This is a genomic window from Paenibacillus humicus NBRC 102415 (assembly GCF_004000905.1).
Classification (GTDB): domain Bacteria; phylum Bacillota; class Bacilli; order Paenibacillales; family Paenibacillaceae; genus Paenibacillus_O; species Paenibacillus_O humicus.
In genome coordinates, this window is sequence record NZ_BIMD01000010.1 from 57,672 (window position 1) to 115,342 (window position 57,671).

The following is a 57,671-nucleotide window of genomic DNA, read 5'->3' on the forward strand; positions in this document are numbered from 1 at the left end:
CATCTTTCCAAAACCTACGGAGAGAAAAAACTGTTTGAAGACGTAAGCTTCGGAATATCCGACGGCGATAAGATCGGCATCATCGGGGTGAACGGAACCGGGAAGTCGACGTTTCTGAAGGCGATTGCGGGAATCGAGCCTGCCGACAGCGGCAGCGTCGTGATTCCGCCGCGCGTCAGCGTGCGGATGCTGCTCCAGAACTTGGAGTTCGATCCGGAGGAAACCGTGCTGGAGCATGTGCTCAGCGGGGATTCGCCTCAGCTGAAGGCTGTGCGGGACTATGCGGCGGCGCTGGAGGCTCTTGAGCGGAGCAGCTCGGATGTCGCGCTGCAGGAGCGGCTGCTCCGGGCCAACGCGGCCATGGACGAGCAGGATGCTTGGCAGCTGGAAAGCGATGCCCGAACCGCTCTCTCCAAGCTCGGCATTACGAGCTACGAGGCGAAGCTCGGCACGCTGTCCGGCGGCCAGCGCAAGCGGGTGGCGATGGCCGCAGCGCTGCTGTCGCCATCCGACGTGCTCATTCTGGACGAGCCGACCAACCATATCGACAACGAGTCCGTCGCGTGGCTGGAAAGCATGCTGCAGAAGCGGCGCGGCGCGCTGCTCATGGTGACGCATGACCGCTACTTCCTGGATCGGGTCAGCAACCGCGTCATCGAGCTGGACCAGGGCCGTGCCTTCTTCTATACGGCCAACTACAGCCGCTTCCTGGAGCTGAAGCTGGAGCGCGAGGAGCGCGAGGCGGCGAGCGAGTCCAAGCGCCAGAATCTGCTGCGCAACGAGCTCGCCTGGATCCGCCGCGGCGCCAAGGCGCGCTCGACGAAGCAGAAGGCGCGGATCGAGCGCTTCGAGGCTCTCAAGGAGGCTGGACCGGGCAAGGCTTCCGGCAAGCTGGACTTGTCCGTCGCCTCCTCCAGGCTGGGACGCAAGATCATCGAACTGGAAGACGTGAGCAAAGGGTATGGAGACCGGTCGCTGATCAACGGCTTCAGCTACATCGCCGTGCCGGAAGACAGGGTCGGCATCATCGGGCGCAACGGCAGCGGCAAGTCGACGCTGCTGAAGCTGATCGCCGGCCGGATGGAGCCGGACAGCGGACAGGTCGTGCTCGGCCCGACCGTCAAGCTCGGTTATTTCTCGCAGGAGCATGAGGAAATGGACGAGTCGATGCGCGTCATCGAATACATCCGCGAGCAGGCGGAGCAGGTCCGCACGGGCGACGGCACGACGATCAGCGCCGGGCAGCTGCTGGAGCGGTTCCTGTTCCCTCCGGCGATGCAGTGGTCGCCGATCTCCAAGCTGTCGGGCGGGGAGAAGCGCCGCCTGCAGCTGCTGCGCATCCTGAGCGGCGCTCCGAACGTGCTGCTGCTCGACGAGCCGACCAACGATCTCGATATCGCGACGCTCGGCGTGCTGGAGGATTACCTCGACGACTTCCCGGGCGTCGTGCTGGTCGTCTCCCATGACCGGTACTTCCTGGACCGGACGGTGGACCGGATCTTCGCGTTCGAGAACGGCGCCATCACGGAGCATACGGGCAACTATTCGGACTACGAGGAGCAGCTGCAGAAGAAGGGAAGTCTCCAGGACTCGTCCTCCAGGGCGGCTGCGTCATCCCCGTCTGCCGCCTCCCGGCCGGGAGAGCCGGCCGAAGCTCCGCGCAAGGAATCCAAGCTGCGCATGTCGTATCAGGAGCAGAAGGATTTCGAGGTCATCGACGGCCGCATCGCGGAGGCGGAAGCCGAGCTGGAGCGGGTCCAGGAGGAGATGGGCGCTTCGGGAAGCGACTCGGTGCGCCTGCAGGAGCTCATGGCCCGCCAGGAGAGCCTGGAGGCCAGGCTGGAGGAATTGATGGAGCGCTGGACCTATCTGAACGAGCTTGCGGAACAAATCGAAGCCCAGAAAGCAAAGAACAGGAGCTGACCCTGCATGAGTGCCTATGAAGACTACAGCCTTGAATCCGTACGCAATATTTATTGCATCGGCCGCAACTACCGGCTGCATGCCCTTGAGCTCGGCAACGAAGTGCCGAAATCCCCGATGGTGTTCACCAAGCCGACCCATTCGCTGATTCCGATGGACGGAAGCGCCGTCGAGCTGCCGGGCGGGGAAGGAGAGGTGCATTTCGAGCTGGAAATCGTGCTTCGCGCGGGACGCGGCTGGGAACCGGGAATCGAGGCGGACGAGCTGTTCGACGCGATGACGCTCGGCCTCGACCTGACGCTGCGCGACGTGCAGAGCAGGCTCAAGGAGAAGGGCCATCCATGGCTCGCCGCCAAGGGCTTCCGGAATTCCGCTCCGATCGGGCCTTGGCGTCCTTATCCGGGTCTAGCCGGGCTGGAGGCCGCCGACTTCGCTCTGCTGCGCGGCTCCGAGGTCGCCCAGCTGGGCAACGCCCGGGATATGATCTTCAAGCCGGATGTGCTCGCGGAGCATATCGGCCGCCGTTACGGCCTGGGCCGGGGAGACATCGTCTTCACCGGGACGCCGGCCGGCGTCGCCGCCCTTCGGGACGGCGAGGAGCTGAGCGTTCTCTGGAACGGGGAGAAGATCGCCTCCTCCCTTGTCTCCCTCGTTTGACGTCATGCATGGAACAAGCCGCATCCTGTCCTCGTTTCGGCGAGGCTTGGATGCGGCTGTTTTTCTACCCGATGCAGCCGCCGTGGGAGCGCCGTCTGCTTGGCCGGTTCATAGGCAAGGCCATCCAAGCATAAGCTGACGGTAAGACAGCGAGGGCGGGGTGAGAGCTAGCGTGACGAAGTCCAAGAGACAGCCGGAATCCCATGATTACCGCAACAGGCTTCGATTTCACAACGTCAAGGAGCAGCATCTGACCTTGGGCGAGGTCGCCGAGCGGATGATGACTTTCATAAGCGAGGATCCGCGGGCGGCGTATCATTTTGCCATCGGGACGGATTCCCAGGTTCATCCAAGCCATACCAAGTTCATTACGGGCCTCGTTCTGAGACGGGTGGGCAAAGGGGCTTGGGCATGCTACCGGCCTTTCGTGCTGAACAGGGAGCTGGCGTCGATCCGCGAGAAGCTGGCCTTCGAGACTTCCCTTTCCCAGGAAATGGCCGCATATTTGGAGGAGCATCGAATCGTGCCGGCGATGGAAGAGCTGATTCTGCCGTACGTCTACCAGGGAGGCGAGCTTCGGACGTTCATCGATATCGATGCCGGCACGGAGCCCTGCCTGAATCCGACCCATCTGTATGTCCAGGAGATGATCGCCCGCGTGGAGACGATCGGCAGCTATGTGCCCCGCGTCAAGCCGGAGGCTTACTGCGCCTCGAGCTATGCGAACCGCTACACCAAACGGCCGGCAAGGATTGTGATGTAACCTTCAATAAAAAGAGAAATAGGCAAAAAAGCTCAAAAAGGTTCGGAAGCCGCCCTAGGGATGGCTGCGCAAACCTTTTTTTGCAATCTCAACTTTTTTTTCCGATCTCAACTTCGTTTTGCAGCGAAATCCTTCGAGAGGAAGGCAATAAGCCGAGGTTACTCGGCTGCGAAGGCATCCAGCATCCAGACATGTTTCTCCAGCGACGTGTGGATGGCCAGCAGCATATCGGCTGTCGTTTCGTCCTGACGGCTCTGAGCGGCGGCCATTCCTTCCTTGAGCTCGCCGATCATGCTTCTGAAGTCGGCGGCGACCGACCGGACCATGGCGATGGCGGACTCGCTGCCCGCCGCTTCCTCGACGGTGGCCGTCTCGAGATATTCCTTCATGCTCGCAAGCGGCTTGCCTCCGACCGCCAGCAGCCGTTCGGCGAGCTCGTCGACATGTAAGGCGGCCTCTTCGTAGAGAGCCTGGAACTTTTCGTGCAGGGTGAAAAATTGGGGGCCTTTCACATACCAGTGGAATTGGTGGAGCTTCACGTACAAAATGCTCCAATTGGCCAGGTGGAGATTCAACACTTGAGACACCGATGGAATGGCAGCAGCGGATGGGGTTGTCAAAGAAATCAGCTCCTTATTTATAATTATTATTAACTAGTATTAAATATAATATAGTTGAATCCGTCTGTCAACGAAGGCGGCGAAAACCAAAAAAGGCCCCTTGTCAGGGACCTTTTTTCGAGTTCTTGTTTTTTTCTTTGCTGTGCTTTGACCTGCATGTGCCCGCCGCTTATTCCGTGCGGAGCTCTTGCTTGGGTTCAGGCTTGCGGCTCATCGTCATGCGCGTGCCCGGCATGAGCAGGACCATGATGACGGCTGCGACAGCCGGGATAAGAGCCCACAGGAAGGTGTGGGAGATGGAAGTCGCGAGCGCGGCTTCGATTTTGCTCAGCACTTCGGCAGGGATCGCCTTGCGGCCTTCAGGCGTAAGGAACTGCTGGTTGCCCCCGCCTGCCCCGCCGATCGGCGCCTTGCCTCCGAACGCGGTTTCCAGCCGCGAGGTGAAGATGTTGCGCTGAATGATGCCGAAGATCGTAATGCCGAGCGTCATGCCGAGGGAGCGCATGAACGTCGTCGTGGCGGTCGCCGCTCCGCGCTGGCGCATGTCGAAGCCGTCGATGGCGGCCATGTTCAGCACGGAGAAGGAGTAGCCGACGCCGAAGCCGAGCAGGATCATCTCCAGCGTCACGACGAAGCGGGCCGTATCCGGGCTGATGAAGCCGAGAGAAACGACACCCGCCAGGAAGAAGACGGCCGATATCATCATGATGGAGCGGAAGCTCAGCTTGGTCGTCAGGAAGCCGCCTACCTGGCTGCCGACGACGGAGCCGATCATCATCGGCATGAGCAGCAGGCCGGAGTTGGTCGCCGAGCCGCCGTACACGCCCTGGATGAAGATCGGAATATAGATCGTGGCGATGATGAAAGTCGAGCCGTAGAACAAGGAGGTCAGCACGCTGCTCGCGAACAGCCGCTTGCGGAACATTTTGAACGAGATGATCGGCTCGGCGACTTTCGTTTCCGTATACAGGAACACCGCCAGCAGCACGACGAACCCGCCGAACAGGCCGAGAATCATGCCGGAATCCCAAGCGTACTTCTGGCCGCCCAGCTCCAGGGCGAACATGAGGCAGACGATGGCTCCGACGAGAGTGAACGCGCCGACCCAGTCGATGCGCTGCTTGGAATGGGAGAGGGATTCCTTGTAATAGGTCCCGATGAAGAACAGGGCGAGAATGCCGAGCGGGATATTGATGTAGAACACCCACTCCCAGCCGATATGGTCGGTAATGACCGCGCCGAGCAGCGGCCCGAAGATGCTGGAGATGCCGAATACGGCTCCGAACAGGCCGGACATCTTGCCGCGCTTCTCCGGAGGGAAAATATCGAATACGATCGTGAACGCGATCGGCATGAGAGCTCCGCCGCCGATGCCCTGGATGGCCCGGTACACGCTCAGCTGGGTAATGCTGCCGGCCGTGCCGCACAACGCGGAGCCGATCAGGAACACGATGATGCCGAAAATGAAAAACCGCTTGCGGCCGTACATGTCCGACAGCTTGCCGAAAATCGGCGTGCCTGCCATGAGGGCGATCATATAAGCGGATGTCACCCATACGAGCTGGTCGTACCCGCCGAGATCATCGACGATCCGCCCCATGGCGGTAGCGACGATCGTGTTGTCCATGGCTGACATCAGAATGGCCAGCATAAGGCCGGCTACGACGAATCGGGTCTGGCGAGCGCCTTTCTCCGACATGGAATTCACTCCTTCTTTCTCCTGCAAATTAAGATCCATTCTTATTATATTCAAATTTGAGTATAAGACAACGAATTTGTTTTAGGGCTGAATCATTCCAAAGAAAGCCGAACAGGATGGATTCTTTCGAGCTGCGGTCGAAGGTGCAAAAGAAACAAGGAACAGATCGATTCCTTCCGGATGACGGACATCGGGTTCCAAGGGAAGCTCGCTGTGGCTGGAATGGTTATTCCCGCCGTCGTATGGATACAGTATACAAATGCCTGTCCTTCAAGGAAGCGGGCCTGCTTCCCATGCCGCCGGAACGTCTCCGCCATGCCGATTATCCGCCTTTGTCTGCCGATGCTTAAATTTTCGGTTGTGATCATGCGGAACGCCCCGATGCATATACCTGAATGGTGCCCCTTGGCGGCCCTCTCATACGTCCGCTGGCGCCTTTCGACAAGAATTGGTAAACTGGAAGCAACGGAATTGGAACTGAACGACTCATTTACATATCGCATTTTGTCGGCCGGATCCGGCCATGTTTCTATCATGACGAAGGAGTTGGACCCCACTTGACTCATATCCGCAAAGCGATCATCCCTGCAGGAGGCCTCGGTACCCGTTTCCTGCCCGCAACAAAAGCCCAGCCCAAGGAAATGATGCCGCTCATCGACAAGCCGGCCATTCAATATATCGTGGAAGAAGCCGCCGCATCCGGCATCGAGAGCATCATGATCGTCAGCGGCCGCAGCAAGCGCGCGATCGAAGACCACTTCGACAAATCGGTCGAGCTGGAGAACGAGCTGGAAGCAAGAGGCGACGAGGAGACGCTGAAGGTCGTCCGCAGCATTTCCAAGCTGGCCGACATCGTCTACGTCCGCCAGCGGGAGCCGCTTGGCCTCGGCCATGCGGTGCTTTGCGCCCGCAGCTTCATCGGCAACGAGCCTTTTGCGGTGCTGCTCGGCGACGACATTCTGCGCTCGCCGCAGCCATGCCTGGGCGAGATGATGAACTTCTACCGGGAAACCGGATCTTCGGTCGTCTCGGTCATGGAAGTCCCGTGGGATCAGACCCACAAATACGGCATCGCGGATCTGGAAGGCGAAGGCATGTTCCCCCGCATCCGGAACCTGGTGGAGAAGCCGGCTCCCGGCGAAGCGCCGTCCAATTGGGCTGTCGTCGGGCGCTACGTGCTCGACCCTGCCGTATTCCGCCTGCTCGAAAGAGCGGAGCCGGGCAAGAACGGCGAGATCCAGCTGACGGACAGCTTGCAGAAGCTGAATTCCGTGCTGCCGATGCATGCCTTTAAATTCCAGGGACGCCGGCATGACGTCGGTGATAAGCTGGGATTTGTACAGGCGACGATCGACATGGCGCTGGAACGCGAGGATCTGTCTCAGGCGGTACGGGATTATATGAGAAGCAAGCTGGAGACGGAGTTGCTTTAGGTTTGCGCTAGCAGGGGCAGTCATCCGAATCATGAACCGTCCGGGGCACAGGAATTTGTCTGGGCGGTTTTTTGGTTTTTGATTGCTTTTCCGTGACTTCATCCGTTAGTAATAGATAGAGAAACCGATAGGAACAGGTTAACATGGTGGAGGCTTGGGAAGATGAGCAGGGAAACCAGTGAAGGAGAGCGCGGCCGGGTAGTGCGGACGGCATGTCCTTATTGCGGTTTTGCGACGATGGACGACGAAGCTTCGTTCTGCAGCCGCTGCGGCAAGCCGCTCCATACGGCGGCCATTTTGGCGCGCCGCCTCGAACGGGCGGAATGGCTGGAAAAAATCAAGGATGTCGGCGCCGGGTCAAGCGCGCAGCCGCTTCAGGACCGCGAAGCCCAGGAAATATGGAACCGCATGTCGCGCGATGGCGAGTCCGGCCGCAAGGCGGATGGAGGAGGCGGGCAGGCGGAGCGGTCCCGGGCTGAACGTCCTGCCATCGCTGCGGAGGGCGCACCGGCGACAGGCTACTTCCGGCTATGGATGCTGCCGGCTGCTGCTTTGCTGATCAGCTGTCTGGCCGTGCTTGCCGTCTTCGTCCATGACGGGAATGTCAATGCCAAGGTGCGTTCCTGGCATGTACAGGCGGAAAAGGAAGCCAAGGCGGGGCAGTACCGGAATGCCGAGCAGCTGCTCGAGCTCGCGGCGGCTTCCCGGCCCGGCAATCCCGGCATTGCCAAGGATATCGACATCGTCCGTCAGGCGGCCAAGCTCGACGATGACATCAAGGCGGCGGGGCTGCTGCTCGACCAGGGCAGCCTGGAGAAGGCGGAAAGCGGGCTGCGCCAAGCGCAGGCGACGCTGAGCAGCCGCCACGAGGAGCTGTTCGATCCGATCCGCGACAAGCTGGCGGGAGCGGGGGCAAGGCTGGCCGTGCAGCAAGTGTCGAGCGAGCTGGACGGTCTGGGAACGATCCGGGAAATGGCGGAGAGGCTCCAGAGGCTGCGCGGACTCCAGGCTCCCGGGGCGCCTGAGCTGCGTCAGCGCATTTTGGACAGCATGGTCCAAATGGGCATCAACCAGGCGCAGCAGCTGCTGAGGAAGAAGGACTTCTCTGCCGCCCGCGCCGCTGTGGACGAGACGGTCAGCCATGCGGGGAACACGTCGAAGCTTCAAGATATGTCTGCCCGGATCGACAAAGAGAAGGAAGAATACGAGGAGCAGGAGCGCAAGCGGCTGAATGCGGCCATGCAGATGGCCAATCTGGAGCAGCGGCAAAATCAGACGGATGCATTCGACATCGTCGAGCTGAACGCTTCCATAGGCGAGGAAGGCAGCGCCGTCATTACCGGCCGGCTGAAGAGCAAGGCGACCCGGGGCATCCGCGCCATCCGGCTCTTCTATGTCCTCAAGGATGCGGAAGGGGTGCAGGTCGGCTCCGGCACGATATCCGTTTCGAGCGGAGGGGTCATCGAGCCGGGAGGAAGCGCCGCCTTCACCGAAAAGAACGCTTCGGTCAAGAGCGAGGCGTCCGTAGCGATTACTAGCGCGACTTGGTATATCGATTAAGCGTCGCGAGAAATAAGAAAGGAGGGACCGCCATGAGGCTGACGAAGCCACTTGCGGCCGCTGCGGCGGCAGCCGTTCTGCTTGCGGGAGCGGGGACGGCCTTGGCGCTGCACGGGTACATTCCCCGCCAGATGGGCATGGAGCCGCTGCTCGCGGTTTCGCCGCCGGAGGGTACGGCTGCAGGCAACGCAGCCGCGCTGAAGGACATTATTTTCCGCATCCAGAAAAAAGTCGTCACCATCCAGAGCGAAAGCGGCCTCGGATCCGGCTTTCTGTACAACGCCAAGGGAGATATAATCACCAACGCCCACGTCGTAGCGGGATCGAGAACGGTGAGAGTGACGACTTCCGATGCCCGCGAGCTGACGGGGGAGGTGATCGGCATCGGCACGGATACCGATATTGCCGTCGTGCGCGTGCCCGATCTGGAGGGAACGGAGCCGCTGCGCCTGGAGCGCAGCGGGCGGGTGGAGGTCGGGGATGCCATCATGGCCGTCGGCAGCCCGCTCGGATTGCAGAATACCGTAACTCCGGGCATCATCAGCGGGCTGGGACGCACGTTCTCGATGAAGCCGTACACGTACCGGAACATGTACCAGATTTCGGCCGCGATCGCTCCCGGCAACAGCGGCGGGCCGCTCATCGACCAGCGGACGGGAATGGTGCTCGGCATCAACTCGGCGGAAATGCAGGACGGAGAAATCGGGTTCAGCATTCCGATCTCCGATATTCTGTCCGCGGCCGAGGGATGGTCGCAGACACCGATGAAGGAGCTGCCCGGCGTTCCGGGGAGCGCGACCAACGCCCTGACCGGCAAGAAATCCATTACGGACTACGCCGGTTATCTTGTGTCCCGCTTCTACGAGAGCCTCAGCAACGGCGATTACGTCTATGCGTATTCGCTGCTGGGAATCAACTGGAAGAAGCAGGATCCTTACGAGGATTTCCGCCGTGGCTACCTGCCGACCAAAAATGTCGTCATCAAAAGCCTCAAGGTCGACAAGGACGGGGAGCGATCCGCCGTGGTCAAGGCCGTCATTACGGCCGAAGAGCATGGCCAGGACGGCAAGACGTCCGTCCGCAGCTTCGAGGTTTCCTACGAGGTCGGATACGAGAACGATCAGCTCAAGCTGATCAGCGGCAAGGGCAAGGAGCTGGGGACCGCAGACGGGGAATAGGCTCGCGGAGCTTCTCGGCTATGGCCCAAGCGGCTGGAACTCTTAGCGGGGCAGTCCATAACGGGCTCTCTGCTTAGCTGGCTGAACGTTTGAGCGGACAAGGCTGGGAAAACGTGCAGGATCAGAGTATAGGCGCGGAGAGGTCGAACGGTAAGGCTGGGAAACCGCTTGGAGCAGGGTGTATGGCGCAGAGCGGTCGAACGGGCGGGGACTGGACAAGTCCAAGGCAGTTGCAGAGCTGGACGCGGTGTCCTGCGCTGCGGCTGCCTTTTTTTCAAGGCTTGCCGTTCACGAGGAAGCGCCGCCCTCATCGCTTCCCCCTTAGAAGCAGAGGCAATCCTTGACAAGCCAATTTGCGGAGTGGTATATAAAGTTTTAGCACTCTTCATTTCCGAGTGCTAATCTACCCGATCCAAGAGGAGAGATTTCAAAGTGGAAAAAAAGCAGTTCCAAGCTGAATCCAAACGTCTTTTGGAAATGATGATCAACTCCATCTATACCCAAAAGGAAATTTTTCTTCGCGAGCTGATTTCCAACAGCAGTGACGCCATCGATAAAATCTACTATAAAGCGCTGACGGACGAGAAGCTGACGTTCAATCCGGACAGCTACTTCATCCAGGTCATTCCCGACCAGGCTGCGCGCACCCTGACGATTAGGGACACCGGCATCGGCATGAACCGCGAGGAGCTGGAGAGCCATCTCGGCATTATCGCGAAGAGCGGCTCCCTTGCCTTCAAGCAGGAAAATGAAGCCAAGGACGGCCGCGACATCATCGGCCAGTTCGGCGTCGGCTTCTACTCCGCCTTCATGGTCGCCGACCGCGTGACGGTCGTCACGAAGCCGCTGGATGGACAAGAGGCGTGGAAATGGGTCTCTGAAGGTGCGGACGGGTACACGATCGAGAAAGCTCACAAGGATTCGGTCGGCACCGAGATCATTTTGGAGATCAAGCGGAATACCGAGGATGACAACTACGACGAGTATTTGAACGATTACCGGCTCAAGGCGCTGATCAAGAAATACTCCGATTTCATCCGCTATCCGATCCGGATGGAGGTTTCCTCCAGCCGTCTCAAGGAAGGCAGCGAGGATGAGTTCGAGACGTACACCGAAGAGCAGCAGGTCAACAGCATGGTGCCGATCTGGCGCAAGAACAAAAGCGAGCTGACGGCCGAGGACTACGAGGCGTTCTACCACGAGAAGCATTACGGCTTCGACAAGCCGCTCAAGCATGTGCATGTGAGCGCCGACGGCGCGGTCGTCTATCAGGCGATCCTGTACATTCCGGAGACGATCCCGTTCGATTATTACACCAAGGAGTTCGAGAAGGGGCTGGAGCTGTATTCCAGCGGCGTGCTGATCATGAACAAATGCGCCGACCTGCTTCCCGACTACTTCAGCTTCGTCAAGGGCATGGTGGACTCCGAGAGCCTCTCGCTCAACATCTCCCGCGAGATGCTGCAGCATGACCGCCAGCTGAAGCTGATCGCCAAAAACATTGAATCCAAAATCAAGAGCGCTCTGCAGAGCATGCTGAAGGACGAGCGCGAGAAATATGAGCAGTTCTTCAAGTCGTTCGGCCGCCAGCTGAAATTCGGCGTCTACAGCGACTATGGCATGCACAAGGACGCGCTGCAGGATCTGCTGCTGTTCACGTCCTCCAAGGACAAGGCGCTGGTCACCTTGGCTGAATACGTTGCCCGCATGCCCGAGGATCAGAAGTATATCTACTACGCTTCCGGAGAATCGGCCGAGCGCATCGAGAAGCTCCCGCAGACCGAGCTCGTGCTCGACAAGGGCTTCGAGATTCTGTACTTCACCGACGATATCGACGAGTTCGCCGTGAAGATGCTTGCCCGCTACAAGGAGAAGGAATTCCGCTCCGTCTCCAGCGGCGATCTGGGCATCGAGGAGGACGAGAAGACAGCCGAGGACGAAAAGGCCGATGAGGAGAACAAGGCGCTCTTCGAGGAGATGAAGGCGCTGCTCGGCGACAAGGTCAGCGGCGTGCGGGCTTCCAGGCGCCTGCGCAAGCATCCGGTCTGCTTCGCCACGGATGGCGAAGTGACGATCGAGATGGAGAAGATTCTGAAGGCGATGCCGAACAGCGGCGACGTCAAAGCCCAGAAGGTGCTGGAGCTGAATGTCGGCCACGATGTCTTCCGCGCGCTGAAGGAAGCTTATGAGAACGACAAGAGCAAGCTGGGCTTGTTCACTTCGCTGCTCTACAATCAGGCGCTGCTGATCGAGGGCTTGCCGATCGAGGATCCGGTGGAGTTCACGAACCAGATTTGCCAAGTCATGGCGTAAATCCATAAGAGGGCAGCCCCCAAAGTCAAAGACTGGGGGGCTGCCCTCTTTTTTTGATTTGCGATGCGGCTCAACGACCTCGGCGGGCAGCAGAACGGCAGCAGGAAGGATCCGTGAAGCGTGCTCGCGTTTATCCCTCTATGGCATGCTAGCCGCTCCCTGCAAAAAGCCGCTTGCATGAATCAACTGCGTGCTTTGAAAAAGCCGGCCGTTCAGGTTCCGATGTGGATAAGATCGATGCCGATGACATCTCTCCGGTGGACGGGGAATGTAAGCAGAGTATGCGGTATCTGCCGTCCGTTCAGACGAAGGGTGTACTGGACGTTGTCGCCGATGCGGATATCGTCCGAAATGTCGTTGCGCACGCCGCCGACGGATTGTACGCCGCCTCCGGGGGAAATTCGGACGACACCGGTGTATTCGAGAGCCTGGGCAATGCTCATGCCGTCATAATAAGGAATTTGGTAATCCTCCGTCACATAGGGAAAGGATTCGCCGCCTTCAATGCGGACGGTCACCGGCGCAGGCGTGTTGACCGTTCCTGCAGGACCGGTGCCAGGGGCGCCGGCTCCTGTAAAAGGAACGGGGAAGCCCGGCCCGCCGGGGAAGCCGCCGCCGGGAAAGCCTGGGCCGCCGGGGAAGCCGCCGCCGGGAAAGCCCGGTCCGCCGGGAAACCCGCCGCCGATCGGCGGAAAGATCCCGCGATCCGGCCGTTGGATCGGCGGGAAAATCCCTGGGTCGTAACCGGAGAGAGGCGGGAAGATGCCGGGCGCAGGCGGAGCGGCCGGCACGAATTGGAAGCTGCGCTGGCTTCCGCCGCAGCCGCAGTCTCCTCCGGCTTGGACAGGCTGATAGGCGGGCTGATAAGCGGCCGGATAGGCTGGAGCATGGTAAGGATAGTAAGAGTTCATTCCGGACATGCAGCTCCTTTCGAACATTGCCTTGAATACACTATCCTATGCGGCATATGCCTATCCTCTTTCCGCGAATCTTGGGAAAAAGTCCCGAACGCCTTATGTGCCCGGATTCCAGCTTCCTCCCGTGCCGGAGCATAAGCGATGGGCGAAGCAAAAAGGCTGAGCCGGAAAACAAAAAAAGACCGGGCCCGATAGCCCGGTCTTCCATTAAAAGAACTTATTTTACGGCTGCTTCGTAACGCTTGCCGACTTCATCCCAGTTCACGACGTTCCAGAACGCTTTGATGTAGTCAGGGCGCTTGTTTTGGTAGTTCAGGTAGTAGGCATGCTCCCATACGTCCAGGCCGAGCAGAGGCGTTTCGCCTTCGAAGATCGGGCTGTCCTGGTTTGGAAGGCTGTATACTTTCAGCTTGCCTTCTTTGTCGGCTGCGAGGAAAGCCCAGCCGCTGCCGAAGCGCGTCGTTGCTGCTTTGGCGAAGTCTTCCTTGAATTTCTCGAAGCCGCCCAGCTCGCTGTCGATCGCTTCTGCCAGCTTGCCTGTAGGCGCGCCGCCGGCGTTGGGGCCGATCGTCGTCCAGAACAGGCTGTGGTTCGCATGGCCGCCGCCGTTGTTGCGCACAGCGGTGCGGATGGATTCAGGTACGCTGTTCAGGTCGGAGATAAGATCCTCAAGGGACTTACTTGCCAGTTCGGGAGCGGATTCCAGAGCGGCGTTCAGGTTGGTCACATACGTGTTGTGGTGACGGTCGTGGTGGATCTCCATCGTCTTTGCATCGATGTGCGGCTCCAGAGCGTCGTTGGCATACGGAAGTGCTGGAAGTTCATGTGCCATAATCAATTACCTCCTCAGATAATATGTAGCGATTCCAGTTCATTATCCCTCAATCGGCTTAATAAATCAACATTTTAGTTTCAAAAGTCGGCAGCTAATCCGCTCTATCCGATCCGATAAAGGGGCAATCCCTTCGAGAGCAGATCGCTCAAGCTTCCATCAAGGGGACGAGGTCTTTCGGGGGACAAAAACCGGCGGCTCCGGAGCTTGTCCGAGCCTGACGGCCTAAGAGCGGCAGCGCATCTTATCCTTTCACGAAAGAGCATATTTATTCCATTAACCGCATGAACTTTTCCCGAATCGGGATGTAAGCGCTTGTAAGACAGCGCTTTCAACAGAATGTAAGCGCAATGTTAAATTTAATTAAGGTTTTTGAGCAAAATGGCTGGATTTCGTTAACTTTTGTCGTATAATCAGAGGTAGCTTTTACAATGACATTGAATGTAAGGGAGACAAGCATTCATGCATCTTCGTTCTTTCCAGCTGGCAGACTACCATGCCGTGACGTCCTTGCTGCAGTCGGTGTTGTCGGAAGAGTGTTACGAGCTGACGATCGAAGCGCTCACGCGCCAGCTTTCATGGGACAGCGATCTTGTGCTCATCGCTTCGGCGGGCGACAAGATGACGGGCATTATCATCGGAACGATCGACAACAACCGAGGCTATTACTACCGTGTGGCCGTTCATCCGGATCACCGCGGCCAAGGGATCGCCAAGAGCCTCATTTCCAGCCTTCGCGGCCGGTTCGAGCAGCGCAAGGTGTCCAAGATCATGGTTACGGCGGACGAGCACAACGAACCCGTACTGCCGCTTTACAGCTCCCTGGGCTTCGAGCCTTCCGATTTCTATCATTCGTTCCAGAAGCTCAGCATCGTAGCTGGCTGAACCGAAGAACCAAGCTTTTGTTTCCCGCAATTCTTCCTTTCCATATGGTCGTCATCCCGAGGCATATCCTTCGTCAATTGCTTTTGACGTCCGGATGTGCTTTTCTTATTAGTAAGATGTGAATGTCAGGGAGTGCGTAAGTGAACAACTATCGGCGCTGTTACATCAAAAGCTTCAAGCATGACGGCCATCTGCACCGGCAATGGCAGCGGAACTGGCTTGTGCCGCAGGAGCTGCTTCTGCCGCAGCATGCCGCGGAGGGGATGCATGTGCTCCTCAACAACCAGACGCCGATCAAGGAAGCGGACGGATCCATGTGGGTCAGCCGCGTTCCGGCGGTCTCTTTTTTTATTCCGGGCAAATGGTTCAACGTCGTCGCGATGATCGAGGACTTCGGCATCCGCTATTACTGCAATCTGGCCTCGCCTCCGTATTTGACGGGAGATGTGCTGACGTATATCGATTACGACCTTGATGTGATCCGGACTGCGGGCGGCGATCTGGCTGTCGTGGATCGGGACGAGTACGAGAGGCATAAGGCGGAGTACCGCTATCCGCCGGTCGTCGACGCCAAAGTAAGCGAAGGGCTGAGGGAAGTTACCCATCGCATCCGCGGAGGCAAGCCGCCTTTCGAGGACGAGGTCGTAAAGGCCTATTATGAAGCCTGGCGGGCGAGCATCGCGAACGGCGCGGAGGGTGAGCCGGAATGAAAGGGACGCCGAGCGGGGAGAAGGATGGGCTGCCGCTGGCGGGAGGCAGCCCGGAAGGCGTCGGCGCGGCCGCTGACGGGCATCCGGCGCGCGCAGGCGCAGCCTCGCAGGCCAAGGATCTGTTTCGGCTGGTCCGCACGGCCGTCCTGGCGCTGGCGGTGGTCGCCTTGCTGCAGCGGTACGTCTTCAACCTTTCGATCGTGGAAGGACAGTCCATGCAGCCGACCTTGTCGGAGGGCGATTGGCTGCTGGTCAACAAGATGGCGATGTCGATGTCTTCTCCGCATCATGGCGACGTCATGATTATCCGGGATCCGCAGCCGCCGGACGGGAGCTCCGAGTATCTCGTCAAGCGCGTCGTCGGCTTGCCCGGCGATCGGGTCGAGATCAAGGACGGCAGCTTGTACCTGAACGGGGAGAAGCTGGAGGAAGCCTATGCCAGCGGAGACCGCACGGAGGGGGTTTTTCCGCCTCTGACCGTCGGCAAGGGCAAGCTGTTCGTCATGGGAGACAACCGCCTGCCGCTGGCCAGCCGGGACAGCCGCGCCTTCGGGCTCGTCGACGAGGAGGATGTCCGGGGCAGGGCGGAGTTCGTTCTTTGGCCGGCCGGCCATATCGACAAGCTGTAGCGGCAGAGCGTTTTGCCGCAGGATCAAGCAGAAGGAGTTGGCCCTTTATATGAAAGAAGTATCGATCTATACGGATGGAGCCTGCTCCGGCAACCCCGGTCCGGGCGGCTGGGGAGCCGTCTTGTTCTACGGGGACAAGCGCAAGGAGATATCCGGCGCGGAGCCGCATACGACGAACAACCGCATGGAGATCCAGGCGGTCATCGAAGCGCTGTCGCTGCTCAAGGTTCCTTGCAAGGCGACCGTGCACAGCGACTCGGCCTATGTGGTGAACTGCTTCCAGAACAACTGGATCAAGGGCTGGCTGCGCAACGGCTGGAAGAACAGCAAGGGACAGCCGGTCGAGAACAAGGAGCTGTGGCAGCGCCTGTGGGAGCTGATGGGCATCCATGAGGTTTCCTACGTCAAGGTGAAGGGCCATAGCGACAACGAATGGAACAACCGCTGCGACGAGCTTGCCGTCGGCGCGATCAAGGCGATGCGGGCTTCGGGCAAGGGCTGAGAGCCGCCCGGGAATTCGAAGGATGAGGAGGGGAGGAAGATGGAGGAAAGGATCAGGGACGCAGCCTTTTGGACCCGCTTGAAGGCGGATATGAAGGAAGCCGCCTACGGCCTCGGCATCGACGACATCGGAGTCGCTTCGCCGGAGCCGTTCACCGAGCTCAAGGGCCGTCTGATCCGCCACCGGGAGCTCGGGTATGAATCCGGCTTCGAGGCCAAGGACATCGACCGGCGCACCGATCCTTCCCTCCTCTTCGACGAGCCGCTCTCGATCATCGCGATCTCGGTCGGCTACCCAAGCAAGCTGCACAATCCGCCCAAGTCGGAGCCGGGAGCGAGAAGGGGAATCCTGTCGCGCTCTTCCTGGGGGGAGGATTATCACACGGTGCTGCGGAGCCGGCTCGCGCGGCTGGAGGCTTGGCTGCGCGAGCGGGTGCCGGAGCTGCGGGCGGAGTCCATGGTCGATACCGGGGAGCTGTCGGACCGGGCGGTTGCGGAGCGCGCGGGCATTGGATGGAGCGGCAAGAACAGCTTCATCATGAACCGCAAGCACGGCACTTGGATCTACCTTGCGGAGATGATCACCAACCTGCCGCTGGAGCCGGATTCCCCGATCGAGGATACTTGCGGCAGCTGCACCAAGTGCATCGACGCTTGCCCGACCGGCGCTCTGGTCGGGCCTGGGCAGCTGAATGCGCAGCGCTGCGTTTCCTTCGTCACCCAGACCAAGGAGATGGTCTCCGACGAGCTCATGCGCAAGATCGGCAACCGGCTGTACGGCTGCGACACTTGCCAGATCGTCTGCCCCGTCAACAAAGGCATCAATGTCACGCGCCATCCGGAGTTCAAGGCAGACCCGGAGCAGGTCAAGCCGCTGCTGGAGCCGCTGCTCGACATCTCCAACCGCGAGTACAAGGAGCGTTACGGCTCCAACTCCTCCTCCTGGCGGGGCAAAAAGCCGATCCAGCGCAATGCGGTCATCGCGCTCGGCAACTTCCGAGAGAAGGGCGCTGTTCCCGCCCTCGTCAAGGTGCTGCGCGACGATCCGCGTCCGGTGCTTCGCGGCACGGCAGCCTGGTCGCTAGGCCGCATCGGCGGCGAGGCGGCGCTGCAGGCGCTGAAGGATGCGCTCGGCACCGAGGAGGATCCGGAGGCGCGGGATGTCATCGGCCGGGCGGCAGCTGCAGCTGCAGCTGAAGCGTTGGAAGCATCGGAGGCATTGGAAGCGCCGGAAGCCGGACAGGAGCCGGCATCTCCGCATTCTTGAACGGCCCGCAGCTCCTGTTCCCGGATTGCGCGCGATACCCGATAATGCTATCATGGACAAGTCTATGAACACCCATGAAGGATAGGTGAGCCAATATGGAATGGTACAACTACGTCATCCCCATCGTTACCCTTATCGTCGGAGGGGTCGGCGGATTTTTCATCGGGGTCTTCTATCTCCGCAAGCAGCTGGAGAAGATGCAGTCCGATCCGGAGATGCTGCAGAAGATGGCCAAGCAGATGGGCTACAATCTGAACGGCAAGCAGATGCAGCGCGCCCAGCAGATGATGAAGAACCAGGGTGGCGCAGGCGCCCCACAAAACCAGAAGTTCATTCCGAACCAGCGCGGCGGCAAGCGAAAGTAAGCCCCTGCTGAAGCCAGAAGGGAAGAAACCCGCCTATGGCAGGCTTGAAGGACTATAGCAATTCCCATGTCTCCCGCAACCGGGAGCAGATCGAATATCATCTCCGCGAAATTCTCAAGCTCGTCGGAGAGAACGTGGAACGCGAAGGGCTGCAGGATACGCCTGCCCGCGTGACGCGGATGTACGAGGAGATCTTCGCCGGCTACGAAGTCAATCCGGCGGAAGTGCTCGGCGTCACGTTCGACGAGAACCACGAGGAGCTCGTCATCGTGAAGGATATCGTGTATTACAGCCAGTGCGAGCATCATATGGCTCCGTTCTTCGGCAAGATCCATATCGGCTATCTGCCGAACGGCCACATCGTAGGCCTCAGCAAGCTGGCCCGGCTCGTCGAAGCCGTCACCCGCAAGCTGCAGGTGCAGGAGCGGATTACGGCCCAGATCGCCGACATCCTCATGGATGCGCTGGCGCCGCAGGGCGTCATGGTCGTCGTGGAGGGCGAGCATCTGTGCATGTGCTCCCGGGGCGTCAAGAAGCCGGGCAGCAAGACGATCACCTCCGGCGTGCGGGGAGAATTCCGGACCAGCAGCGCGCTGCGTTCCGAATTCCTCTCGCTGCTGAAGCAGTAGCAGCACGCAGAACCCGCTTGCCTGGGCAAGCGGGTTCTTTTGCGTTCATCAAGCGGCATTGCAAGACGACCATGGCTCGCGGCATGACAAGGGAAAACCCCTTACGAAATAATCATGGGATACCATGTCATGCACACATGTGTCATACACGTATGTCATACACGTATGTCATACACACACATGTAGTACACTCATGTCATAGAGACATGTCGCAACAATACACGCGCGACAGGCTCAGTAAGGCTCCCAGGCGATCGTCCTCGCTTTCTCGAAGCGCTGGTTCACATAGGGCCAGTTGACGACATTCCACCAGTCCTTGACGTAATCGGGACGTTTGTTCTGATGCTTCAAGTAATAGGCATGCTCCCAGACATCCAGCGGCAGCAGGGGAATGGCGTCCCATTGGGAAAGGTTCTGATGCTTCTCCGCCTGCAGGATTTCCAGCCTGCGGCTGCGGGGGCTCCAGACGAGGATCGCCCAGCCGCCGCCCTCAACCTTGCCGGCAGCCTCGCTGAACTGTTTTTTGAACGCGTCGAAGCCGCCGAAATCATGGTCGATGGCATCCCCGATCGCGCCGACAGGCCGGCCTCCGCCTTGAGGCGACATGACGGTCCAGAACAGCGTATGCAAATAATGGCCGGCGCCGTTGAAAGCCAGCTCGCGCTCCCAGTGCTTCACGAGGTCGAAATTCCCGTTTTGCCTGGAAGCCTGAAGCTCTTTTTCCGCCTTGTTGAGATCCGTGACGTAAGCTTGATGATGCTTGTCGTGATGGATTTCCATCGTTTTCGTGTCGATGTACGGCTCCAGGGCATCATAGGCATACGGAAGCGGCGGAAGCGTATGGCCTCCGATGGGAACCTGCTTCAGCTCCTCGGCCGGATAACCATAGGCGAACTGCCTGCCCGACCCGCCATCTCGGGAAGCCGAGGCTGGCTGCTCCTTCTCCGAGCCGCCGCTGTCGGAGCGGGCGGCTTCGTCGGCTCGGCTGCGGGCCTGGCTGTAGGCCTCGGCCTTCCCGAGGCAGTAGCTGGCTTCCCGCAGGGCATGATCGACGGCGGAGCGCCCGGCCTGATCTCGAGCCAATGCGGGGCTCGCTTGCAGCATTTGCGCCAGCTGCTCGATAAAGGTCCGGGTCTGGAGCGCGGATGCCTCCAGCAAGCCTGCGGTACGCTGGTCGATCATGGCCAGAGAAGGCTCGGACTCCTCGCTTCTCTGCCCGTCTCCGCTTAGGCGAGCCTCCTCTCGAAGAAGCTCCTCGGCCTGCTGCCCGGTCAGCCGGAACAGAGGCTCCCACTGCTGCAGCAACCCCCTGTAAGCCGGCTCCAGGCCGGGAGAGACGAGCCGGATCAGCTCCGCGTTGCTTTGTTCCTGCATCTTCCATTCCTTGATATCCTCCAGCAGCTTGAGCTGCCTGGCGCTTCGGTCCGCTTCCGGCATATGTGGCCGCCCCCTCGAGCATGTAGTTTCCATCCTCTTCTAGATGTATTCGGGCTCGGGGACAGCTATGTTCGTGCTTTTAGAGCTCAAAAAAACCGGACCCACGAAGGGGCCGGCCATGAGCTTGGGAGGATGGTAAGGGGATGAGATCAGGCGGTCGCGCCATCGTTCTCGAGCGACTGGTTGACCTGGCTGAGAAACAAGGCGACACGCTGGATATATTCCTTGGGGTGCTCTCGGTACAGCATCTCGTGATAGCCGCCGTTCACGATCCATTCCCGCGACAGCGGATTACTCTGCCGGCTCGCGATCGTTTCGGCCGACTGATAGGAGGCTTTGGCATCCATCGTGCCGTGGATCATATAGATGGGAATATCATAATCGGTGCTCATGACCTTCCCGGCGGGAATCTTGTTGAAATCGACCCCTGTCCAGAGCGGCAGAAGCGCCTCGATCAGAGGCAGCGAAGGAAAGCGGGGCAGATCGATGATCTGCCGGACATTCTCGAACAGCGTGTCGGGACTCGGCACGAACGTGCTGTCGAGAATCATGGCGTCGATGTCTTTCGTTTGCAGCGCGGCTTGGAGCGCGGTTCCGGCTCCCATGCTGAAGCCCCAGACGACCACCTCGCCGGAGCCGTGGCTGCGGGCGTAATTCACGGCGCCGAGCAGCTGCTGCGACTCCTCCCAGCCTCCCGTCGCCGGGGCTCGGTATTGCTTGGAGGCATAGCCGTAATCGAACATAAGCACGTTATAATGAAGCCTGTTGAGCAGGCTCGCCAAATCATACATAGGCACCCAGGTTTCTTCCCGGTTCGCTCCGTAGCCGTGGCTGAGGATGACGGTCCGATCGGAGGCTTCCTTGACGGAATGGCCGGATCCGGCGGGGATATACCAGCCGCTCACGGTCGTACGGCCGCTCTGGCTGGGAAAGGTGATGTCGCTGTAGCTCAGCTGCTTGGCTTCCATGGGATTGGAATAGACCGGAGCCACATAAGGATAAGCGACCATCCAGGCGATGTAGCCGTGGAAAGCGGCAGCCGCGAGCAGGAGCAGCGCAGCCAGGGCAGACACGGAAGCGATCAGCGCGTTGCGGCGCGTATCCCGGCGGGGAGCGACGGATGACCGGTTTCCCTCGAGGTTAAGCGGCGTCGACAGGGCGGTGCTGCTCATATCGTCTTCCCCTCCCTTGCAATGTAAGCGGTATAGATCCGATGTACTACTACTTTATGTGTCTTTGGTCCGGGCTGTCAATTGATGTCGGTGATTTGTTAAGCTCTTGTAATCTGCTTGTAAAACAAAGCCGGCAGCGGCTGAAAGCAGGGGAAGAAGAGGCGGTTTCTTTACGGAATTCGGGAATCCGGTTATACTAGAAGAATCTCGGTTTCATTGTGTGAAACCTTATAGCGCTAAAAAGCATGGACGAACGGAAAACGTTCCTCTATAATGATAATGATTCTCAGTTGATTCGGACCACCGCTTGCAGGACCGGCTAGCTCCGGCATATTCCGGGCAAGTTGACGTACCCGATATTCTGTCCGAGGGTTCGGGTTCAGAGCGAACCGATAAGCAGCATCCCGGCGCAGAGACGGGAATGAAGAGGCATCGCATCCGGTGCCGGAAGGAGATGAAGAGCGTGGAGCCAAGAGGAGCCCGTGCGGATGAAGGCAAGTCGAACGTGCGAGCGGTCGAGCGCGCGCTGGATATATTGCTGTGCTTTACGACCGAAAGCGATCTGCCGATGACGGAGATCGCGGAGCGCGTCGGCCTCCATAAGAGCACCGTCCACCGGATGCTGGCGACGCTGGAGGACAAGGGCTTCCTGGAGCGCGACCGCAGCTCGGAGAGGTACCGGCTCGGCATGAGGATCTGGGAGCTCGCCGCGCACATATCGCGTTCCGGCGATCCCGCCGCGATCTGCCTGCCGGAGATGGAGCGGCTTCGCGACACGATCGGCGAGACGGTAAGCCTGTATGTGCAGGACGGACGGGAGCGGATCCGCATCCAGGCCGTCCAGAGCAACCAGGCGATTCGCAGGGTCGCGCCGGTAGGCCTCAGGCTGCCGCTCTATGTGGGAGCTTCGAGCAAAGTGCTGATCGCCTTTGCAGAGCCGTCCTTGGCCGATCGGCTCATGTCCGACGAGGCGATGCCGCCGGGCCTCGATCCGGCTGCGTTCCGCGAGCAGCTGGAGGAAATCCGCCGCATGGGCTACGCTACGAGCCAGGAAGAGCGGGAGCCCGGCGCCGCGGCTGTGTCGGCTCCGGTGTTCGACCGGTCGGGCCGGCTGGCGGCCGCGTTGTCCGTCTCGGGACCTTCGGCCCGATTCACGCCGGAGATCATCGCCGAGCAATCCGCTCTCATCATCCAGTCGGCTCAGCGCATGGGAGCCATGCTGTCCGGCTGATCGGAATGAACAGGATGGCGCTTATCAACGGGGCCGCTGGTGCGGCAGCCGGGCGCTGGAAGGGGCTTTGCCTGTCCGGAGCCTGTCTCGGCGTCATATCATGCGTCCTGCCGCGAGGGCAAGTCGAGCATGACGGCGGAGACGCATTGATACGAACCGCTCCAATATCGGAGACCTCAAGGTCTCTTTTTTTTGGCTTTCTAGGACATGGAAGAAGTTTACGGGTTAATAATAGTTGACATCTATCTTAGATGTAACTAATATACTATACCATAGTAACATGATAGGAATAAGGGAGTTGAGCTGCTTGGTTCCAAATAATAACCTGATCCATGCCATACAAACGAACTGGATCAGCTTGCTTGTCTCTATTGTCGTCATCGGCCTGCTCGTAGGGCTGGCGCGGCGCCGCGTATCCTTCGGCTACCGCGTGCTGATCGCGCTCGGAATCGGGCTGGTCGTCGGCATTACGCTGAACGCCCTTGAGCTGGATGCGACCAGCATCGGCACGATCGGGTCCATCTACGTCAACCTGATCAAGATGCTCGTCATTCCGCTTGTCGCCGTGCTTGTCATTTCAAGCATCACCTCGGTCTCGAATCTTGGGCAGCTGCGCAAGATTGGGACGAAGACCATCCTGCTGTTCCTGGTCACGACCGGAATCGCAGCTCTCATCGGGCTTGTCGTCGCCCTGGTCGCGAACCCGGGAACGGGCATCGCCCAAAGCGTGCCGGAAGGCTACGAATCGCGTTCCATTCCGACTTTCTCGGAGGTCATCCTGAACCTGGTTCCGTCGAACCCAATCGGGGATATGGCGGACGGCAAAGTCGTGCCGGTGCTGATCTTCTCCATTTTCGTCGCAGTGGCGATCGTGCATCTCAGCTCCCGCAAGCCGGAAGCGGTCGAGCCGGTGCGCCAGGTCATCGAATCGCTGAAGCAGGTCATGAATCAGGTGACCAAGTACATCATCCGCTTGACTCCGTACGGCGTATACGCGCTGATCGGCTCCATGGCCGCCAAGTACGGCGCAGAGACGCTCAAGCCGCTTATCACGCTCATCATCGCGACGTATATCGCGCTGCTGCTGCACTTCATCCTTACCTTCGGAGCGCTGGTGACGTTCGGCGCGAGGCTGAATCCATTCAAGTTCCTCCGCAAAATCTATCCGACGCTCGCGGTCGCCTTCACGACTCGCAGCAGCTACGCGACGCTGCCGGTCAACCTCGAGGTCATCACCAAGAGGCTGCGCGTATCGCCGCGCATCGCCAGCTTCGTCGCTCCGCTCGGCGCGACGATGAACATGAACGGCTGCGGCGGCGTATGGCCTGCCGTCGTGGCGGTATTCGTCGCCCAGGTGTACAGCGTGCCGCTGGGCTGGTCGGATTACGTGCTCATCGTGCTGGTCAGCATGATCTCGTCGATCGGCGTCGCCGGGGTGCCGGGTCCGGCCTCCATCTCGACGACCGTCGTGCTCACCGCGCTTGGCCTGCCACTGGAAGGACTGGGGCTGGTGCTTGCGATCGATGCCGTGGTCGACATGGGCCGCACGGCGCTGAACGCCTCCGGCACGACCGTGTCGACGCTGCTGGTCGCCGTATCGGAAGGGGAATTCGATCGGGAATCCTACGAGCGGGATGAGGAAGACGAGCTCGAACTGAGCCACGCTTGATGGTGAAATAGAAAGACTGCCAGCCGTTCTAACGGCTGGCAGTCTTTTTTATGGGCTATGTCATGCTTCCGGAAGGCAGTTGGATCATCCCGTAAAAATAAAAGAGTCCAAAAGGCTGTAGAGATCAGGTTCGTTCATGATCGTATAGAAATGAATCCGAGTGGGTTCAGAATTCAATTCGATGACATCGACATTTCTGGCGCCTTGGAAATTCATGCCCATCGCAATAGTATCCTTGTCCAATAGGGCAATCTGATAAGTGAATTCGGCATGAGAATCGGCAGGTCCGTTTCTGGTCGGGACGGTCTTGATCTCACTCAACGCATTCAGCACAGCGCTTATACGGTTTTTATCGGTGATATTGATTTCTATTTTCCCGCTCGTATCCCGGGACTTTTTGCTGACCTGGACAGAAACGATCGCATCATCCTTATCCAATCGGTCTAGAAGTTCACTTAAGGTGGTCTTGTCCCTGGCTAAGAAGATATATAAGACGATTAATGCCATCAAAAGAATGAAAAGTCCCATCTTCCAGAGATAGGTTTTTTTCATGGTCTGATTCTTCCCTCCTTCAAAGCGGTTTCCTGTCAAGCGGCATGGAGGAACGGTTCCGCGATCCGGAAAATCCAATAAGATCCATATTATCATTCAAATTCAATTTATAACAGATACTGGGGCATGAAGTCCGAATATGATGGAAATCAAAGGGCTTCCCAGACCGTTGCGACTTGTTCCGAACCTTGGAGGCGCATCGCCGCCGTGCGGCGGTGCCGGGCGCGAATACGGCCGGCTCTATCAGATTAGGCGGCCAATGACCGTTGCGGGCGCCAAAAAGCCAATAGGCATCCCCAGGCCGCAGAGCGGACAGGGGATGCCTATGGAAGGAATGAAGGACAGAGCGCCATCCGGCTACAGAGACAGCCGGATATGGATGTCGGATGTTTCAATTAGGGCGTTGCGTCTCCAGAAAGCGGTGGCCGGGAACAGCGTGCCTTCCTGGGAGGAAGGCTCCAGCGTCTTGCGCAGCAGGCGGTCCCTGTGGTCGCTGATCCATTCCGCGTCGTAATAGAGCACGGACATCGCCTCGTCTGAGCGGACCCCGACGAACGGCTGGAACCAACGGCTCCACGCGTCCCAGCTTCTCGGCGCCTTGGCGTAAGGAATGAGCACGGAAGCCTGACGGATGGAAGAACCGAAGCACAGATGCAGCACGACGCGGTAATCTCCGCGCTCGGGATCGACGAGCGGTCCCGTGCGGGTGATGAACAGGTCGATGCAGCGGATCCGGCGGCCTGGAGCCGGAGGCTCCTCTTCAAGCGCCTCGGGACGGAAGGGCGGCCTGCCGGCCGTCTCGGCAGCCGGAGAATAAGCCTCCGCGGCCGCCATGTCCAGCGCGATCGGCGCGTCCAAGCCCGGAAACGGCGGCGGAGCCAAGAAGGCCTCGACCGCAGACGCGGAACAGACGGAAGGCGCAATGAAGCCCTCCTGCGCGGAACAAGCCGCGCGGTTGTCTTTCAGTGACATCCTGACATCTCTCCTTTGTGCGCTTACGGGGTTAGCTGACGGATTCGGGCCAGAGAGTAGCCCTACCAAAAGGAAAGAGACGCGGCTTCGGCAGCCCGGCCTGTTCCTCTCGGATTCACCCCGGCAAGCGTCGACAGACGCCCGCGTATTGGTTCCCCCGCTTCCACGATACGTGGAATTCAGCAAATATGGTGATAGAGTGGTACATCATATCATAAGCCAGCCGGGCTTGTTTTGTAAAATGCGATATTGACTGAAAATTCGATATATATCTGCCGCATTCTCGATGAAACACCGGATAACGGCGTTTAAGCGCTCTATCCGGGGATAGGTCCGCATATTTTAATGGAGAGCAGTCATAAGATCATCTTGATGATGGGCGAATACCGACCAGAAGGGATGGGGAAAGGAATGCCGCGTACCGGTACCCGGGGAGTCAAACGATCGGAGGCCCAGCGCTCGCAGCCGTCCTCCGGCAGGCAGGCTGCGCTGGAAGGCTGGAGAGGAGCCGTGCAGGAATACGTGCACGGGTACAATGAAGCCGAAGTGGAGCGGAGGCATGAGGTGCTCGGAGCCTTGCTGGAAGACAGGGACCACCGCCGCCGCCTGGAGGAACGGCTGCGCCGGCTGCGCCTCAGGGACGAGGAGCGCGGCATTCTGTCGCCGCAGAGCGAGACGAGGGCGACGCTGCTGAGGATCAACGAGTCCGCGACCGAAGTGTCGGTCGTCCTGAAGCTGCATGTGAAGCGGCATGTCGAGCATCGCGGCCGCTCCTACACCGAGGAGCGTCTGGAGCAGGAGCGCCTGTGGCTGGCCGAGGAGGGCGGAGCATGGCGCCTGACCCGAGTGGAGCCGATCGTCGGCGAGCGCAGGCCCAGATACGGCCATGCCGCGGCGGACAGCGCGCTGGCCGAGCATCGCTCCTACGGCGACGGCGGCGGCAGCGGAATCCAGCGTCCTGGCGCGGCGCGCCCTTTCCTTAATTATGGCGTCCTGTCCCGTCTGAATACCCGCGACCGCGCCGTCGAGTACAGGCGCGAGCTGGTCGCCGCCTACGCCGACCGGTGGTGGAACGAAGCGAATCCGGCTTACGAGCTGTTCGAGGTCAACTGCACGAATTACGTGTCGCAATGTGTCTTTGCAGGCGAAGCACCGATGAACTATACTGGTAAAAGAGAATCGGGATGGTGGTACAAAGGCCGTACAGGCGGCCAGGAATCCTGGAGCTACAGCTGGGCGGTGTCGAACGCGCTGCAGCTGTATCTGTCGTTCCCGCGCAGCACGGGCATGCGGGCGACGACGGTGGAGAGCGCATCGGAGCTGTCCCTCGGGGACGTCATCACCTACGATTGGAGCGGCGACGGGCGATTCCAGCATACGACAGTCGTGACGGCGTTCGATGCCGACGGCATGCCGCTGGTCAACGCCAACACCGTGCCGAGCCGGCACCGCTATTGGGACTACAAGGATTCCTACGCCTGGACGGACCGGACGCGCTATCGGTTTTATCATCTGCAGGACTATTTCTGATGTGGGAGCCGCATCGGTCCGTGCAGCGATTGGCATTCTAATTCAAGAAGGTTACCGGAGGAGCTAACATGGGAGACAAAATTCGCGTCGGACTCATCTACGGAGGCAAGTCGGGCGAGCATCAGGTATCGCTGCAGACGGCGCTGGCCGTTATGGGCGCCTTCGATTTCGATAAATACGAGGTACAGCCCTTCTATATTACGGGCCAAGGCGAATGGCGCTCCGGCGGAGTGCTGCTGGAAGCTCCGCACAGCGTCGAGCAGCTGAAGCTGTCTCCGGCAGAGGACGGCGGCATGGCGCTGGCGCCCGTATTCGGCGGGCTGGCGACGGCTGCGGCCGGAGAGGGCGCCATCCAGGCGGCGGCCGCTTCGGCCGGGGCTCCGGGAGGGACGATCGACGTCATGTTCCCGCTGCTGCACGGAACGTTCGGCGAGGACGGCACGGTCCAGGGATTGATGGAAATGGCCAATATTCCTTACGTCGGAGCGGGTGTTCTTGCTTCGGCAGTAGGCATGGACAAGATTTTCATGAAAAAGGTGTTCGCCCACGAGGGCTTAGAGCAATGCGTCTACCGCTACTTCAACCGGACCCAGTGGGAGAAGGACCGCGCGTTCTTCGTCATGGAGACGGAGGTCGCTCTCGGCTATCCTTGCTTCGTCAAGCCCGCCAATCTCGGCAGCAGCGTCGGCATCTCCAAAGCCCGCAACCGGGAAGAGCTCATCGCGGCCATCGAGCTCGCGCTGCGCTACGACCGCAAGGTCGTCATCGAGGAATTCATCGACGGGCGCGAGATCGAAGTCGGCGTGCTCGGCAATGACGACCCGCGCGCATCGGTCGTCGGCGAGATCGTCAGCGGTACGGACTTCTACGATTACAACGCCAAGTACGTCGACGGAACCTCCGTCATGCACATTCCCGCCGATCTTCCGGCAGAGACGGCCGAAGCGGTGCGCGAGATGGCGATCCGGGCTTATCTGGCGATCGACGGATCCGGCCTCTCCCGCGTCGACTTCTTCCTCCGCAGGAGCGACGGCAAGATTCTGATCAACGAAGTGAACACGATGCCGGGCTTCACGCCTTACAGCATGTATCCGCTGCTCTGGAAGGAATCGGGCGTTCCTTACAAGGAGCTGCTCGACAGCCTCATCGGCTTGGCGATTTCCCGCCATGCGGAGAAGCAGAAGCTGGAGTACGGCGGCTGACCGGTTTTCCATACGCATCGCACACATTCGCGCTTCCTTCGCCTTGGCGGGAGGGAAGCTCGTTTTTTCATCCGCAGCATCCGGACAAGCATCCGCGCTTGCCGCAGTAACGATCAGGAGGGTGATGACAATGGGATTCGCAACGGAATTCAATTCGGTCTGCAAGTTCAAGTCGGAGCAGGAGCTGTACGAGCTTCTGGAATACGGCAAAGGAAAGATGATGAAATCGGGGTTCCGGGTATTTCCGGCCGGACAGAAGGTCATCGCCTACACGCCCGGCAACCAGGCGATCGCCATCGTGAAGATCCTCGCCTCCATCGCGGAGATCAACTTCCAGGGCGAGGAAGTGACGCAGGTGGAGATGAAGCTCGTCCGCAAGCTGACGGAGGAAGAGTCGCGCGTGCAGACGGCGCTCGCCCATGAAATGTTTTTTGGCGGCCGGGGATGATTGTCCGCTTCGGCTTCGTCGCCATGAGCCTGCTGGTGGAGAACGCTTCGTCGTCTCGCACCATGACCTACAAGAATTTCTCCAAGCTGGAGGATCGGGAGGCGGCGCTGCGCAAGCTGGAGCGGATCGCCGAGGAAAATCTGCACAGCGCCCTGCGCATCATGCGCAACAACCGCTACGCCGGCATCCACGTCTATCGGTTCTCCTCGAAAATCATTCCGCTGGCGACGCATGATGCGCTCGCGGATTGGGATCCCTACTCCGCTCTGGCTCCTTCCTTCGCCGAAGTCGGCGCCTATGCGAGGGAGACCGGCATGAGGGTCAGCTTCCATCCCGACCACTTCTGCGTGTTCAGCACGCCTCGCCCCGAGGTTCTGAGAAGCTCGGTCAGGGACATGGAGTACCATGTGCGGATGCTCGAGGAGATGGGGCTGGACGAGAAATACAAATGCAATATCCATGTGGGCGGCGCATACGGGGACAAGCCCGTCTCCGCCGAGCGGTTCATCGCGCAGTTCGGAGCCCAGGCTGCCAGGCTGCGCGGCCGGGTGACGCTGGAGAACGACGACAAGACGTTCAACGTCCGCGAGACGCTCGACATCGCCGAGAAGGTCGGCAATCCCGTCGTGCTGGACATCCATCATCATGCGGTCAACGACGGCGGCGAGACGAAGGAAGCGTTGTACGGGGAACTGTGGCCGCGCATCGTCGCCACCTGGAACCGGGAGCAGCGGCGGCTTGGACTGGATGGGGGACCGTCAGGCCTGCCGCCGAAGATCCACGTCTCCAGTCCGAAGAGCCTCAGCGATCCGAGAGGCCATGCCGACTTCGTGGAGCCGGGCCCGCTGCTGGAATTCCTGCGCGGCGCGAACGGCTCCGTGGAGCTGCTCGACTGCATGATGGAATCCAAGGCGAAGGACCAGGCTCTGGTGACGCTCATGGAGCATTTCCGCCGGCTCGAGGCGGCGGGAGAAGGAATCCGTGTCCTGGACGGCGGCACGATCGAGGTTTTGTGAAGGCGGGGAACACGGAACGGGCACGAATCGCCACCCGCTCCGGCGGAGGGGGATCCGTGCCCTTGCCGCGCAAGCGGCGTCTGCAGGATGCCGAAGGAGGGAATACCTATGCTTGAATGGGTTCTGATCGTACTTACAGGCGTTGTCGCTTCCATATTCGGCAGCATTGTCGGTCTCGGAGGCGGCATCATCATCGTGCCTGTCCTGCTGCTGCTCGGCGAGCGCCTGACGGGAGCGCCGATACCGGAGGCGACGGCCGTCGGCACTTCGCTTGCCGTGCTCATCGTGACCGCGCTGGCGTCGTCGATGACGTACGCCAAGCAGCGCAAGGTCGATTTCCGCAGCGCGTGGATGCTCTTCATCGCCAGCGGCCCGGGAGCGATGCTCGGCTCGGCGCTGACTTCCCGGTTCCATGGAGGCGCCTTTCAGCTCAGCTTCGGCCTGTTCATGCTGCTTATGGCCGTGCTGCTCATCTTGCGCGACCGAATGAATCCGCTTACAATTGAATGGCCGATCTCGCGCAAGCTGACCGACGGCACAGGCGCGACGTACGAATACGGCTACAGCCTGCCGCTGCTGCTCGGAATCGGCTTGCTCGTCGGACTCGTGTCGGGACTGTTCGGCATCGGGGGAGGCTCGCTGTTCGTTCCCGTCATGGTCATTCTGTTCCGCTTCCCGCCTCATGTGGCGACGGCGACGTCCATGTTCGTCATCTTCCTGTCCTCCATTCTGGGCAGCGGCGTGCATGGCGCCATGGGGGAGATCGACTGGCTGCTCGTGCTCGCCCTCGCTCCGGGGGCCTGGCTGGGAGGCAAGGCCGGCGCCTGGATCGCAACCCGCATGAGCGGACGCAGCATCATGTGGCTGCTGCGCGCGACGCTGCTTGTGCTGGCCGCACGGCTTATCTGGCAGGGCTGGTCGGCTCTTTGAGCGGGCCCGCAATCGGAGAGCCCTGCAGCGGATCGCCATTTGCAACAGAATCCGGATGGTGATCGTATACCTTGTAGACAACCGGCTGAAGCCGGAGGATTCTCGCCATAGAGACAAATAGAAAGAAGTGAGCAGGATGAACGAACCGGTAGTCGGGAGCAAAAGCTTTGCCGCCGTGGCCATCAACTGCGCCTCCAAGGCGGGCGAGTGGATCAAGACGAAGCTCGGGAACTATCAGAGGCTCGACGAGAAGATGTCGCCTCATGATCTCGTCACCGAGGTGGATAAAGGCTCGGAGAAGCTGATCCGCAGCCTCATCATGATGAATTTCCCCTCCCATTCGTTTCTTGGGGAAGAAGGAGTGGAGCCGGGGCCGGAAGCGTCGGCCAGAGCTCTTGAGAGCGTGCGCGACGCCGAGTACCTCTGGATCGTGGATCCGGTGGACGGAACGACGAACTTCGTGCATGGCTTCCCGTTTTTCGTCGTCTCCATCGCGCTGGCGCACAAGGGAGAGATTATTCTTGGCGTCGTCTACGACCCGTCTGCCGACGAGCTGTTCATCGCGGAGAAGGGGAAGGGCGCCTACGTGCACGGGAAGCGGATGAGCGTATCGGGAGAGGAAACGCTGCGGAGCAGCCTCGTCGCCACCGGCTTCCCGGCCGAGCACAGGACGGCGCTGCCGCGCAATCTCGAACAGCTCCGGAGGATCGCGCCGAAGGTGCGCAACATCCGCTCCTCGGGCTCTGCCGCGCTGCATCTCGCTTATGTGGCGGCAGGCCGGCTGAGCGGCTTCTGGGAGATCGGGCTGAACAGCTGGGACATCGCGGCGGGCGCTCTGCTCGTGCAGGAGTCGGGGGGAGCCGTCGGCGATATCGACGGGACGCCGTATCATCTCGGCGTGCGCGACGTCGCCGCGACCAACGGGCGGATCCATGAGGAGCTGCTGGCGGAGCTGGCCGACTGAAGGCCGATCTCTGCGGCATGGATTCACTAAGGAAGAGCCGGACCTTGCATGCGGAAGATGCGGCAGGTCCGGCTCTGCTTTGTTTGGCGGCCGGGCTCGATACCGGATCCATGCGGCAGGCTCCTTCGGTGCGGCGCGGCAGGAGAAGAAGGGAGGACGAACGGAATGCTTGTCGGAGATGCGTGGAAGCTGGCGGATGAATGGGTCAGGAAGCAGGCGGCGCCCGGAGAAGGATTCGTGGGAGCCTATCTGGGCGGCTCGACGGCATCGATGCCGGAGAAGGCCGAGCTGCCTGCCGGCTCCGATGTCGATGTGTTCGTCGTGCTGGAAGGAGAGGCGGCGCCCCCCAAGCTCGGGAAGTTCCTGTATGGAGGAGCTTTGCTGGAAGTGACATATCTGCCCTGGAGCGGGCTGGATTCGGTGGAAAAGGTGCTCGGCTCCTATCATCTGGCGGGGGGCATCCGCAACGGGCGGATGTCGGCGGATCCTTCGGGACGGCTTGGCGCCATCCAGCGGGAGGCGGTCCGTTGCTTCCCGGAACGCTTCTGGGTCGAGCGGCGCTGCCGGGATGCGCTGCAGAGGATGAAGGACGGCTTGAGCCGGACGGAGCCCGATCTGCCGTGGCATGACCGCGTGACGGCATGGCTGTTCCCGACTGGAGTGGCGGCCCATGTCATTCTCACCGCGGCTCTTCGCAATCCGACGATCCGGCTGCGCTATTTGGCGGCGCGCGGCGTGCTGGAGGAATATGGCCTGAGCGGCTGCTATGACGAGCTGCTTCAGCAGCTGGGCAGCGCCAAGCTGCGGCAGGCGCGCGTCGAGCACCATCTGGCCGGACTTTCCCGAACCTTCGACGCGGCCGCATCAGCCGCGCGGACGCCGTTCTTCTTCAGCTCCGACATCACGCCGGAAGCAAGGCCGATCGCGATCCAAGCCAGCCTGGAGCTGATCCGGTCCGGCAACCACCGGGAAGCGGCCTTTTGGATCGCCGCCACGTACGCCCGCTGCCGCAAAATTCTGGCCGCGGACGCGCCGGAGCTGCTGAAGCCGCTCGCTCCGGATTTCGACGAGCTTATGGAAGACCTCGGCATACGCTCGCAGGCGGATCTGGAGCGGAGGGCGCAGCGGACGCTGGCCTATTTGCCGAGGCTGGAGGAGATTGCGGCGGCCCTCATGGAGCGGAATCCTGACATTGCCGGATCGACGAGGGCTTGATGGAAGCATAGACGGTCTTCGCTGGGGAAAACCTCCAAGGAGGCTGTCTCCACAAGGACTGATTTCCTTGCCGCTTGCGTCTGGCGGTCGATTGTTAACTTGTTTTGCGCATGGCTTTAAAGGGCAAAATAGGCTACACTACAATCAGGAAAACATGACAGTTCGCATGGGAGGAATACACATGACGGAAGCACACGAGCAAGCAGGCGCGGCAGCGGCCCAGGACCAGGAAGCGGCCGAGCAGCCGAAGAAGATGACGCTGGCTGAGGCCGCCAAGCTGAAGCTGCAGCAGAAGAAGCAAGCCCAGGCGGTCGGCAAGCAGGGACAAGCAGGCGGAGCCCAAGGCGGCGCCAAGGAGCTGCGCAGTCAGCTGAACAAGAAGCCGAACAATCAGCGCAGGCGGATGGGTGTCTGATGTGATGGGCTCACCGTATGAGAGCGGCAAGGCCGAGCGGCTGAAGCGCAACGCAGCGGCGATCATGAACAAGATCAAGCCCGACGCCCGCTACGGCGACCGCGTGCCTCCGGGGCAGACGGTGACCGACCGGTTCCCGATTCTCCACGAGGGAGAGATTCCCGTCTATGACATGGACAAGTGGGATCTGCGGGTCGCCGGAGCGGTAACAGGCGGAGAGAGAAGCTTCAGCTTCGCGGAGCTCGAGGCTTTGCCCCGCGTCAGCGTGACGCGGGACATCCACTGTGTGACCCGCTGGTCCAAGATGGACACCGAGTGGGAAGGCGTCCTGTTCCGGGATTTCCTGAGCCTCGCCGGAATCGAGCCTGCGCCGGATGCCCGCCATGTCATGGTCTACGGCGATCATGACTATGAGACCAACCTGCCGCTGGCCGATCTCATGGGCGACGACATCCTGCTGGCCTTCAAGTTCGCAGGGGAGCCGCTCACGGCCAAGCACGGCGGGCCGCTGCGCCTCGTCGTGCCTCATCTGTACTTCTGGAAGAGTGCCAAGTGGCTGCGCGGCTTCGAATTCATGACCGAGGACAGGCCCGGCTTCTGGGAGCGCAACGGCTTCCACAACACGGCGGATCCCTTCCTCGAGCAGCGGTATTCCGAGCCCGGCTTCGAGCTGCCGGAGGATGAATGGGTCCACAAGGATTATGACTGAAGCATCCCTCGATGGGATGGAGAAAGACCGGGGGCATGAGCCTCCGGTCTTCTCTTTGCGTACTTATATGGAGCCCAGGAGGGACTTCGGCATGCACTCTCCGCTGTGCGTCAGCGGCAAAGAGCGATGCCGCTTGCTTATTGTTCAGCGAGCGCTTTCGTATTTTTCCTTAATTTGCTGCCATATCATGAAGACAGATCTCTGGAGGAACGGTGGCTTTCGGCCCTATCGGCCGGGTCATACAGCATTTGTTCCATTCCTATTATATGGGCACGATGCCTGAATGGAGCCGTTGTTCATGCCGCTGTTTTCTTGGAAGAGAGCCCTGTGGCAAGGAGCTGCAATCGCTGTGGGCGTGGGAGCGGCGGGCTTGGCTTATCTCGCTTGGCTCCGGTTGAGGGAAGTGTATTTCGTGTCGGATGATTTTCAGTATGGCGACAGCTATTTGGTCGTCGCTGGCGGCAATACGGCTCTGTGGATCGGGGCGGCCGCCGTGCTCTCGGGCATCGCGGGGCTATTCGCCGGAATCAAATGGACGGTCTGGCGGATGGCCGCACCGCGCCGTCACCAGAAGTGAGCGGCTGCCGTAGGCGCAGTCCGCGCCGTCATCAGAAGTGAGCGCTGCCGTGGGCGCAGCCCGCGCCAAGCCCGGGAGGCGAAAGTCTTTCCTTTTCCAAGGAAAGGCTTTTTATTTTTTTGGCGGCTGGGAATGATATGTCCAGGTGGCATCCAAATTCATTTGACATTATAATTGTTAAACTGTATAAATATATTATTGTTTAATCAAGGGGAGGCCATCATGGAGACAGAGGTCAAACGTTTCCAGGAAGCAGTACAGACCTTCACGCACAAGCTCCAGAACGCCCTGGCGGATGCTTTCAGGGACAGCCCGCTGACGTTGCCCCAGATGTTCATGCTCAGGCAGGTCCAGCTCAAGGGTCCGTGCAAGCTGGCGGCGATCGCGGAGAAGATGGAGGTCAAGCCGAGCGCGGTCACGGTCATGATCGACCGCCTCGAGAACGGCGGTTATGTGATCCGGCACCATGACACGGTCGATCGCAGATCCGTTCTGGTGGAAATAACGCCAAGGGGAAGGGAGGCGCTCGAGGAAGGACACCGGGTGAGGGACGAATTGCTTGGCCGTTATCTCACGCGGCTGACGCCGGAGGAAGTCGTCACGATTACGGAGCTGATGGAGAAGCTGACATCGGAATCCTAACCTACAGTTAAAAGGGAGAAGAGAGAGACATCATGGAACATTTATCCCACAAGCGGAAGCTATCCATCATGATCGCTGTCATGGCGGCCATGTTCTTCGCCGCCATCAACCAGACCATCACCAGTACAGCGATGCCGAGAATCATCTCCATCCTGGACGGAATGGACTACTACACCTGGACGATCAACATCTACCTGCTGACGTCCACCATCGCTACGATTCTCGTCGGCAAGCTGTCCGATATGTTCGGCCGCAAGCCGTTCATCCTGATCGGCATCCTGCTGTTCATCATCGGGGCGTTCCTGACGGGCACCTCGAGCGATGTGTTCCAGTTCATCATTTACCGCGGTATCCAGGGCATCGGCGCCGGCATCATCCAGTCCACCGCCTTCATGGCGGTAGGCGACCTGTTCCCTCCGCGGGAGCGGAGCAAATGGATGGGTCTGATGACAGCCGTATTCGGCTTCTCCAGCGTCATCGGCCCGACGCTCGGCGGCTATCTCGTCGATCATATGGATTGGCACTGGCTGTTCTGGATCTTCCTGCCGCTCGGCATCGTGGCCTTCGTCATGATCCTGATGCTGTTCCCGAAAGTGGAGCGGAAGCCGGGGGAGAAGGTCGACTACCTCGGTTCCCTGTTCATGACGACGACCATCGTGCCGCTGCTGCTCGCCTTCTCCTGGGCTGGCACGAAGTACGACTGGGGCTCGCCTGAAATTCTCAGCCTGATCGGAGGAGCCATCCTGTCGGGGGTTATCTTCGTCTTCATCGAACGGTATGCCAAAAACCCGATCCTGCCGCTCCATCTGTTCAAGAACGGCGTTGTGACCGTATCGAACATCATCGGCTTCTTCATGAACTTCGGCCTGATGGGTGCGATGATCTACCTGAGCTTCTTCGTCCAGGGCGTGCTCGGCATTTCCGCCACCTACGCCGGTTATGTCACGATGCCGATGTCGATCTTCATGGTCGTCACCAGCGCCCTGATCGGCCAGCGCATCTCCAAGAGCGGCAAGTACAAGCGCTACGCGCTGATCGGCGTGCCGATCATGATCCTCGGCATGGGCATCATGATCATCATGAACAGCGTCTGGATGGCCGTGCTCAGCATGTGCATCTTCGGCGTCGGCCTCGGAATGGGCATGCCGGTATTCTCGCTGGCGACGCAGAACGCCGTATCCCACAAGGAGCTTGGCGTCGCTACGGCCTCCTCGCAGCTGTTCCGGAACCTGGGCGGCACGATCGGCATCGCGGTCATGGGAACGGTCATGTCCAACAACCTGGCCCGCCATCTGAAGCAGGCGCTGACATCCGCGGATGCGCCGGATCTCAGCAAGCTGGATCCGGAGGTCGCCAAGAAGATGGTCGAGTTCGCGAATCCGCAGACGCTCATGAACAGGCCGCTGATCGAAGCGACCGAAAAGAGCCTTCCGGAAGAGGCGCGGGTCATCTTCGTCCAGATGATCGACCGTATCCGCGATGCGCTCGGCGACACGCTGTCGCTCGTGTTCGCGACCGGCACAGGCGTGCTCTGCATCTCGCTGGTGCTGGTGTTCTTCCTGAAGGAGCTTCCGCTGCGGACGACGAACCAGGCGCAGGACGCCGTGGTCGCGGCCGAAGCCGGCTCGAAGCCGGAGCCCGGCACGAATTGATTGTTCTGAACATCATCCCCGCGGAATTTCTTCCGCGGGGATTTTTTGTTGTCGCGACCAAAAAAAGGGGAGCCCCGCCGCAGGGGCTTCCCTTTTTTGGATGCGCAGCCATCCGGCATAGCCTCACCGGCCCAGCCGCTCCTCCAGCTCCGCAAAGTAAACGACATCAACCTGGCCGGCGAAGTCAGGAACGCCGGAGCAGACCGACAGCTTGTAGGCGGGATCGAGCTCGTACTGGCGGAAATGAGCCGCCATGGGCAGAGCCGAGTCGACGGAGATGGAACGGTCCGTTCCCATCCGCATGGCGAACGAATCCAGCGGCAGCGACAGGCCTTTGCCCACGAATTTGACATAGCTTTCCTTGAGCGTCCACAGGTCGTAGAAAAGCGCCAGCCTCTCGTCGGGCGGACAAGACTGCAGGTAGCCGACTTCCGCAGGTGCGAAAAACGACCCGACGATCTCCATGGCGGCAGGAAGGATCTCCTCGACATCGATGCCGACCTCGGCCCGCTGCGAGAAGGCGCCTACGGCCCATTTCCCCGCGTGGGAGACGTTGAACGCCCAGCTCCCGCCGCTGCGCAGGAATGGCTTGCCGTATTCGCTGCAGGCGAACTCGATCTCCTCAGCGGCAAGGCCGCACTTGTCCATGAGCACCGTCCGCGCCAGGAGGTCGGCCGCCAGCGAACGGAGCGCGTCCTCCTGCCGATGATAGCGGAGAATCCGCTTCCGTTTTTCCGGTCCGGCCAAGGCCGCAAGCTCCTCCAGCCGGCTGCTTTCCATGCCGGAAGGAATCTCGACTGCATAAATCTCCACCATGGCAACAGATCCTCGCTTCCGTTTCCATTTACGAAATCTTCTCTCTTCCGACGACTACTTCGACGCGCCCTCTATCGAATCCTGTCGTCTGGCATGGCGCAAGATCTCACAACGCCGAAGCAGGGCGGAAAACCCGCCGCAAGCCCCCCCGTTTCGACGCGGGTAATAGAGGAAAAGCCGCGTCCTTCCTACATTTCTTGTCGAATCCTCCCGTTAAAAATCACTATTCGAATCCGAAAAATGAGCTATAATGAAAAAGATCAAAATTTGGAGGGGTGATACATTTATGTCACAAAATACTAGATCTGACATCCGTCTTTTCTGCTTTCCATTCGCGGGGGCGGGGGCCAGCTTCTACAACGGCTGGAACGAGCTGCTGGGCGGTTCCGCCGAGGTCGTTCCCATCCAGCTGCCGGGAAGGGAGCGCCAGATCGCCGAGGAGCCTTACCGCCGCATTCAGGACGCGGCCGACGATTTCGCCGAGATGATCGAGGCGCAGGGCGACGGCAGGCCGGCGGCGCTGTTCGGCCACTGCTTCCTCGGCGCGACGCTGGCCTTCGAGGTCGCAAGCCGGCTGGAAACGGGCGGAAAGGTGCCGGTGCTCCGGCTGTTCGTCAGCGCGGCCTCGTCTCCCGGCGGCAGGCGGAGCTATTCCATGTCGTCCTATGACGACGACCGGTTCCTGGAGGAGGTCGGCAAGCTGACCGGCTATACGCATCACGCTTTTTCCATTCCGGATCTGAGGGAGCTGCTGATGCCGGCGCTTCGGGCCGACTTCGAGATGGACGAGACCTATGCGGCCGTGCCGGGTCGCATGCTGAAGGCGCCGATTACGGCTCTGTATGCCGCCGGAGATTCGTTCGTGTCCAAGGAAGCGGCGGAGCGGTGGGAAGACTTCACGACGGGCGGCTTCAAGCTGGTCGAGGTGCAGGGCGAGCATATGTACATCACCGGCACGCCGGAGCAGGCGGCGGGCGTCATGGCTTCCGAGCTGGCCGACAAGGAGGGCGCGCATCCACATGTCTAGGCTCAAGGACAAGGTCATACTCATTACCGGAGCCGGCCGCGGCATCGGCAGAGCCTGCGCGATTCTGGCCGCCGAGGAGGGCGCCGATCTCGTCCTCACGGACATCGGCGTCCCCATCGATTCCGTGCCGTATCCGCTGTCCTCGTCCGACCAGCTCGAAACGACCGCCCGCAGCTGCCGCGAGGCCGGAGCGAGCGTAGTGGCGCGCCTCGCGGATCTGTGCGAGATGGACGAGGTGCGGGAGCTCGTGGAGGAGGCGGTCGACCGGTTCGGCCGCATCGATGCGGTCGTCAACAACGCCGGCATTGGAGCTCCCGCCGGCAAGGCGGCTCATCTGTACGAGAGCGAGGAATGGGACATCCTGCTGAACGTCAATCTGTCGGGTCCATGGAGGGTCATCAAGGCGGCCGCTCCGATCATGCTGGAGCAGGGACACGGGAGCATCATCAATATCGCGTCGACCGCGGGACTGCTCGGCTACAAGCATTTTGCCGGCTATGTCGCCTCGAAGCACGGCCTGGTTGGATTGACCAAGTCGGCTGCGCTGGACTACGCCCCCCGGAACATCCGGGTCAACGCCATCTGCCCGGGGCCGGTGTACGACGACGAGCGATTGGACGGGCATATGACCAAGGTCGTGGCGGACTCGCTCGGCATCCGGCTGGGCGACCAGGAGGCGATCGATCTGGAATCCGTCGCGCTCAACACCGTCGTCTCGCCGAGGGATGTGGCCGAAGCCATGGTCTGGCTGGCAAGCGACGGGTCGCAGAGGGTCACGGGAACGACGGTAGCCGTAGATGCCGGATATTCGGCCAAATAGACAGGGGGAATCATAATGAACGCCACACGGATGGCACCGGCTGCGGAGCTTGACCGCGCAGCCGCAACCCAAGTATGGATCATCCGGCTGGACGATCCGGCCGCGGTCGCCCGCAGCGAGCGATTGCTGCTGAAGGACGCCGGTCCGGACTTCCGCGCCGCCGCCCGAGGCTGGGTGGAGCATGCCTGCTCCCGGGAGGAGCGGGAGGAGAGGCTCCGCAGAGAATCGCGGCGCCCGATCGGCAGGAGCGCCAAGATGAGAATCGTGCTCGTCACATGCGGAGAAGGGGAGGCCGACTTGATCGTCGCGGCCGACCGGGAGTCGGTGCCGGCGGAGCGGCTGCTCGCGGCGGGCCGCTATCTCGCCGGAGAGAGCGAGGACTACTCGCCGGGCGATACTGGAGGCATCCGGCTGGATGCCGGTCGGCAGCCGTCCTGGGGACTGCCGGGCTGGGACCGCGCGGGGGCATATCCCGACTCGCACGGCTGGATTTTGACGGAACTTGATTCCGCCGCCGAGCCTTCCACTCTCGCCGCGGCCTTGCTGCTGTCGCTGGAGCGGTACGGCACCAAAAATGCCTCCATCTATATGGAGGAAAACGGTCCGGGCTTCCGCAAGGCGGCATCGGGCACTCTCGACGAAGCCGGGCGGGTTCTGCTAGCGGAGGAGAGCTTCGACCGTTCGGCGAGGTTCGATGCCGGCATCCTCGACGTCGACCTGCCGGATCACGCCGGAGAGTTCATCCCGTGCCTCGCTCCGCCGCTGCCGGTCACCCTCAGCGCCGTCCGGTCCCAAGGCGTCCTGCGCTCCATCCGCATCGCAGCCAGCGAGAGCGTCGTCCATCCGGCCGTCCTGGCCCAATTCGCCGAGGTCTACCGGTTTTGCCTGGAGCGGCTGCTCGCCGGAGCCGAGCCCCCGGAGGGCGGCTGGCGGAGCCTGCCGCTGCCGCCGCAGCCGTCTCCATCCCCGGTCCCGGTCCTGCGGCAACGCCGGGGGCAGCCGGGAGAGCTGCTGGCCCGAATCCGTTCCGTCGCCGCCGCCTGGCCGCACCGTCCGGCCGTATCCGACCAAGAAGGAGGGATCACGTACACCGATCTGGATCGCCGAAGCGATCTCATGGCCCGAAGGCTCATCTCATACGGAGTAAAGGAGGGAACTAAAGTCATCGTATCGCTCGACCAGACGGCAGAGCTGGTCGTCATCCTCGTCGCGGTCGTCAAGGCGGGCGGGACCTATATTCCGGTCGATCCCGGCTATCCGGCCGAGCGGATCCGCTTTGTCATCGAGGATTCCGAGGCCGAGCTCATCGTCACGCGCTCGGAGGAAATCCTCTCGGAGCGGCCTGTCCGGCGGGTGTCTCCGGAGGAGCTGGCTTCCGCCGCGGCGGAGGAGCTGGAGGGCGCAGCCTTGCCCGCCGAGGCGCCGAAGGAAGCTTACGTCATCTACACATCCGGGACTTCCGGCCAGCCCAAAGGGGTGCTCGTGCCCTCGGCGAACATCGTCTCGCTGATCGAGGCCACCGAAGGCGAGTTCAAGCTGAGCGAGAAGGATGTCTGGACGATGTTCCATTCCGCCTCCTTCGATTTCTCGGTCTGGGAAATGTGGGGATGCCTGCTCACCGGCGGCCATCTCATCGTCGTTCCGCGGCCGCTCGCGAAGTCTCCGTACGAGTTCTGCGACCTGCTGGCGGCCAAGGGCGTCACCGTGCTGAACCAGACGCCGTCGGCCTTCTATGCGCTCGTCCAGGCGGACGGCGAGCAGAAGCAGGCGAGGCTGGCTTCCGTCCGGCTCGTCGTGTTCGGCGGCGAGGCGCTGGATTCCCGCAAGCTGTCGGCTTGGCAGGAGCGCTATCCCGCCGGCCGCTGCCGGCTGGTGAACATGTACGGCATCACCGAAACGACCGTCCATGTCACCTGGCGGACGGTTCTCCAGAAGGACCCCGGCTTCCTGTCCCGGTCGGTCGGAGTACCGCTGAAGGGATGGGAGATCTCCATCCGTGAGCCGGGCGGCTTGCCGTGCCGGTACGGCATGGAAGGCGAGATCTGGGTCGGAGGCGCAGGCGTCTCCAGCGGCTACCTGAACCGGGAAGAGCTGACGCGTCAGCGGTTCGTCACGGACGAGAACGGCCGGCGCTGGTACCGCAGCGGCGATCACGGCGTGATGCGGCCGGACGGCAGCATCGACTACCTGGGCCGAATGGACAGCCAGGTCAAGATCCGGGGCTTCCGGATCGAGCTGGACGAGATCCGCGCCGTCATCGAGCAGCTGCCGCAGGTCCGCAACGCGGTTGTGCTCGTGCATGACGGGGAAGGCGGCGAGGCTTCCCACAAGCAGATTCTGGCTTTCTTCGAGGCGTCCGGGCAGCTCCAGGCCGACCGGATCCGTGCGGAGCTCAAAGCCAGGCTGCCGGAGTATATGCTGCCGGCCCGGCTGATCCGGGTGGACGGCATTCCGCTCACCATCAACGGCAAGGCGGATCATAAAGCGCTGCTGGAGGGACTTCTCCAGCCGGAGGAGCGGGAAGCTTCACCGGCAGCGGCCGAGGAGGCCGGCCGCGGCGCGGACGCCTATCTCTCCATTTGGAGCCGCGTGCTGGGGCATGCCGTCGGTCCCGACGACCTTTTCTTCGAATCCGGAGGCAATTCGCTGCTGGCCGTCGAGCTGCTGTCCGCGCTCAAGAAGGATATCGATTCCAGTCTGACTTTGCGGGACTTGTATATTCATTCCTCGCCGAGCGCCCTGCACCAATTCATGTCCAAAAAAATACTCGTCTAGGAGGCTGCCATGATATCGAATCTGCCGCTTGTAGCGGTGCTGCACGGGGAAGGCTCGGCCTCCCCCTTGACGATAAAAGCCGCCTCCATCGGGATTTGCCGGCTTCTGTTCCTGCATGAGGGCGCCAGCGGAAGAGAAAGGGCGCAGCTCGGCCTGCTCGCCGGCCACGCGGCCGTCGCGGACCGGTCGAAGCTCTCCGATGACGAGGTGATCGACCTGCTGCGCCGGGAAGGGGCGGCAGGCCTCGTCACGTTCAGCGAGCTGCAGCTGCCCGCCGCGACCCGCTTCGGAGAGGCTCTGGGGCTGATCGTCCATTCCTCGGCTGCGCTCTCCGCGCTGACGGACAAGCACCGGCAGCGGACGCTGCTGTCCCGGGCCGCCGTCCAGTCGGTCCGCCATGCCGCCGTCGACCGCCGGAACGCGGAGGCGGCGGCCGGGCAAGTCGGGTTTCCCGCCGTGCTCAAGCCGAGGACGGGAGCCGGCAGCAAATGGACCGGGAAGGTGACCTCCCTGCAAGAGCTGCTGGAGGCGCTGGAGGCCGGACCTGCCGGCTGCGAATATGTGCTGGAGGAATATTTGGAGGGCGATCCGGCCTTCCAGGGACGCTTCTACGGAGATTATGTCTCCGTAGAATCTCTCCATCGCGGCGGCGAGTCGCGGCAGGTATGCGTGACGGCCAAGCTGCCGCTGACCGAGCATTTCGCCGAGACGGGCATGTTCGTTCCGCATCCCTTTTCCCGGGAGCTGGAGCGGCGGATCCTCAATCTCGAAGCCGAGGCGATCGCGGCGCTTGGGGTCGCCGACGGCGTTACCCATACGGAAATCAAGCTGACGGCGGAAGGACCCAAAATCATCGAGGTCAACGGACGTCTGGGCGGTTATGTGCCGGAGATCGTCAAGCGGGCCATGGGCGCCGATCTCGTCCGCGCGGCTCTGCAGCTGTCGCTCGGGCAGCCTGCCGAATTGGAGCCCGAAGCGCCGGAGGAAATCGTCTATCAGGTGTTTCTGGCAGCGCCGACCGGAGCGAGCTTCCTCTTCGGCGGCATGGCCGGAATGGAGGAGGCCGAGAGCATGGACGGCGTCCTGCATCTGGAGATTACGAAGGAGACGGGGCAGACGATCGACTACCGGCTCGGCACTCAAAGCAATATGGGCATCGTGTACGGAGCCGCTCCGGACTATGAGTCGTTCTCGAGCGATATCCGCGCTCTCAAGTCCGCGCTGGCGCCGATAGCGATCGCAACGGGAGGACGGACAATCGATGCGGGATAACGATATCGCCACGACGCTGGGACGTCGCTTCGACGAGATGGCCGAGGCCTATCCCGGACATAAGGCAATCGAGGAGGACGGAGGCGCCTCCATGACCTACTCCGAGCTACGGGCCGAAGCCGGCAGGCTGGCCTCCGGGCTGGCCGCACGGGGCGTATCCGCCGGCAGCCGGGTAGGCCTGCTGCTCGGCAAAAGCATCGACATGGCGCTTGCCATGCTCGCGGCCGTCAAGCTGGGCGCCTGTTATGTGCCGCTGTCCGAGGACGATCCGGAGCCGCATCTCGAGCGGCTGGCGGCGGACGCCGGGGCGGAACTGGTCATAGCCCGGCGGGACGTATCCTTGAGCGGCATTCCGGTCCTTCCCATCGGGCAGCTTCGGGCACAGGCATCCGCGCCTGCAGCTTCAGAAGCGGATTCGTCAGGTTCGGAATCACCAGAAGCGGAATCACCAGAAGCGGAATCATCAGGTGCGGCAGCTTCAGAAGGGGCCTCGCCGGACAGCCTGGCCTATATCCTGTTCACCTCCGGCACGACCGGCATGCCCAAGGGAGTCGGGGTGACGCATGACAACATCGTGAACCTCGTCCTGGAGGGAGGCTTCGTGGAGCTTGGCGCCGATACGCGCATCCTGCAGACCGGAGCGCCGACGTTCGACGCCTCCACCTTCGAGATCTGGGGCGCGCTGCTGAACGGGGGAACGCTGATCGTTCCGGCGGGGCAAGGGCTGACGGACTTCGATTACATGGAGCGGGCGGTCCGCAAGCACGGCATTACGACGATGTGGCTGACCTCTCCGCTCTTTACGATCGCCGCAGAGCAGAAGCCGGAGCTGTTCCGGGGCATCCGCGACCTGATCGTGGGCGGAGACGTCGTGCATCCCGCCTCCGTGCGCAAGGTCCAGGAAGCGTGCCCGGAGCTCCAGGTGCTCAACGGCTACGGGCCGACGGAATGCACGACGTTCTCGGCGGTCTACCCCATCGGGAGAGGTCTCGCGGAGAAGCCGATTCCGCTGGGAAGGCCGATCGGCAACGCCGAATTCCACATCCTGGACGAGAACGGGCAGCCGGTGCCGCCCGGAGAGATCGGGGAGCTGCATATCGGAGGACGCGGAGTGGCGGCGGGTTATGTGAACCGGCCGGAGGCGACCGCCGAGGCTTTTCTGGACAACCCTTTCGGAGCCGGCCGGATCTACCGGTCCGGCGACCGGGCGAGCCGGGATGCCGAGGGGCTGTACCACTATTGGGGGCGCAAGGACCGCCAGGTGAAAATACGGGGCTACCGCATCGAGCTGGCGGCGGTGGAGTCCATTCTCCGCTCGGTCGGCATCGTGGAATCCGCGGTCGCCGGCGTGATCGAGAACGAAGCCGGACTCAAGGAGCTTTGCTGCTGCGCGACTCTCAAGCGCGGGGTTTCCGCCGGCCGGGAGGAGCTTCGCCGCCTGTTCGGCGAGCTGGCGCCGTCCCATCTCGTTCTGTCGAGAATCGTCCTTGTGGACGAGCTGCCGCTCAACAAAAACGGCAAAACGGATTCCAAGGCGATCGCGGAGCTGTTCGCCGCAGAGCGCGCCGAGCCGCCGGAGGACGGCTCCGCCGCCGATGCCGCGCCTGCTGCGGAACCATCCATCTGCGATACGCTGGCGGCAATCATCTCCAAGCGGACGGGCTTCCGGCTGAGCGGCCCGGATGTCTCCTTCTTCGAGCTTGGCATCGACTCCCTGACGGCCGTATATCTGGCGCGTGATATCAACGCCAGGCTGGGGGCCAAGCTGAGCGCGGCCGACATTCTCGCCCATCCGACGCTTGGCGCTCTGGCGGAACGATTGGATGGGGGCCAGCCCGCCGGACCGTCTGCCGGGTCGTCCAACGGGCTGTCCGTCGGGACATCCGTCGGGCATTCAGCGGAGTTGTCTGCCGGGTCGTCCAACGGGCTGTCCGTCGAGACGTCCCTTGGGGAAGGAACGGGCGGAAAAACGCAGCTTCCTCTGCTGAACGAGCAGAAGCCGCTGTTCATCGATTTCCAGCTCCATCCGGGCTCTGTCCGGTACAACATTCCCCTGCTCCTCGAGCTGGATTCCGGCATCTCGCTCGCCCGCTTGGAGGAGGCGCTGGAGCAGGCCGTCCTGCGCCATGATGCGCTGAGAACGAGATACTTCATGTCCGGAGGGAGAATGCTCCAGAGAATTCAAGCGCGGGAGGAGCTCCGCATCGAACGGCTCCAGGGCAAGCCCGATCTCGACGAGCTGATCCGTCCCTTCGACCTGGCCGCGCAGCCGCCGTTCCGGTTCGCCTTCCTGGAGGAGGGCGGCCGGGCATGGCTGTTCATGGATTTCCATCATATCGCCGTGGACGGGCACTCGCTGGGCATCCTTGTCCGCGACGTGGGCCGGCTCTATTCCGGGCAGCCTCTGGAGGACGTCCGGGGGAAATTCGCCTCCGCCGTTCTCGCCTCCGAGGCCGCCTGCGAGTCCGGCCGCGCCGCCTCGCTGGCGTTCTGGAAGGAGGAGCTCCGCGCGTTCCGGGGCATGCCGGAGCTTCCGATCGACCGGGTGGACGCCGCCGGCCATTCCAAGGCGAGCCGCATGCACCGCTTCCGGATCGGCGAGGAACGCACGGCGGCCTTGAGGGCATGGGCGCAGAGCGGGAGAACGACCGTGTTCGAAAGTCTGCTCACGGTGTACGCGGCCACGCTGCATGCCGTCACCTCCGGCCAGGAGGTCGTATTCGCGACTCCGGTCCGCGACTACGCCATTCCGGAGGGTGAGACGGTCGCTGCGATGCTGACCCGAACGCTGTGGGTCCGCTCCGAATTGATCCATGGACAATCGGTGGACGCGTACAGGGAGAAGTTCGTGGCCCGGCTTCGCCGCTCGCAGCCGCATGGAAACGTCCCGATCGACGAGATCCGCAGACTGCTCCAGCCTGAAGGCACGAGCGGAGCGGTGGGCGAGACCTTGATCGCCTACCACACCGCGGCGGACATGCAGGCGGAATGGCTCGGCCGGCAGGCAAGCCTCCGGCCTGCAGCCCCGCCGGAAGGAATGTTTCCCTTGAATTTGCAAATCTACGACGGAGGGGATCAGATGGAGGCGGAGTGGGAGTACATGTCGGAGCTGTTCGAGCCGGACACGATGTCCAGCCTCGGCGACATGTTCGCCTTCATGCTGGATCTCCTGACGCATCCGTACGCTTTCGGCGCGGAGAGCATGCCCGATCTGGTCGCGGCCTGCCTTCAGAAGCAAATGGCTTGAAGATCAAAACGGGAATGGGGCTCTGATGATGAAAACGAAACGAACGACCGGCCAGAAAAAAATGCTGGCCGCCGCCATGCCTCGCTCGGCGGAATTTTGGACCCGGGAGCTGGCCGAGGCTATCCCGAGCGTCTACCCGGCTGACTTCCACGGCTCGGGACAGCCGTCCGGGGAGCGCTTCAGCGCTTCGGGCGTCCTGCCTTCGGAGCTGCTGGACAGAGCGGCCGAAGCATGCGGCGCCGCCGGGGAAGAGCGCGGCGAAATGCTGGCTTCCGCCGTCATTGCTTTGGTGTATTCGGCCTACAACGGCGTGGCCGAAGACCTCCTGCTCCATTATTCGCCGGATGGGGAGCGGCCAAGCCTCCCGCTGCGGGTGAGGGCCTCGGACGGAATGACGTTCGGGGACTTGTTCCGGCGGGTCCGTGAAGCCGGAGAGAGGATGGAGGAGCATGGCCGCTATCCCGTCGACCTGCTGATGCCGTCCGCTTCCATCGAGGTATGCGCCGGCGGACAGCGGCTGTCCGAGCCGGCTGCGCCTCTGGCCATCGCATTCGCGGCAGCCGGAGAAGGGGAAGCGGATGTTCTGCTGACAGTCTCGGGCGACGCTTCCCGTTATTTGGAGGGCACGGTTCGCAGCCTGCCGGTCAGGCTGCTTCTGCTGCTGGAAGGGGCTGCGCTCGCCCCGGAGCAGAGCCTGCTCGGGCTGGAGCTGTCCACCTCTTGGGACCGCTCCGTCAGCGAGAGCATGAATGCCACGGCGCAGCCGTATTCGGATGACGCCGCGCTGACGGATCTGTTCCGGCTGTCCTTCGAGGCGCGGGGAGATCGTCCCGCCATCCTCGGCCCGGACGGAGTCCTGACCTATGCGGAGACGGAGCGCCTCTCGGGGCAAGCCGCCGCCCTCGTCCTGGAAGCGGCGGAGAGCTCGGATGAGATTGTCGCCATCCTGGCCGACCGGTCGCCGGAGTTCCTCGTCGGCGTTCTCGGCATTCTGCGGGCCGGACGCGCCTATCTCCCGCTGGACCCCAAGGCTCCGGAGGAAAGGAACAGCCGCATCCTGAACCAGAGCGGAGCCCGGCTCGTCCTCTGCACCGCGAAGTACGCCGGCCTCGTTCCGGATGGCCTGAGCGTCCTTCCTCTGGATCGCCTGCCGGCGTCCGTCGCGGCGGTTTCAGGCGGACCGGCGGCGACTCCACGGTCGCTGGCCTACGTCATTTTCACCTCCGGCTCGACCGGCATGCCCAAGGGGGTCGGCGTGAGCCACGGCAGCGCCGTCAACCGCATCGAATGGATGCAGAAAGCGTATCCGCTCGGCCCGGACGACGTCATTCTCCACAAGACGCCCGCGACCTTCGACGTCTCGGTGTGGGAGCTGTTCTGGTGGCTGCTCGCCGGCTGCTCGGTGGCGCTCCTGGCCCCGAACGAGGAGGCCAATCCCGAGGCGATTCTGGAGGTAATCGAGCGCAGCTCGGCGACGGCCCTGCACTTCGTCCCCTCCATGCTGAACGCGTTCCTGGATTACGCCGAGAGCACGGGAAGCTTGCCGAGGCTGAAGTCGCTGCGCCGCGTCTTCTGCAGCGGGGAGGCGCTCAGCCCTCACCATGTAGGCAAATTCCATGCCCTCCTGGGCGGACAGGCCGAGCTGATCAACCTCTACGGGCCGACGGAGGCTACGGTCGACGTCAGCTACCATCTCACGCAGCCGGGAGACCATCCGGTGCCGATCGGCCGGCCGATCGACAACCTCCGGCTGTACGTCGTGGACGGGCTGGGCAGGCAGCGGCCCGTCGGCATGGTCGGCGAGCTGTGCATCGCCGGCGTCGGCGTAGCGGAGGGTTATATCCGCGATCCCGAGCGGACGGCGGAGCGGTTCGTGGCGATGCCGTCGCTCGGCGAGGAGCGCGTCTACATGACGGGCGACCTGGCGCGGCTGAGGGCGGACGGCTCCATCGATTATCTGGGCCGCAACGACCGGCAGGTCAAGGTGCGGGGCTTCCGCATCGAGCTGGGAGAAATCGAGGCGGCGCTGACGAGCCTGCCCGGGGTGAGCGATGCTCTCGTCCTCGGACATGTCGAGGGAGACGGCCTGCTGCATCTGTACGGATTCGTCCTGCCGGCCAGCCGTTCCGTCACGGCGCGGGAGCTGAGCGGGAGTCTCGCGGCCCTCTTGCCCAAGTACATGATTCCTGAAGGAATCATCGTCGTGGATGCCATCCCGCTCACGCCCAACGGCAAAGCCGACCGGGCCGCGCTGCTCGCCCTGCGCGGGCGGCAGGACGAGCCGAGCCCCGACCGCATTCCTCCGGCCACCGAGGAAGAGCTGCGGATGGCGGGCATCTGGGAAAGCGTGCTTGGCGTTCAAGGCATCGGCGTGAAGGACAACTTCTTCGCTCTTGGCGGCAACTCCATCAACTTCGTCACCGTGCTGGCGCTGGCCAACGAGCAAGGGCGGAAGATCACCTTCCAGCAGCTGTTCAAAAACCCGACGATCCGCGGGCTGCTGGAAAGCACAGGCGAAGGGGGAGACGGCGAGGAACCGGAGCGGGAGGTCGGACAATTCGACCTTGTATCTGCGGAGGATCGCAGCCGCATGCCGGCGGGCATCGAGGACGCCTATCCGATGTCGATGCTGCAGGCGGGACTCGTGTACCAGAGCATCGTCATGCAGGGGGACAACAACTACCACGACATCGTCTCGTACCTGATTTCCGGCAAGCTCGACGTTCCGGTCTTCCGCGAGGCGGTCCGCCGCCTCGTGGCGGAGCAGCCCATTTTCCGCACCAGCTACAATCTGCGGGACTTCTCCCGCTATCTGCAGCTCGTACACGAGAACCCGGAACGGCTGCCGCTGAACGTCTACGACCTGAGCGGCCTCCGCACGCGGGAGGAGCAGGAGCGCTGGTACGAGGACTGGTTCTGGAAGGAGCAGCACCGCTCGTTTCAGTGGGAGTCTCCGGGACTCGTCCAGCTGCATATCCATATCCTGAGCGACGATCTGTACCGCTACAGCATCAGCCAGCATAATTCCGCCCTGGACGGCTGGAGCATGAACAAGGTCCACGCCTATCTGTTCCAGACGTACTTCGACCTGAAGAACGGCGTGAGCAGGCGCAGCGTGCGGATCAGCGGCAACGACCATAACCGCTACTTCATCTACCTGGAGCAGCGGGCGATCCAGTCCGAGGCTCACCGCAACTTCTGGCGGGAGCAGCTGGACGGGGCTCCGAGCGGCCTCATTCCGCGGGCGAGGCCGTCCCGGCCCGGCCGGGGCAACGAGGTCGTCTTCCACGACGTGAAGCTGCCCGAGGGGCTGTCCGGCAAGCTCGTGCGGCTGGCCGCGGAGCTCATGGTGCCGGTCAAGGACATCCTGCTGGCCTCCCATATCAAGTTCCAGTCCTTGCTGACGCGGACCAGCGACGTGTTCACGGGCTACGAGATCGGCGGCCGTCCGGAACGGCTGGGAGCGGAGGATGCGCTGGGCGTGTTCCTGAACACGATGCCGTTCCGGGTCGTGCTGGACGAGGGCGGCAGCTGGCGCGGGCTCATCCGCTCCGTGTACGACGCGGAGGCCGCGGCGCTCCCTTACCGGCGCTATCCGATGGCCCAGGTGAAGCAGGATCAAGGAAACCGCAGCATCCTGTTCGAGACGGTGTTCAATTTCACCCATTTCTACTCCCTGAAGGACATCCGGGATCTGCCGGGCTTCAATCTGATCGACGTGCGGGCGGCCGCCATCACGGAATTCCCGCTGCGCATCGAATATTCGCGCCATTTCTACACCGACGAGGTGGAGCTCAGCCTGCACTACCACACGGCGGAATACGACGTGGAAGACATGGCCGTGTTCGGAGAGGTGTTCATCGACATCCTCCAGAGCATGGTCGACCGCACGGAGGAGGCCCATGCCGAGACGGCAGCCGGCCTTCGGCTCGCCCGCTTCGACAGGCTGCCGAGCGGACAAGCCGAGGAAAGCGGACTGGCCCAGGCCGCGCCGGCCGAGGCCGCATTCCGGACGGACGAGTCCGGACAGGAGGAGGGCAAGCCGGAATACCTGGCCGCTGTCGGCAGGGTCAAGGAGATCTGGTCCGCCGTCCTTGGCCGTCCGCAGGAGGAGCTGGATGCGGACGACGACTTCTTCCTGATCGGGGGCAGCTCCCTGTCCGCGATGAAGGTATCCCTCTTGCTGGACAAGCGGGTGCCGCTCAAAACCATCATGCAGAAGTCGATCCTGCGCGAGCTGGCTCTCGAGATCATCGACGCGGGCGGCAGTGAGGAGGCGCCGGCGCAGCTGCTGCAATGCCTCAGCAGATCGTCCGAGGCGGCAAGGAGCGTCGTTTTCTTCCCGTACGCGGGCGGCAACGCGCTGAACTTCCTGCCCGCCGCCAAGGCGGTCGAGGCCATGGACGCGGACATCGCCGTGTATGCCCTGGAGCTGCCCGGGCATGATCCGCATTCCGGCAGCGGCCCGCTGACGGACTTCCATGCGCTTGCCCGCAAGGCTGCGGACGAGATCGGCTCGAGGCTCGGCCGCACGGAGCCGATTCTCTGGGGACACTGCGTCGGCACGGCTCTCGCTCTGGAGGTCACCCGGCTGCTGGAGGAGCGCTCGCTGCCTCCGAAGAGGCTGGTGCTGGCGGCGAAGACGATCGGCCTGCCCCATGACATCCTGGAGACGATCGGCAATGCCGAGCGGCTGGAATTCGCCGATATCGCAGGCCTTCATGCGGAGTGGAGCGGGACGGACGAGCTGTCTACTCTCGGCGAGGACTACGAGCGCCATCTGGTCCGGTCGTTCGCCCATGATTCCATCGAGTCGAACCGTTATCTGCTGTCCCTCTGGGACAGGGAGGGCGAGGTTTGTCTCCGCACGCCGGCCGTCGCCGCATTCGCCCAGGACGATCCCGCCACGGCGGGCTTCGAGGCCAGCTGGAGCCGCTGGAGCCGCTGGGTGCCCGGCCTCGAGCTGAAGACATTCGGCGGAGGCGGCCATTATTTCTGCCGGACGCTGCCGTCCGACGTCGCCGCGTTCATCCGGGCGGAGGCGGACAGCTTCTCCCGCCCGCTGGCTCCCCGCTGAAGCTGCCGCCCGCCGGATTCCCGCCTGCCCGCATCTATGCGGGAGGCCGGAAATCCGGGAAGTCCATCATAGGCCTGAGCAAGAACATGACCGAGGAGGAACAGCTACGATGACGAGTCTCAAGGAAAGCTCTTATCCGCTTCAACCGCTCCGCATCGCCGTCGCCCAAGCCGCGGCGGCATCCGGGGACATCCCGGAGAACGTACGGCGGGCAACCGCCATGATCGGCGAAGCCGCCCGCGGAGGCGCGCGGCTGGCCGTCTTTCCGGAAAAATATTTGACCGGCTACGTTCCGGAAATCATCGTTACCGACCCCGAGCTCTACGCTCTCTCTCCCGGGGACGAGCGGCTGGAGCCGATCCGGCAAGCCTGCCGGGAGCACGGGATCGCCGCCATCGTCGGGGCGCCGACCCGGGAAGGCGATGATCTGTACATCTCTTCAATCGTGATCGATTCATCCGGAGCCGATCTCCATGTTTCCCATAAGGCCCATCTGTTCCACAGCGAGAAAGGAGTCTTCAAGAGCGGCGGCAAGCGGACCCTGCTGAAGATCGGGGACTGGACCATCGGCCTCGGCATCTGCTACGACGCCGGATTCCCGGAGCATTCCCGCCTCCTGGCGCAGGCCGGCTGCCACGTCTATCTCGTCAGCTCGCTGTTCAGCAAGGGCATGGGCTATCAGGAATCCCGGGTGTGGTTCCCGGCCAGGGCGCTGGACAACACCGTCTTCGCGGTCATGGCCAACCACGCCGGGAAGACCGGCGTCTGGGACGCCTGCGGAGGCAGCGCCGTCTGGGACCCGTACGGGCGCCTGATCGCCGAAGCTTCGGAGTCGGAGCCCGAGGTCATCTTCGCGGAGCTGGACCCCGGCCTGCTGCGGGAGGCTCGGGCGTCGGAGCAGATGCTTGCCGATTCGGCGGATCTTGCGCAGCCGGAGGCTATCGTCGCGGTACGGGCGGGCGGGAATGAACGGGCCTGAACGGCGCCGCTGGCTGCGCCGGTTCGACGAGCCGGAGCACGCCCGGAGCCGCATCATCGTGCTGCCACATGCAGGCGGCTCCGCCAGCTATTACCGGGAGCTGAGCCGGGAGCTGCGCGGAGCGGGCCTGGAATGCCTCGCGATCCAATATCCCGGCCGGCAGGACCGCTTCGGGGAAGAGATGGCTTCGACCATCGAAGCCTACGGGGATCGGATCGCCGAAGCTCTCTCCGGATGCGACGACAAGCCGGCGCTGCTGCTGGGCCACAGCATGGGGGCGCTGATCGCCTACGACATGCTGCAGAGGCACGGCTCCAGGCTCGGCTTCATCGAAGGCTTCGTCGCTTCGGCGCATCCTCCGCCCCGCTCCAGCTCCTCGTATGAGTCCATGAACGAAGAGCGGGTGAGGGACTATCTCCGGCGGCTTGGGGGCTTGGATGAAAAGCTGCTCGACGATCCGGCCGTCATGGAGATCGTCCTGCCCGCGATGAAGAACGATCTCGAGGCGGTGCGGGCCTATCGCCGGACCGCCCCGGCCAAGCTGGACATGCCGATTACGGCCGTCGTCGGCATGCAGGATCCTCATGTCCAGGCCGAAGCCGCGGCGGGCTGGGAGGGGTGGACCCGGGACTCCTTCGAGCTGGTCAGGCTGCCGGGAGGCCATTTCTATTTTGCCGACGCTCCCGAGGAGCTGTGCGCCGTGCTGCTTCGGGCGGCGAGGCGCAGGAAGCCGGCCGAAGCAGCCGGTCTGCCGCCGGGAACCGTGCGGGAGTATATAACGCGAAGGGGATTGGAGCTATGAACGAAGCATCCGCCGCAGGACGCTGGGAGATTTTCCGGTTCAGGCCGTACCTGCTCTATTTCATCGGACATACGATCTCCATGCTGGGTACCGGAATGCAGTTCATCGCGACCAGCTGGCTCGCCATGCAGCTGACCGGCAATCCGGCGTCGGTGGCGTACGTCCTTATTTTCACCTCGCTGCCGGGCGTCGTCCTCTCCCCCCTCATCGGGGTGTTCGTGGACCGCTTCGACCGCAAATGGATCGCCGTGCTCATGGATATCTTCCGGGCAGCCGCCTTGCTTGCCATCCCGCTGCTGTGGTGGCAGGGCATGCTGGAGCCGTGGCATCTGTATCTGGTCACGTTCCTCGTCGCGCTGGGAGATGAAATCTACACCCCGGCCGCCATGTCGCTGATCCGGGAGGTCATTCCGCCGCAGAAGCTGCTGTACGCCAACTCCACCAACGCCATCGCCATGCAGTCGGGCGTGCTTCTCGGAGCGGGCGTCGGCGGACTTCTCGTCGGCCTGTCGTCGGCCGTGTCCGTCATGGGCATCAATGCGGCGAGCTTCCTCGTGTCGGCGGTCTGCATCCTGCTCATCCGCAAGGGCGTCGTCCGTCCGACGAGAGCCGAACAGGCCTCCAGCGGCGGCTTCCGGAGCTATTGGGAAGACATGAAGGAGGGGTGGACCCATATCCGCGGGCGCCATACGATTCTCATTTTTTACGCCATGATCTTTTTCATCCGCATGTCGCTGTACACGATCAACGTCCTGCTCGGTCCTTTTGCCAAGGATACGCTGATGGTGGGGGCGGCCGGATTCGGCTACATCGACGCGAGCTTCGCCCTCGGAGCGGTCACGGGCAACCTGATCCTGCCTCCGATCGCCCGCGCGCTGGGCAACCGGCTGGTCATGACCGGAGGGATGGCCGGCATCGCGCTGGCGATCTTCCTGTTCGGCTTCAGCGGCGGCCTCGGCGTCGCGATGCTTCTTTATTTCCTGATCGGCGCCTTCTTCCAGGTAGGCATCCTGTTCATCACCCGGGCGCAGGAGGAGACCGAGCTGGCTTACCAGGGACGGGTCCACTCCACCTTCAATACGGTCTTCTCCGTTCTCTCGCTGGGCATCTATCTGATCATGGCTCAGCTGATGAACGAGCTTTCCTTCCGTTACCTGTTCGCCATCCAGGGCTTGATCGTGGCCGTGGCCGCCTTCATCGCCTTCTATGCGCTGTACGCGCGGCCAAGGTCCAAGCCGGCTGTACAGAATCTGTCCAATTGAATTTCGGAGGGCGGCCGCATCGAGGCGGACATCGGGCTGCCGGCATTATGGAGTTGCGAAATCACTGCACGGCAGCCGCAAAATCATTCCGTCCGTTCCGGCCGCCGGACTGAAACAGCTGTGCCCTTCGGGGCTGTCCCCAGCGTCATCGCCGATGATGAGGGGGCAGCTCCTCTTTTATTTGCTGCGCAAAAGAGATTCCTCCTCTCCCGCTCTGGCCGAGCCGATCCATCCCTGTTCGGGATGGATTCGGAATTCGGACCCGGGTCGCAGCCTTTCCGGCTTTTCGGCTCCGCCTTTTGCGGAGTTCTACGGCTCCGCTCTTTTATGGTAAGCTTTCAGAAGGAGACGCTTCTATATCAAAGCCGGGGTGGATAAACGATGTCTCAAGAAACGTATGATTTCGGCATCATCAAGACGTATTACCATATTTCTCGCGAAGGCGCGGAGCACCCGATTTTCGAGCTGGAGGCTGAAAGGCTCTTTGATTCCTTGGGCATGGGGGAAGCTCTGGATCGGGGAGGGAGCCTCGTGCAGGCGCTCGACCGGACGCTGCCGGCTTCGTTCGTCGGAACCTCGCTGGGCAAGCTGCTGCTTACACAGGCCTATTTCTATGCGGTGTATGGCGGGGTCGCGGATCTGGAGGCCGGCAACCTTGTTTTTCAGGTGGAAGCTCATGACGATCATGTCCATCTGGGCTACCGGGTCAAGGAAGTCAAGGTGTTGCCGGTTCCGACGCAAGGGGCGGAGGAGTGGCTGGCCGCGTATTGGCGGGATTATGTCATCCGGTTCACGGCTCCGGCCGTAAGGGCGGCTGCCGAGGCGGCTGGGATCAAGCCTGCGGCCATCTGGCAGCAGTTCGGCGGCCAGCTGGAATACATGAGGGAATTCGTGTCGGCCATGCCGCTTCCCGAAGAGGTGCTGCGGCGTTTCGAGACTGGCTTCGAGGTGCTTTCCCGACGGCTGGAGCCGGAATGCTTCGGGACGCGGCGCAATCCGTTCCTGTACGCGCCCCGCTACGTGGACAATCCTTGGGAGCCGGGAGGCAAGCTGATGCAGCAGTCTTCCTGCTGCATGTACGACAGGCGCGAGGGCGGGGTGAAATGCTACACCTGCCCGATGCTGACGCCGCCGGAGCGTGAGGAGCAGCGCAAGCTGGCCGCAGCGCAGGCCGGCGGATGAGTCTTGCGCTGCAGGCAGGCGGCTCAAGCTGCTTTCTGCAGCTGGCAGCTGATGATTAAAGAAGCATGCAGAAAACCGCAGCCCTCGGGGCTGCGGTTTTTTCGCGCAAGGGACTTCGCCCGGCTGCTGGAGCCGGCTTCAGGCAGAGGCGGCTCGGCTGGACGAAGGGTCGAGCTCAGGACCGGCTTCCTTCAGAGGCTGGAACTGGTTTTCGCTCTTGGCGATGACGACGGTAGCGACGGAGTTGCCGATCAGATTCGTGATGGCGCGCGCCTCCGACATGAAGCGGTCGACGCCGATCAGCAGCGCGATGCCTTCAAGCGGAATCGGCGTGCCGGGCAGGGCGGCCAAGGTGGCTGCGAGCGTAATGAAGCCGGAGCCGGTGACGCCGGCCGCTCCCTTGGAGGTGAGCATGAGCACGCCGAGGAAGGTCGCGATCTGGAGCAGAGTCAGCTCGATGCCGTAAGCCTGCGCGATGAAGAGCGCCGCCATCGAGAGGTAGATGCTGGTGCCGTCCAGATTGAAGGAATAACCGGTCGGGACGACGAGGCCGACGACGGGCTTGGAGCAGCCGTAGGACTCCATCTTGTTCATGAGGCGCGGCAGGGCGGACTCCGAGGAGGAGGTGCCGAGCACGAGCAGGATCTCGTCCTTGATGTGGCGGATCAGGCCGAAGATGCTGAACTTGTAGTAGCGGGCGATCAGGCCGAGCACGACAACGATGAACAGGAACATCGTCATGTATGTCGCGATCATCATTTTGCCCAGCGAGAGGAGGGAGCCGAGGCCGAACTTGCCGATCGTATAGGCCATCGCTCCGCCCGCGGCGTACGGAGAGAACTTCATGATGATGCCGACGATCTTGAAGAAGATTTCGTTCAGCTTCTCGAAAAATTCCGTAACCGGACGGCCCTTGTCGCCGAGCATGGACAGCGCGAGGCCGAACAGGACGGAGAAGAAGAGCACCGGCAGCATCTGGCCGCTCGCCATCGCGGCGATCGCGTTGTCGGGAATGATGCCGAGCAGGAAGTCCTTGAAGCCATGCGAGGTTTCGGATGCCTGCTGCGCATAGCCGGCGACCGCGTCGGCCTTGCTGCCGACGCCGGAGGTTTCGATGCCGTCGCCGGGACGGATCAGGTAGGCGATGGCGATGCCGATCGCCATGGCGAAGGTCGTCACGAGCTCGAAGTAGAGCAGC

Annotated in this window: 48 protein-coding genes and 1 riboswitch (2 of these 49 cut by a window edge); of the genes, 38 read left to right on the plus strand and 10 right to left on the minus strand. The window is 61.8% G+C overall.

Annotated elements, in window-relative coordinates; genetic code table 11:
- The 3 genes from PHU01S_RS09045 to PHU01S_RS09055 form a co-directional block, all read left to right on the plus strand.
- Positions 1-1,923 carry the 3' portion of an ABC-F family ATP-binding cassette domain-containing protein gene (locus tag PHU01S_RS09045; protein WP_127507243.1) on the plus strand. Its footprint begins 21 nt before the window's first position, so only the last 1,923 of its 1,944 coding nucleotides appear in the window; the start codon falls outside the window, past its left edge; it ends in the stop codon at positions 1,921-1,923.
- Between the two features lie 6 nt (positions 1,924-1,929).
- Positions 1,930-2,580, plus strand: a complete 651-nt coding sequence (locus tag PHU01S_RS09050; RefSeq protein WP_021880250.1) for a fumarylacetoacetate hydrolase family protein — start codon at positions 1,930-1,932, stop codon at positions 2,578-2,580.
- Positions 2,581-2,752: 172 nt separating this feature from the next.
- Complete coding sequence (locus PHU01S_RS09055; protein ID WP_048744935.1) at positions 2,753-3,343, plus strand: ribonuclease H-like YkuK family protein; 591 nt, start codon at positions 2,753-2,755, stop codon at positions 3,341-3,343.
- Positions 3,344-3,501: 158 nt separating this feature from the next.
- Here PHU01S_RS09055 and PHU01S_RS09060 read toward each other — a convergent pair whose 3' ends face one another.
- Positions 3,502-3,939, minus strand: coding sequence for a Dps family protein (locus tag PHU01S_RS09060; RefSeq protein WP_048744956.1), 438 nt, complete (start codon positions 3,937-3,939; stop codon positions 3,502-3,504).
- A 193-nt stretch (positions 3,940-4,132) separates the two neighbouring features.
- Positions 4,133-5,662: an MDR family MFS transporter gene (locus tag PHU01S_RS09065; protein WP_127507245.1), complete on the minus strand. Its 1,530-nt coding sequence runs from the start codon at positions 5,660-5,662 to the stop codon at positions 4,133-4,135.
- Between the two features lie 557 nt (positions 5,663-6,219).
- Between PHU01S_RS09065 and galU the strand changes: the two genes are divergently transcribed.
- The 4 genes from galU (at position 6,220) to htpG (ending at position 12,146) form a co-directional block, all read left to right on the plus strand.
- Positions 6,220-7,095, plus strand: coding sequence for a UTP--glucose-1-phosphate uridylyltransferase GalU (gene galU, locus PHU01S_RS09070; RefSeq protein ID WP_083436264.1), 876 nt, complete (start codon positions 6,220-6,222; stop codon positions 7,093-7,095).
- A 162-nt stretch (positions 7,096-7,257) separates the two neighbouring features.
- The gene (locus PHU01S_RS09075) at positions 7,258-8,655 is read left to right on the plus strand and encodes a zinc ribbon domain-containing protein (protein ID WP_127507247.1); all 1,398 of its coding nucleotides are present in this window, start codon (positions 7,258-7,260) and stop codon (positions 8,653-8,655) included.
- Positions 8,656-8,687: 32 nt separating this feature from the next.
- Positions 8,688-9,833 carry a S1C family serine protease gene (locus PHU01S_RS09080; RefSeq protein ID WP_049868296.1) on the plus strand — a complete coding sequence of 382 codons (1,146 nt, stop codon included), beginning with the start codon at positions 8,688-8,690 and terminating at the stop codon, positions 9,831-9,833.
- A gap of 432 nt (positions 9,834-10,265) precedes the next feature.
- Entirely contained in the window at positions 10,266-12,146 is a 1,881-nt protein-coding gene (gene htpG / locus PHU01S_RS09085) for a molecular chaperone HtpG (RefSeq protein WP_127507249.1), read from the plus strand.
- A 212-nt stretch (positions 12,147-12,358) separates the two neighbouring features.
- Here the strand turns inward: htpG and PHU01S_RS26120 are convergent, their stop codons facing one another.
- Together PHU01S_RS26120 and PHU01S_RS09095 are read right to left on the minus strand one after the other, a co-directional pair.
- A complete protein-coding gene (locus PHU01S_RS26120; protein ID WP_174806346.1) occupies positions 12,359-13,057 on the minus strand; it encodes a hypothetical protein in 699 nt (232 codons plus the stop codon).
- A 223-nt stretch (positions 13,058-13,280) separates the two neighbouring features.
- Positions 13,281-13,895 (minus strand): superoxide dismutase, encoded by a 615-nt coding sequence (locus PHU01S_RS09095; protein ID WP_049868294.1) that lies wholly within the window; start codon positions 13,893-13,895, stop codon positions 13,281-13,283.
- A 462-nt stretch (positions 13,896-14,357) separates the two neighbouring features.
- On the opposite strand from PHU01S_RS09095, the gene PHU01S_RS09100 reads away from it, so the two are divergent.
- The 7 genes from PHU01S_RS09100 (at position 14,358) to folE (ending at position 18,881) form a co-directional block, all read left to right on the plus strand.
- Positions 14,358-14,780 (plus strand): GNAT family N-acetyltransferase, encoded by a 423-nt coding sequence (locus PHU01S_RS09100; protein WP_021882252.1) that lies wholly within the window; start codon positions 14,358-14,360, stop codon positions 14,778-14,780.
- A gap of 140 nt (positions 14,781-14,920) precedes the next feature.
- Positions 14,921-15,490 (plus strand): DUF402 domain-containing protein, encoded by a 570-nt coding sequence (locus tag PHU01S_RS09105; RefSeq protein WP_127507251.1) that lies wholly within the window; start codon positions 14,921-14,923, stop codon positions 15,488-15,490.
- Positions 15,487-16,119 (plus strand): signal peptidase I, encoded by a 633-nt coding sequence (lepB, locus tag PHU01S_RS09110; RefSeq protein ID WP_049868293.1) that lies wholly within the window; start codon positions 15,487-15,489, stop codon positions 16,117-16,119. Before PHU01S_RS09105 ends, lepB begins: the two co-directional genes overlap by 4 nt.
- A gap of 49 nt (positions 16,120-16,168) precedes the next feature.
- Positions 16,169-16,621: a ribonuclease HI gene (gene rnhA, locus PHU01S_RS09115; RefSeq protein WP_049868292.1), complete on the plus strand. Its 453-nt coding sequence runs from the start codon at positions 16,169-16,171 to the stop codon at positions 16,619-16,621.
- A gap of 39 nt (positions 16,622-16,660) precedes the next feature.
- A complete protein-coding gene (gene queG / locus PHU01S_RS09120; protein WP_084781474.1) occupies positions 16,661-17,887 on the plus strand; it encodes a tRNA epoxyqueuosine(34) reductase QueG in 1,227 nt (408 codons plus the stop codon).
- Positions 17,888-17,982: 95 nt separating this feature from the next.
- Positions 17,983-18,252, plus strand: coding sequence for a YneF family protein (locus PHU01S_RS09125; protein WP_021881158.1), 270 nt, complete (start codon positions 17,983-17,985; stop codon positions 18,250-18,252).
- Positions 18,253-18,287: 35 nt separating this feature from the next.
- Positions 18,288-18,881 carry a GTP cyclohydrolase I FolE gene (gene folE, locus PHU01S_RS09130; protein WP_021881157.1) on the plus strand — a complete coding sequence of 198 codons (594 nt, stop codon included), beginning with the start codon at positions 18,288-18,290 and terminating at the stop codon, positions 18,879-18,881.
- Positions 18,882-19,115: 234 nt separating this feature from the next.
- On the opposite strand, the gene PHU01S_RS09135 is transcribed toward folE, so the two are convergent.
- Complete coding sequence (locus PHU01S_RS09135; protein WP_127507253.1) at positions 19,116-20,318, minus strand: Fe-Mn family superoxide dismutase; 1,203 nt, start codon at positions 20,316-20,318, stop codon at positions 19,116-19,118.
- A gap of 149 nt (positions 20,319-20,467) precedes the next feature.
- Entirely contained in the window at positions 20,468-21,490 is a 1,023-nt protein-coding gene (locus PHU01S_RS09140; RefSeq protein ID WP_049868290.1) for an alpha/beta hydrolase, read from the minus strand.
- Between the two features lie 463 nt (positions 21,491-21,953).
- On the opposite strand from PHU01S_RS09140, the gene PHU01S_RS09145 reads away from it, so the two are divergent.
- Both PHU01S_RS09145 and PHU01S_RS09150 read left to right on the plus strand, forming a co-directional pair.
- Positions 21,954-22,721: an IclR family transcriptional regulator gene (locus tag PHU01S_RS09145; RefSeq protein ID WP_232313021.1), complete on the plus strand. Its 768-nt coding sequence runs from the start codon at positions 21,954-21,956 to the stop codon at positions 22,719-22,721.
- A gap of 307 nt (positions 22,722-23,028) precedes the next feature.
- Complete coding sequence (locus PHU01S_RS09150) at positions 23,029-24,390, plus strand: dicarboxylate/amino acid:cation symporter (protein WP_246029180.1); 1,362 nt, start codon at positions 23,029-23,031, stop codon at positions 24,388-24,390.
- Between the two features lie 84 nt (positions 24,391-24,474).
- Here PHU01S_RS09150 and PHU01S_RS09155 read toward each other — a convergent pair whose 3' ends face one another.
- A complete protein-coding gene (locus PHU01S_RS09155; protein WP_127507257.1) occupies positions 24,475-24,942 on the minus strand; it encodes a hypothetical protein in 468 nt (155 codons plus the stop codon).
- A gap of 357 nt (positions 24,943-25,299) precedes the next feature.
- On the minus strand, positions 25,300-25,914 hold the full coding sequence (locus PHU01S_RS09160; RefSeq protein ID WP_127507259.1) for a hypothetical protein: 615 nt from the start codon (positions 25,912-25,914) through the stop codon (positions 25,300-25,302).
- Between the two features lie 5 nt (positions 25,915-25,919).
- Positions 25,920-26,109, minus strand: a riboswitch (cyclic di-AMP (ydaO/yuaA leader).
- A gap of 216 nt (positions 26,110-26,325) precedes the next feature.
- On the opposite strand from PHU01S_RS09160, the gene PHU01S_RS09165 reads away from it, so the two are divergent.
- The 12 genes from PHU01S_RS09165 (at position 26,326) to PHU01S_RS09220 (ending at position 37,214) form a co-directional block, all read left to right on the plus strand.
- Complete coding sequence (locus PHU01S_RS09165) at positions 26,326-27,444, plus strand: amidase domain-containing protein (RefSeq protein ID WP_083688327.1); 1,119 nt, start codon at positions 26,326-26,328, stop codon at positions 27,442-27,444.
- 68 nt (positions 27,445-27,512) lie between these two features.
- The gene (locus PHU01S_RS09170) at positions 27,513-28,646 is read left to right on the plus strand and encodes a D-alanine--D-alanine ligase (RefSeq protein ID WP_076357945.1); all 1,134 of its coding nucleotides are present in this window, start codon (positions 27,513-27,515) and stop codon (positions 28,644-28,646) included.
- 130 nt (positions 28,647-28,776) lie between these two features.
- A complete protein-coding gene (locus PHU01S_RS09175) occupies positions 28,777-29,094 on the plus strand; it encodes a hypothetical protein (RefSeq protein ID WP_127507261.1) in 318 nt (105 codons plus the stop codon).
- The gene (gene uvsE, locus PHU01S_RS09180) at positions 29,091-30,110 is read left to right on the plus strand and encodes a UV DNA damage repair endonuclease UvsE (RefSeq protein WP_127507263.1); all 1,020 of its coding nucleotides are present in this window, start codon (positions 29,091-29,093) and stop codon (positions 30,108-30,110) included. Before PHU01S_RS09175 ends, uvsE begins: the two co-directional genes overlap by 4 nt.
- Positions 30,111-30,218: 108 nt before the next feature.
- Positions 30,219-31,040, plus strand: coding sequence for a sulfite exporter TauE/SafE family protein (locus tag PHU01S_RS09185; RefSeq protein ID WP_076357947.1), 822 nt, complete (start codon positions 30,219-30,221; stop codon positions 31,038-31,040).
- Between the two features lie 136 nt (positions 31,041-31,176).
- Positions 31,177-32,004, plus strand: coding sequence for an inositol monophosphatase family protein (locus PHU01S_RS09190; RefSeq protein WP_174806347.1), 828 nt, complete (start codon positions 31,177-31,179; stop codon positions 32,002-32,004).
- A 165-nt stretch (positions 32,005-32,169) separates the two neighbouring features.
- Positions 32,170-33,219, plus strand: a complete 1,050-nt coding sequence (locus PHU01S_RS09195; protein ID WP_127507267.1) for a hypothetical protein — start codon at positions 32,170-32,172, stop codon at positions 33,217-33,219.
- 181 nt (positions 33,220-33,400) lie between these two features.
- On the plus strand, positions 33,401-33,634 hold the full coding sequence (locus PHU01S_RS09200) for a hypothetical protein (protein ID WP_076357950.1): 234 nt from the start codon (positions 33,401-33,403) through the stop codon (positions 33,632-33,634).
- A gap of 4 nt (positions 33,635-33,638) precedes the next feature.
- Positions 33,639-34,343 (plus strand): sulfite oxidase-like oxidoreductase, encoded by a 705-nt coding sequence (locus PHU01S_RS09205; protein ID WP_076357951.1) that lies wholly within the window; start codon positions 33,639-33,641, stop codon positions 34,341-34,343.
- Positions 34,344-34,692: 349 nt separating this feature from the next.
- Entirely contained in the window at positions 34,693-34,920 is a 228-nt protein-coding gene (locus PHU01S_RS09210) for a hypothetical protein (protein WP_127507269.1), read from the plus strand.
- A 222-nt stretch (positions 34,921-35,142) separates the two neighbouring features.
- On the plus strand, positions 35,143-35,562 hold the full coding sequence (locus tag PHU01S_RS09215) for a MarR family winged helix-turn-helix transcriptional regulator (RefSeq protein WP_076357953.1): 420 nt from the start codon (positions 35,143-35,145) through the stop codon (positions 35,560-35,562).
- A 32-nt stretch (positions 35,563-35,594) separates the two neighbouring features.
- Positions 35,595-37,214 carry a DHA2 family efflux MFS transporter permease subunit gene (locus PHU01S_RS09220; RefSeq protein ID WP_076357954.1) on the plus strand — a complete coding sequence of 540 codons (1,620 nt, stop codon included), beginning with the start codon at positions 35,595-35,597 and terminating at the stop codon, positions 37,212-37,214.
- 123 nt (positions 37,215-37,337) lie between these two features.
- Here the strand turns inward: PHU01S_RS09220 and PHU01S_RS09225 are convergent, their stop codons facing one another.
- Positions 37,338-38,030, minus strand: a complete 693-nt coding sequence (locus PHU01S_RS09225) for a 4'-phosphopantetheinyl transferase family protein (protein WP_127507271.1) — start codon at positions 38,028-38,030, stop codon at positions 37,338-37,340.
- Positions 38,031-38,316: 286 nt separating this feature from the next.
- Between PHU01S_RS09225 and PHU01S_RS09230 the strand changes: the two genes are divergently transcribed.
- The 10 genes from PHU01S_RS09230 to PHU01S_RS09275 all read left to right on the plus strand — a co-directional run bounded on the left by PHU01S_RS09230 (position 38,317) and on the right by PHU01S_RS09275 (position 56,473).
- Positions 38,317-39,057 carry a thioesterase II family protein gene (locus tag PHU01S_RS09230; RefSeq protein ID WP_164763032.1) on the plus strand — a complete coding sequence of 247 codons (741 nt, stop codon included), beginning with the start codon at positions 38,317-38,319 and terminating at the stop codon, positions 39,055-39,057.
- Positions 39,050-39,877 carry an SDR family oxidoreductase gene (locus tag PHU01S_RS09235; protein WP_076357957.1) on the plus strand — a complete coding sequence of 276 codons (828 nt, stop codon included), beginning with the start codon at positions 39,050-39,052 and terminating at the stop codon, positions 39,875-39,877. Before PHU01S_RS09230 ends, PHU01S_RS09235 begins: the two co-directional genes overlap by 8 nt.
- Before the next feature lie 15 nt (positions 39,878-39,892).
- The gene (locus tag PHU01S_RS09240; protein WP_127507275.1) at positions 39,893-42,652 is read left to right on the plus strand and encodes a non-ribosomal peptide synthetase; all 2,760 of its coding nucleotides are present in this window, start codon (positions 39,893-39,895) and stop codon (positions 42,650-42,652) included.
- 9 nt (positions 42,653-42,661) lie between these two features.
- Entirely contained in the window at positions 42,662-43,924 is a 1,263-nt protein-coding gene (locus tag PHU01S_RS09245; RefSeq protein ID WP_127507277.1) for an ATP-grasp domain-containing protein, read from the plus strand.
- Entirely contained in the window at positions 43,914-47,171 is a 3,258-nt protein-coding gene (locus tag PHU01S_RS09250) for a non-ribosomal peptide synthetase (RefSeq protein WP_127507279.1), read from the plus strand. Before PHU01S_RS09245 ends, PHU01S_RS09250 begins: the two co-directional genes overlap by 11 nt.
- A gap of 25 nt (positions 47,172-47,196) precedes the next feature.
- Complete coding sequence (locus tag PHU01S_RS09255) at positions 47,197-52,248, plus strand: non-ribosomal peptide synthetase (RefSeq protein ID WP_127507281.1); 5,052 nt, start codon at positions 47,197-47,199, stop codon at positions 52,246-52,248.
- 109 nt (positions 52,249-52,357) lie between these two features.
- Positions 52,358-53,227, plus strand: a complete 870-nt coding sequence (locus tag PHU01S_RS09260) for a carbon-nitrogen hydrolase family protein (protein ID WP_076357961.1) — start codon at positions 52,358-52,360, stop codon at positions 53,225-53,227.
- Positions 53,214-54,029 carry a thioesterase II family protein gene (locus PHU01S_RS09265; RefSeq protein ID WP_127507283.1) on the plus strand — a complete coding sequence of 272 codons (816 nt, stop codon included), beginning with the start codon at positions 53,214-53,216 and terminating at the stop codon, positions 54,027-54,029. Before PHU01S_RS09260 ends, PHU01S_RS09265 begins: the two co-directional genes overlap by 14 nt.
- Positions 54,026-55,291, plus strand: a complete 1,266-nt coding sequence (locus PHU01S_RS09270) for an MFS transporter (RefSeq protein WP_076357963.1) — start codon at positions 54,026-54,028, stop codon at positions 55,289-55,291. The genes PHU01S_RS09265 and PHU01S_RS09270 overlap by 4 nt, the downstream gene beginning before the upstream one ends.
- 381 nt (positions 55,292-55,672) lie before the next feature.
- The gene (locus PHU01S_RS09275; protein ID WP_127507285.1) at positions 55,673-56,473 is read left to right on the plus strand and encodes a (2Fe-2S)-binding protein; all 801 of its coding nucleotides are present in this window, start codon (positions 55,673-55,675) and stop codon (positions 56,471-56,473) included.
- Between the two features lie 138 nt (positions 56,474-56,611).
- On the opposite strand, the gene PHU01S_RS09280 is transcribed toward PHU01S_RS09275, so the two are convergent.
- Positions 56,612-57,671 carry the 3' portion of a dicarboxylate/amino acid:cation symporter gene (locus PHU01S_RS09280; RefSeq protein WP_127507287.1) on the minus strand. The gene runs 227 nt beyond the window's last position, so only the last 1,060 of its 1,287 coding nucleotides appear in the window; its start codon lies beyond the right edge, outside the window; its stop codon occupies positions 56,612-56,614.

Excerpts from the sequence above, each read along its gene's own strand:
- PHU01S_RS09050 (WP_021880250.1), top strand. The coding sequence starts at position 1,930 with ATGAGTGCCTATGAAGACTACAGCCTTGAATCCGTACGCAATATTTAT.
- PHU01S_RS09065 (WP_127507245.1), bottom strand. The coding sequence starts at position 5,662 with ATGTCGGAGAAAGGCGCTCGCCAGACCCGATTCGTCGTAGCCGGCCTT.
- PHU01S_RS09075 (WP_127507247.1), top strand. The coding sequence starts at position 7,258 with ATGAGCAGGGAAACCAGTGAAGGAGAGCGCGGCCGGGTAGTGCGGACG.
- PHU01S_RS09080 (WP_049868296.1), top strand. The coding sequence starts at position 8,688 with ATGAGGCTGACGAAGCCACTTGCGGCCGCTGCGGCGGCAGCCGTTCTG.
- PHU01S_RS26120 (WP_174806346.1), bottom strand. The coding sequence starts at position 13,057 with ATGAACTCTTACTATCCTTACCATGCTCCAGCCTATCCGGCCGCTTAT.
- PHU01S_RS09095 (WP_049868294.1), bottom strand. The coding sequence starts at position 13,895 with ATGGCACATGAACTTCCAGCACTTCCGTATGCCAACGACGCTCTGGAG.
- PHU01S_RS09100 (WP_021882252.1), top strand. The coding sequence starts at position 14,358 with ATGCATCTTCGTTCTTTCCAGCTGGCAGACTACCATGCCGTGACGTCC.
- lepB (WP_049868293.1), top strand. The coding sequence starts at position 15,487 with ATGAAAGGGACGCCGAGCGGGGAGAAGGATGGGCTGCCGCTGGCGGGA.
- rnhA (WP_049868292.1), top strand. The coding sequence starts at position 16,169 with ATGAAAGAAGTATCGATCTATACGGATGGAGCCTGCTCCGGCAACCCC.
- queG (WP_084781474.1), top strand. The coding sequence starts at position 16,661 with ATGGAGGAAAGGATCAGGGACGCAGCCTTTTGGACCCGCTTGAAGGCG.
- PHU01S_RS09125 (WP_021881158.1), top strand. The coding sequence starts at position 17,983 with ATGGAATGGTACAACTACGTCATCCCCATCGTTACCCTTATCGTCGGA.
- folE (WP_021881157.1), top strand. The coding sequence starts at position 18,288 with ATGGCAGGCTTGAAGGACTATAGCAATTCCCATGTCTCCCGCAACCGG.
- PHU01S_RS09135 (WP_127507253.1), bottom strand. The coding sequence starts at position 20,318 with ATGCCGGAAGCGGACCGAAGCGCCAGGCAGCTCAAGCTGCTGGAGGAT.
- PHU01S_RS09140 (WP_049868290.1), bottom strand. The coding sequence starts at position 21,490 with ATGAGCAGCACCGCCCTGTCGACGCCGCTTAACCTCGAGGGAAACCGG.
- PHU01S_RS09155 (WP_127507257.1), bottom strand. The coding sequence starts at position 24,942 with ATGAAAAAAACCTATCTCTGGAAGATGGGACTTTTCATTCTTTTGATG.
- PHU01S_RS09160 (WP_127507259.1), bottom strand. The coding sequence starts at position 25,914 with ATGTCACTGAAAGACAACCGCGCGGCTTGTTCCGCGCAGGAGGGCTTC.
- PHU01S_RS09165 (WP_083688327.1), top strand. The coding sequence starts at position 26,326 with ATGCCGCGTACCGGTACCCGGGGAGTCAAACGATCGGAGGCCCAGCGC.
- PHU01S_RS09170 (WP_076357945.1), top strand. The coding sequence starts at position 27,513 with ATGGGAGACAAAATTCGCGTCGGACTCATCTACGGAGGCAAGTCGGGC.
- PHU01S_RS09175 (WP_127507261.1), top strand. The coding sequence starts at position 28,777 with ATGGGATTCGCAACGGAATTCAATTCGGTCTGCAAGTTCAAGTCGGAG.
- uvsE (WP_127507263.1), top strand. The coding sequence starts at position 29,091 with ATGATTGTCCGCTTCGGCTTCGTCGCCATGAGCCTGCTGGTGGAGAAC.
- PHU01S_RS09185 (WP_076357947.1), top strand. The coding sequence starts at position 30,219 with ATGCTTGAATGGGTTCTGATCGTACTTACAGGCGTTGTCGCTTCCATA.
- PHU01S_RS09190 (WP_174806347.1), top strand. The coding sequence starts at position 31,177 with ATGAACGAACCGGTAGTCGGGAGCAAAAGCTTTGCCGCCGTGGCCATC.
- PHU01S_RS09195 (WP_127507267.1), top strand. The coding sequence starts at position 32,170 with ATGCTTGTCGGAGATGCGTGGAAGCTGGCGGATGAATGGGTCAGGAAG.
- PHU01S_RS09200 (WP_076357950.1), top strand. The coding sequence starts at position 33,401 with ATGACGGAAGCACACGAGCAAGCAGGCGCGGCAGCGGCCCAGGACCAG.
- PHU01S_RS09205 (WP_076357951.1), top strand. The coding sequence starts at position 33,639 with ATGGGCTCACCGTATGAGAGCGGCAAGGCCGAGCGGCTGAAGCGCAAC.
- PHU01S_RS09215 (WP_076357953.1), top strand. The coding sequence starts at position 35,143 with ATGGAGACAGAGGTCAAACGTTTCCAGGAAGCAGTACAGACCTTCACG.
- PHU01S_RS09220 (WP_076357954.1), top strand. The coding sequence starts at position 35,595 with ATGGAACATTTATCCCACAAGCGGAAGCTATCCATCATGATCGCTGTC.
- PHU01S_RS09225 (WP_127507271.1), bottom strand. The coding sequence starts at position 38,030 with ATGGTGGAGATTTATGCAGTCGAGATTCCTTCCGGCATGGAAAGCAGC.
- PHU01S_RS09230 (WP_164763032.1), top strand. The coding sequence starts at position 38,317 with ATGTCACAAAATACTAGATCTGACATCCGTCTTTTCTGCTTTCCATTC.
- PHU01S_RS09235 (WP_076357957.1), top strand. The coding sequence starts at position 39,050 with ATGTCTAGGCTCAAGGACAAGGTCATACTCATTACCGGAGCCGGCCGC.
- PHU01S_RS09240 (WP_127507275.1), top strand. The coding sequence starts at position 39,893 with ATGAACGCCACACGGATGGCACCGGCTGCGGAGCTTGACCGCGCAGCC.
- PHU01S_RS09245 (WP_127507277.1), top strand. The coding sequence starts at position 42,662 with ATGATATCGAATCTGCCGCTTGTAGCGGTGCTGCACGGGGAAGGCTCG.
- PHU01S_RS09250 (WP_127507279.1), top strand. The coding sequence starts at position 43,914 with ATGCGGGATAACGATATCGCCACGACGCTGGGACGTCGCTTCGACGAG.
- PHU01S_RS09255 (WP_127507281.1), top strand. The coding sequence starts at position 47,197 with ATGATGAAAACGAAACGAACGACCGGCCAGAAAAAAATGCTGGCCGCC.
- PHU01S_RS09260 (WP_076357961.1), top strand. The coding sequence starts at position 52,358 with ATGACGAGTCTCAAGGAAAGCTCTTATCCGCTTCAACCGCTCCGCATC.
- PHU01S_RS09265 (WP_127507283.1), top strand. The coding sequence starts at position 53,214 with ATGAACGGGCCTGAACGGCGCCGCTGGCTGCGCCGGTTCGACGAGCCG.
- PHU01S_RS09270 (WP_076357963.1), top strand. The coding sequence starts at position 54,026 with ATGAACGAAGCATCCGCCGCAGGACGCTGGGAGATTTTCCGGTTCAGG.
- PHU01S_RS09275 (WP_127507285.1), top strand. The coding sequence starts at position 55,673 with ATGTCTCAAGAAACGTATGATTTCGGCATCATCAAGACGTATTACCAT.